This window comes from Streptomyces sp. NPDC051940 (assembly GCF_040680895.1).
GTDB lineage: Bacteria > Actinomycetota > Actinomycetes > Streptomycetales > Streptomycetaceae > Streptomyces.
The window spans coordinates 1-45,204 of the sequence record NZ_JBFAXR010000071.1; the positions used below are offsets into that span (position 1 = coordinate 1).

A 45,204-nucleotide genomic window follows, 5' to 3' on the forward strand; every position below is an offset into this window, starting at 1 on the left:
GTCCCGAGGGTCGCCGCCTCGCGGTCGCCGCCCGCCGGGCCGGCCGCCGGCGCGGCGGAACCGCGCCCCGGGGCCTTCCCGTTGATCAGGACGCCCGCGACCAGCGCGGCCAGCAGCATGACGCCGGCGGAGATCCAGGTGGCCACGGAGTAGCCGTGCACCGTCGCCTGCGCCATCGCGGCCTTGACCTGCGCCCCCTGCCGGGACGGGTCGACCCGGTGGTCGGTGAGCCAGTCGCTGGTCACACCGGCCGCGATGGTGTTGAGCAGCGCGGTGCCGACCGAACCGCCCACCTGCTGCATGGTGTTGAGGGTGGCGGAGGCCGCGCCCTGCTCGTGCGGGGCGACGCGGCCGGTGGCCGTGGCGATGGCCGCCATGAACGTGGTGCCCAGGCCGAGGCCCATCAGGGTGATCCCGGGCAGGACATGGCTGGCGTAGCCGGTGTCGACGTCCATCGAGGCCAGGAAGGCCAGACCGCCGGCGGCCACCGTCAGGCCCGGCACGATCAGCGCCCGCGGGGCGACCTTCTGCAGCAGCCGCGCCGAGATCTGCGTGGAACCGACGATCATGGCGGCGGTCATCGGCAGGTACGCCACGCCGGTCTTCAGCGGCGACCAGGCCTTGATGCCCTGGAGGTAGTACGTCAGGAACAGGAAGACGCCGAACATGGAGATGGTGACCAGGGCCATCGTCAGATAGGCGCCCGCGCGCTGGCGGTCCTTGACGATGTGCAGGGGCAGCAGCGGGGTGCGGGCGCGGGTCTGCCACAGGGCGAAGACGCCGAGCAGCGCCACGCCGCCGATCAGCAGGGCCAGCACGAGGGCGTCGCCCCAGTCGCGGGACTCGGCCTCGCTGAAGCCGTACACGATGGACAGCACGCCCGCGGTGGCCAGGACCGCGCCGCGGAGGTCCAGCTCGGCGCTGGACCGGCGGCCCGCGTCCTTGAGCAGCGCGATCGCGCCGAACACGGCGACGAGGGCGACGGGGGCGTTGACGTACAGGCACCAGCGCCAGTCCAGGTACTGGGTGAGGAAGCCGCCGACCAGCATCCCGATGGCGCTGCCCGCGCCGGCGATGGCGCCGAACACGCCGAACGCCTTGCCGCGTTCACGCGGGTCGGAGAACGTCGTGGTCAGCAGCGACAGCGCGGCGGGTGCCAGCAGTGCGGCGAACACGCCCTGCAGCGCCCGGGCGGCGAAGAGCATGCCGGGGCCGGTGGCCGCGCCGCCGAGGGCGGAGGCCGCGGCGAAACCGATCAGACCGATGATGAAGCTGCGCCGCCGCCCGAACAGGTCACCGAGACGCCCGCCGAGCAGCAGCAGGCCGCCGAAGGCGAGGGTGTAGGCGGTGATGGCCCACTGCCGGTTGCCGTCGGTCATGCCGAGGTCCTGCTGGGCGGACGGCAGGGCGATGTTGACGATGGTCATGTCCAGCACGACGATCAGCTGGGCGAGCGCGATGACCACCAGCCCCCACCAGCGGCGGGGGTCCGGGGGCGGCGCGTCCTCCGTCTTGTCCAGGGACATGGCGGCGCCGACGGGGTGTTCGGGGTGGCTGGGGGGCTGGGCTGTGTCGGCCATGGACGGCCTTCCTCGACTCGGGGTGCGGCGTGCGCCGCCCGGAGAGTCCCGGGCGGCGCCCTGTCGAACACGAGACGCCGGCCACCCCGATCCTGTGACATGGCCGCGGTGTGACGTGGGCCACGGGCTCGGCGTCAGCTCCCGGCGGGCAGGACGGCCAGCGCGTCGATCTCCACGAGCAGTTCGGGGCGGACGAAGCCGGCGACCTGGACCGCCGAGCTCGCGGGCGGGTTCGCGGTGTCGATCCACTCGTCGCGGACGCGGCGCACGGCGGGCATGGCCGCGACGTCCGTGACGAAGATGTTCAGCTTGACGACGTCGGCGAAGGTCGCGCCCTGAACGCCCAGCGCCTTGTTGAGGTTGCGGAAGACCTGCCGGGTCTGCGCCTCGGCGTCGCCCTCCCCGACCACGCGGCCCGCCGCGTCCAGCGCGATCTGCCCGGAGACGACGACCAGCTCCCCGCGGGTGCGCACGGCGTGCCGGTAGCCGTTGGTCGGCGGCAGGGTGACGCGGGACAGGAAGCGGCGCAGCGCCGTGTCGAACGCCTCCGGACGTTCCAGGTTCGGCATATGGGCGGCGCCCTCGATCAGCGCCAGCTCCGCGTCGGGGATCAGGTCGTGCATCAGCTCCGCGTCGGCGACCGGGGTGTACGGGTCCTCGACACCGGTGACGACGAGCGCCGGCACGCCGAGGCCGCGCAGCGTGTCGCGGTAGTCGGGGCGGTCCGCCCGGGCCCGGTGCGCCAGTACGGCGCCCCGCACCGGGGCGCCGTGCATCATGCCGCGGACGTGGGCGGCGACCTCGGGCAGGTCCTTGACGTTGGCGGGCGCGACCATCCGGTCCAGCACCTCGTCCGACCACGGGCCCATGCCCTCGCGCTCCAGCCGGTCCGCCATGCCCAGGCGGCGCGCCCGGGTCTCGGGCGTCTCCGCGCCCGGGAAGGTGTCGGCGAGCACGACGCCCAGCAGGCGCCCGGGGAACAGCCGGCAGAAGTCCATCACGATCTGCCCGCCCATCGACAGCCCGCCGACGACGGCCCGTTCGATGCCCAGATGGTCCAGGAGGGCGGCGAGATCGCGGGCGTAGTCGGAGAACTCCCCGACCGTGCCGCCGCTGCCGCCGAAGCCGCGCAGGTCGGGGGTGAGGACGCGGTAGCCCTCCGCCGCGAACTTCGCGGCCTGCGGCGCCCACATGGAGCGGTCGAAGGGGTGGCCGTGCACCAGCAGCAGCGGATCGCCGGTGCCCTGGTCGTCGTACTCGACGGTGATGCCGTTCACGTGTGCGGTTGCCATAGGCCGATCGTAAGACCGCGGGGAAATCGCTTGACACCGTCTTCGCGGTCCCGGAAGCCTGACCGTCCATGCGACAGGACGAGATCTGGGACGAGGACGCGGCCCGGCGTTACGACACCACCGGCAGCGGCATGTTCGCGCCCGAGGCTCTCGACCCGGCGGTGGACCGGCTGGCCGAACTCGCCGACGGCGGGGCCGCGCTGGAGTTCGCGATCGGCACGGGGCGGGTGGCCGTCCCGCTCGCCGCCCGCGGCGTGCCCGTCGCCGGCATCGAGCTCTCGAAGCCGATGGTCGAGCAGTTGCGCACCAAGGTGGACGAGTCGACGATCCCCGTGATCGTGGGTGACATGGCGACGGCCACCGCCCCGGGCACGTACGGCCTCGTCTTCCTGGTCTACAACACCATCTCGAACCTCCTCACCCAGGCCGAGCAGGTCGCCTGCTTCCGCAACGCCGCCCGCCACCTCTCCCCCGGCGGCCGCTTCGTGATCGAGCTCTGGGTGCCCGAGCTGCGCCAGCTCCCGCCGGGCCGCAAGGCCACCGTCTGGGACTCCGTCCCGGGCTACATGGGCGTGGACACCTACGACGTCCTCAACCAGCACGTGGTCTCCCACCACTTCACCTTCGACGACACCCGCCAGGCGCGTCTGGACCGCAGCCCGCACCGCTACATCTGGCCGGCGGAGCTGGACCTGATGGGCCAGCTGGCGGGCTTCGAGCTGGAGAGCCGGCACGCGGACTGGACGGGCGCCGAGTTCACGGCGGAGTCCCGCAGCCACGTCTCGGTGTACCGCCTCCCGGCGGCCGGGTGACCCCACCCGGGGCCGGCGGGTGAGGCGCGTCGGCCGCCAGGCGGATCAACCGGGCCGTCCACGCGGTACGTGGCATCATCACGAGCGGGTCGTCCCGGGCCCGGGGAGCGGTCGGACGCCGGCCGGCGCCCCAGGCCGGGCAGGAGGAGGTGCTCGTGGCAGAGAAGAAGACCGGCGCGGGGTCGGCGGTGCCCAAGAAGCTCTACGAGCGGGAGCTGCTGCGGCTGCAGGTGGAGCTCGTCAAACTGCAGGAGTGGGTACGGTCCGAGGGCGAGCGGCTGGTCGTCGTGTTCGAGGGGCGGGACGCCGCCGGCAAGGGCGGCGCCATCAAGCGGGTCACCGAGCACCTCAACCCCCGTGCCGCCCGCATCGTGGCGCTGCCCGCGCCCACCGAACGGCAGCGCGGCCAGTGGTACTTCCAGCGGTACGTGGAGCAGCTGCCGGCCGCCGGGGAGATCACGCTGTTCGACCGCTCCTGGTACAACCGGGCCGGTGTGGAGCACGTGATGGGCTTCTGCACCAAGGAGGAGCACGCGCGCTTCCTGCACCAGTGCCCGATCTTCGAGCGGATGCTGGCCGAGGACGGCGTCATGCTGCGCAAGTACTGGTTCTCCGTCAGCGACGACGTGCAGGAGCAGCGCTTCCGCGCCCGGCTGGAGGACCCCACACGGCGCTGGAAGCTGTCCCCGATGGACCTGGAGTCGCTGACGCGCTGGGAGGAGTACTCGCGGGCCAAGGACGAGATGTTCGTGCACACCGACATCCCGGAGGCGCCCTGGTACGTCGTGGAGAGCGACGACAAGCGCAGCGCCCGGCTCAACATGATCGCGCATCTGCTGTCGACGGTCCCGTACCACGAGGTGGAACCGCCCGTGCTGGAGTTCCCGCCGCGTCCGCCGCGCACCGGCTACGAGCGCCCGCCGCGGGCCATGCAGACGTACGTCCCCGACCACGCCGCGACGCTGGCGTGACCCCCAGGCCCACGCTCGTCGTGGTCAGCGGCCCGCCGGCCGCGGGGAAGACGACCCTCGCCCACGCGCTCGCCCGTGCCATCGGCTGTCCCGCCGTCTGCCGCGACGAGATCAAGGAGGGCATGGTGCACGCGACGCCGGGCTTCGTCGCCGGGCCCGGTGACGCGCTCACGCGGCGGACGCTGCCCACGTTCTTCGCGGTCCTGGAGGTCCTCGCCCGGGCCGGGGTCACGACGGTCGCCGAAGCCGCCTTCCAGGACCGCCTCTGGCGTCCCGGACTGGAGCCCCTGAAGGACCTGGTCTCGCTGCGCGTCGTGCACTGCGTGGTCGACGCCCGGGTGGCACTGGAGCGGACCCGCAGCCGGCTCGAGGACAATCCGCTGCGCCGGGCCCACGCCGACGCCCCGCCCGCCGACGCCGCCGCGCACGAGCGCGCCTACCGGGCGTTCGACCGCGTGTCGGTCGACGCGCCCTGGATCGAGGTCGACACCACGGACGGCTACCGGCCGGGCCTGGCGGAGATCGTGGCCTTCGTCGACGGCGGGTAGGCGCGCGACACTTCGGGTAAGTCGATTGCCCCGCCCCGGCGTAGAGGGAGTGTGAGGCAGCTGGAGTTCAGGGATTTCTACCGCGCCGACCGGGACGCGTGCCTGCGGGCCGTGCTCGCGGGCACCGGCGACCGGCAACTGGCCGAGGACCTCGTCGCCGAGGCGTTCACCCGCGCCTGGGTGGCCTGGCCGAAGGTCAGCCGGCACCCGGCGCCGCGCGCCTGGGTCGTGCGTACGGCCTTCAACACCCGGATCTCGTGGTGGCGCAGGCGGCGGCGTGAGATCGCCGTGGACGGCGTACCGGATGTCCCCGCCGCGCCGGGCGGCGACGACGCCGTGGACCCCGGGCTGCTCTCCGCGCTGCGCCGACTGCCCCAGCGGCAACGGGAGGTGATCGCCTACCGGGTCTTCCTCGACCTGGACACCGAGGCGACCGCCGCGGCGCTCGGGATCGCCCCGGGCACCGTGACCGCCCATCTGTCGCGGGCGATCGCCACGCTGCGCGGCCAACTCGTGCATGCGGAATCCCCGGAGGAAGGCCGATGAACCAGCAGGATCTCGACGTACTGGACGCCCTCAGGAGCTCACTCGACGACGTCACGTCCGACACACCCGTGCAGCAGATCGAGGCGGCGGGCCGGGCGCGCCGGAACAGGCGGCGGATGGCCGGAACGGGGGTGGTCGTCGCCGCGGCCGCCGGGCTCGTGCTCAGCGCGCAGGGTGTCGGCAACCCGTCCACGGCCCCGCCGTCCGCCGGCGGGGCCGCGGTGCACGTCCGCACCGCGGCGTACAGCGTGGACACCCGGGCCGACGGCACGGTGCACGTGACGACCTTCGGCAAGGAGGCGTACTTCGCGGACCACGAGGGGCTCGAAGCGACGCTGCGCGAGGCCGGGTTCCCGGTGCTGATCAAGGTGGGTGAGTTCTGCAAGGGCCCCGGTGACGGAGAGCTCGACCCGAGCGGCGTCGGGCCCGGGGTGCGGGACGTGATGAAGGGCGAGGAGGGTGAGGACGGCAAGGTCACCTTCGTGTTCACGCCGTCGGCGATGCCGGCGGACACCCAGCTGTTCATCGGCTTCCTCGACGAGGCCCAACTGGCCGAGGTGAACGGCAATCCCGGCTCGATCGAGCGGCTCGTACCCACGGACGAACCGCTGCAGTGCACGACCGACACCCCGCCGGCGCACGTGCGGCCGTAGCGCGCGGCCGCGGCCGGCCAGGGCGCCAGCCCGGGGCGGCCGCGGTCCGGCCGGCCAGGGGCATCCGATACGGTCTGGGTGTGACCGAAGACATGCACACGCAGTTCGAGCGGGGCACCGACGGCCCCAAGGTGATCGTCACCGGTGTCGACGGATCCGACTCCTCCTGGCGCGCGGCCGCGTACGCCGCGGGCCTGGCCCGTCGGCAGAACGCCCTGCTCGCCATCGTGTACGTCCAGCCGCCGCTGGCCGGCGCGGCGGCGTTCGGCGCGCCGGTCGCGGACGCGACCGAGGAGGTCGCCCAGGAGCTCGCCGACGAGATCCGCCGCACGGCGGAGCAGCTGCGCGGGGTCTTCGAGGTGCGGTGGGAGTTCCACACGCTGCACGGCGACCCGTATCTGGGCCTGGTCCAGGCGGCGGACGACCTGAAGGCGGACGCGGTGATCGTGGGCGCTTCGGAGCAGGCGGGGCACCGGATCGTCGGCTCGGTGGCGGTCCGGCTGGTGAAGGCGGGGCGCTGGCCGGTCACGGTGGTGCCGTAACACCGGGCGCCGGCCTGTCACGGTCGTGGCGCGGAGGCACCGGGTGCCATCCGTGTCCGCCGTGTCGCGCCCCGGGGCGCGGTGCGGCACCGTGGGAGGCATGACCAACCACACCTATCGCGTCACGGAGATCGTCGGCTCGTCGCCCGAGGGCATCGACGCGGCCATCCGGAACGGCATCGCCCGCGCCGGCCAGACCCTGCGCAACCTCGACTGGTTCGAGGTCACCCAGATCCGCGGCCAGCTGGACGGCGGATCGGTGGAGCACTGGCAGGTGGGCCTGAAGGTGGGCTTCCGCCTGGAGGAGGCGGAGGACTGACACCCTCCCGCCGGGAACACCGGCCCGCGGAGGACTGACACCCTCCCCCTCCCGCCGGGAACACCGGCCCGCGGTCCCTCTGCGGGCCGGCTTCACCGGATGCCTCCGATGATGCCCTGGCGTTCACGCTGGGGAGGAATCGGACCCCTGCGGGGCAGGGCGGGGAATGGCGATTCGCCGTTAGGCGGATCGCCGTTGTCAGTGCCGGCGGATACGTTGCTTGGATGACGACAGTGCAGCAGGCCAAGGATGCCGGGTATGCCCGGTATACCTACCGGCTGCGGGTGTCGTCTGCCGCCCACATGGGGTTGTGTGGCGAGTGGGACCGTTGCCGGTGGGTGTGGAACGAGTGTGTCGCCCGCTCGAAGAAGGCCCATAGGGACGGGGAGTTGTGCGGTCCGGCTCGGCTCGACAGGATGCTGACCGACGCCCGTGCCCGAACGCCGTGGCTGGCGGAGGGCTCCTCGGTGCCGCAGCAGCAGGTGGTCCGCGACTTCGGCAGGTCGCGGGCGAAGGCGCTGAAGGACGTCAAGAATCGGGTTGCGCAACGGCGGCGGGCAGGGATGCCCCGGTTCAAGATGAAGCGGGAGGCGCGCCCGTCGCTCAACTACACCCGGCGCGGCTTCCGCCTCCATGACCGTCGGCTGCATCTGGCGGGCGGGATCGTGTTGAGCGTGGTGTGGTCCCGTCAGCTGCCTGCCGAGCCCTCTTCGGTGCGCGTCTACCAGGACAGCCTCGGGCACTGGTACGCGAGTTTCGTGGTGCCCGCCCAGGTGGAAGCGCTGCCCGCCACGGGCCGCAGCATCGGTATCGACTGGGGAGTGAGGGAAACCGCGACCACCACCAGCGATGCGCATGACCTTCCCCACGCCGAGCACGGCAAGAGCGCCGCCCAGCGCCTCGCCCGCTACCAGCGCATGATGGCCCGCAGAAAGCCCGCCCGGGGTCGGGCCGCGTCCAAGGGCTACCGCGCCGCCAAGACCAAGACGGCGCAGCTGCACGCGAAGGTGACCCGTCAGCGGACCGACACCGCCCGCAAGTGGGCCAAGCGGGTTGTCCGCGACCATGACGCGGTGGCGGTGGAGGACTTCCGGCCGAAGTTCCTCGCCAAGACGACGATGGCGCGCAAAGCCGCCGACGCGGCGATCGGCGCCACCAAACAGGCCCTGATCGAGATGGGCCGCAAGCACGGACGGGACATCCGCCTAGTGCATCCCGCGCACACCACCATGGACTGCGCGGCGTGCGGAGCGAGAACCAAGCACGCACTCCCTCTTTCCGAACGTACCTACACCTGCACCGCGTGCGGAGCCGTCTCGCCCAGGGACAAGAACTCTGCCCGCGTGATGCTGGTCCGGGCTGGTCTCAACCCGGCTGGTGCCGAGGGCGCAAGACCTCCACGAGCGCTGCTCGCGAAGGCAGCCTGAGCCAGGAATCCCCTCCCACCAGGGAGGGGAGGATGTCAACGTGCGTCGATCACCATCAGCGCCGTGTGCAGCGACGTACGGGACTCCGCGGAGTCGAGGGACACGCCCAGGATGCGCTCGATGGTGCGCAGGCGCGCGTAGAGCGTGGGGCGGCTCAGGCCCGACGCGCGGGCCGTGTGGGTCTTCGAGCCCGCGCAGTCCAGATGCGTGCGCAGCAGCGGCAGCAGGCTGTCGCCGGTGCGGGTGTCGTGGTCGAGCAGGCGGCCCAGCTCCGTCTCCGCGAACGTCTGCAGCCGGTGGTCGTCGCGCAGCAGCGCGACCAGGCCGCGCAGCCGCAGGTCCGTGGAGCGGTAGAGGCGGTTCGCCCCGGGCATGGTCAGTCCGACCTCGGCGACGTGTTCCGCCTCGGCCAGCCCCCGCGCCGAGGCCAGCAGCCCGGCGGACGCCGGCGCGGTGCCGGCGACCCAGCCGTCCGTGCCGCCGCGTCCGCTGAGCCGCTCGCGCAGTCCGGCGGCGACGACGCCGAGCGCGTGGTCGGCGCCCTTGGGCGGGCAGGAGATCAGCGCCGAGACGGTGCCCTCGCGGCGGATGGAGGCGATGACCGTGCCGCCGGAGGCGGCCACCGACTGCCGTACGGCGGCGAGCAGCCGGCGGTCGGCCTCGCCCTGGCTCAGGGCGTCGGTGCCGGGGCGGCGCGGCAGGCGCACGGACAGCGGCGCGTAGCCGCTGCCGGGGGTCAGGCCCAGCGCGGTCGCCCGGGCCAGGGCCTCGGACTCCTCGCCGATCCGGCCGCTGAGCAGGTCGTCGAGGAGCCCGCCGAGGGCCTGGACGACGAGCGCGTCCCGCTCCCGCTGGATCATGCGGTGCAGCTGCAGGGACTGCGCGGCGCGCTCCAGGACCGTACGGGCCCGTCGTACGTCGGGGGTGCGGGCGGGCAGCACGAGACGGCCCCACCGCTCGGAGCCGACGCCGACGGGGACGGCCGTCCAGGCGGAGTCGTCGGCCGTGACGTCGTGCAGGCGGGAGCGCTCGGCCCACTGGTACAGCAGGTCGGCGGTGGAGGTGTCCAGCGCGCTGAAGGCCAGCACGTGCCGGCTGACGTCCTCCAGGACGAGGGAGGCGCCCAGGGTCTGGGCGGCGCGCGTGACGATGTCGGTGGTGGAGGCGCGGGCGAGGTCGAGGGAGGTGAAGACCTCGTGGGTGGTGCGGGCGAACTCCACCTCCTCGTACTGGTCGGCGACGATCAGCCGGTGCACCTGCTGGGTGACCTCGACGAAGCGGATCCGGCTGGCGAGCGTCACCACGGGCAGCGCGAGCGAGTCGGCGAGGGCGCCCAGGTGCGCGGGCAGCGCGGTGAGCTGGCCGCCCAGCTCGATCACCAGCCCCGCCGCCTGCTGCGCGGCCAGCATGGTCAGGTACGCCTCCGCCCGGTCGGCGCCGCCGGCCAGCGGGCTGCCGGTGGTCAGCACGAGCTCGCCACCCTGCAGCAGGTCGGTGAGGTCCGTGAGGTCGCTGATGTGCACCCAGCGCACGGTCCGGTCGAGATGGTCGTGGCCGCCGATGACCGTGGGCCGGCCGGCGGCGACGACGGACAGCTGGAGGACTTCGCGGATGCTGGGCTGCATTGACACATCGTAAAGATGACCGGCCCGATCTGAACAGTCTGTCGGTCCGGGCTCTGGAAGTCTCACCTCGGGCGGGCGACCGAGGTCCCGCCCGGAGCGCCGGTATCGCGACGCGCTCCGTGTGACGAAGCGAGGGTGAGGATTGTCGTGTCGAGCAGCGACCTGACGCGCGTGGGCCACTGGGTCAACAACAAGGCGTTCCCCGGTACGAGCGGCCGTGCCGCCGCGGTGACGAACCCGGCGACCGGCGCGGTGTCGCGCGAGGTGGCGCTGGCGCACGTGGCGGACGCCCGTACCGTCATCGAGGCGGCCGCGGCGGCGTTCCCGGCGTGGCGCGACACCTCGCTGGCCAAGCGCACCGCGATCGTGTTCCGCTTCCGTGAGCTGCTCAACGAGCGCAAGGACGAGCTGGCGGCGATCATCACGAGCGAGCACGGCAAGGTGCTCTCCGACGCGCTGGGCGAGGTGACCCGCGGCCAGGAGGTCGTGGAGTTCGCCTGCGGCATCCCGCACCTGCTCAAGGGCGGCTTCTCCGGGAACGCCTCCACCGAGGTGGACGTCTTCTCGACCCGTCAGCCGCTCGGCGTGGTCGGCATCATCGCCCCGTTCAACTTCCCGGCCATGGTGCCGATGTGGTTCTTCCCGATCGCGATCGCCTCCGGCAACACCGTGGTGCTCAAGCCCAGCGAGAAGGCGCCGTCGGCGGCGCTGTGGCTGGCCGAGCTGTGGGCCGAGGCCGGGCTGCCGGCGGGCGTGTTCAACGTGTTGCAGGGCGACAAGGCGGCCGTCGACGAGCTGCTCTCCCACCGCTCCGTGAAGGGCGTCAGCTTCGTCGGATCGACCCCGATCGCCGAGTACGTCTACGCCACCGGCACGGCCCACGGCAAGCGCGTCCAGGCGCTGGGCGGCGCGAAGAACCACGCCGTGATCCTGCCCGACGCCGATCTGGACCTGGCGGCGGACGCGATGGTCAACGCCGGGTTCGGCTCGGCGGGCGAGCGCTGCATGGCGATCTCGGCCGTGGTGGCCGTCGGCGGCGTCGCCGACGAGCTGATCGCGAAGATCTCCGAGCGGGCGAAGAAGATCCGCACCGGCGACGGCACCCGCGGCTGCGACATGGGCCCGCTGGTGACCGCCGCGCACCGCGACAAGGTCGCCTCCTACGTCGACAAGGCCGAGCAGGAGGGCGCGACCCTGGTGCTCGACGGCCGCGAGGTCGAGGCCGACGGCGGCAAGGACGGCTTCTGGCTCGGCCCGACGATCATCGACAACGTCACCACCGAGATGAGCTGCTACCGCGACGAGATCTTCGGCCCGGTGCTGTCCGTGCTGCGGGTGGAGTCGTACGAGGACGCCCTGGAGCTGATCAACTCCAACCCGTACGGCAACGGCACGGCCATCTTCACCAACGACGGCGGCGCCGCGCGCCGCTTCCACAACGAGGTCGAGGTCGGCATGGTCGGCATCAACGTGCCGATCCCGGTGCCGATGGCGTACTACAGCTTCGGCGGCTGGAAGAACTCGCTGTTCGGCGACACGCACGCGCACGGCACCGAGGGCGTGCACTTCTTCACCCGCGGCAAGGTCGTCACCACCCGCTGGCAGGACCCCAGCCACGGCGGCCTGAACCTCGGTTTCCCGCAGACCACGGCGTGACGGAGCCCGCTGCCATGACTCTCATCCCCACCGAGCCGGACCTCAGCGGCGTCGCCCGCACCTACGAGCTCGACCGCAAGCACGTCTTCCACTCCTGGTCCGCCCAGGCCGAGCTGAACCCGATGGTCATCACCCGGGCCGAGGGCAGCTACGTCTGGGACGGCCAGGGCAACCGGCTGCTGGACTTCTCCTCCCAGCTGGTGAACACCAACATCGGCCACCAGCACCCGTACGTCGTCGAGGCGATCGCCGCCCAGGCGCGCACGCTGGCGACCGTCGCGCCGCAGCACGCCAACGACCAGCGCTCCGAGGCGGCGCGGCTGATCACCGAGCGCGCCCCGGGCGAGCTGAACAAGGTGTTCTTCACCAACGGCGGCGCCGACGCCAACGAGCACGCGGTACGCATGGCCCGGCTCACCACCGGCCGGCCCAAGGTCCTCTCGCGCTACCGCTCGTACCACGGCGGCACCGAGACGGCGATCAACCTGACCGGCGACCCGCGCCGCTGGGCGAACGACAAGGGCGACGCGGGCGTCGTCCACTTCTTCGGCCCGTACCTCTACCGCAGCCACTTCCACGCCACGACCGAGGCCGAGGAGTGTGCGCGCGCGCTCGCCCATCTGGAGCAGGTCATCCAGCTGGAGGGGCCGCAGACGATCGCGGCCGTGCTGCTGGAGGCCATCCCGGGGACCGCCGGGATCATGATCCCGCCGCCGGGGTATCTGCGCGGGGTGCGGGAGCTGTGCGACCGGTACGGGATCGTGTTCATCGTCGACGAGGTGATGACGGGCTTCGGGCGCACCGGCTCGTGGTTCTTCTGCGCAGAGGAGGGCGTGGAGCCCGATCTGCTGACCTTCGCCAAGGGCGTCAACTCCGGCTACGTACCGCTCGGCGGCGTGGTCATCAGCGACCGGATCGCGCAGGAGTTCGCGCACCGCCCGTACCCGGGCGGGCTGACGTACTCCGGCCACCCGCTGGCGTGCGCGGCGGCCGTCGCCGCTATCACGGTGATGGAGCGCGACGGGATCGTCGAGAACGCCCGGCGGATCGGCGAGGAGGTGTTCGCCCCCGAGCTGGCGGCGCTCGCCGCGCGGCACCCCAGTGTGGGCGAGGTCCGCGGGCGGGGCGTGTTCTGGGCGGTGGAGCTGGTCGCCGACCGCGAGACCCGTGAGCCGGTGGCGCCGACCGGCGGCACCAGCCAGGTGATGGCGGCGGCGGTGGGCGCCTGCAAGGAGCTGGGTCTGCTGCCGTTCGCCAACTCCAACCGCCTGCACCTCGTGCCGCCGTGCATCGTCACCGAGGCGGAGGCCCGGGAGGGGCTGGGGATCGTCGAGAAGGTGCTGAGCCGGGTGGACGAGCTGGTGAAGTGACGACGCGGTGGTGAAGTGACCCGCGCGACAAGGGCGCCGGTGCCCGACAAGGGCACCGGCGCCTTCGCTTGTCTACTGGATCGTCACCCGGTACAGGCGGTCCGATCCGTCGGGCTGGCCGCCGTTGTTGTCGGCGTTCGTGGTGCCCATCCAGAACTGGCTGGCTCCCGGGACCGTCGCGATCGCCCGCAGCCGGCCGTAGGTGCCGACCCAGTACGAGGTGGCGCTGCCGACGCTCTCCGTGTCGCCGGTGATCGGGATCCGCCACAGGCGCTGGCCGCGCAGGGTCGTCATGTAGATGACGTTGCGCACGATCGCGATCTGCGCCGGCGACGCCTCGGACACCGACCACGTCTTCTTGGGGTTGGTCATGCCGGAGACGCTGCAGGAGCCCTCGCAGGTCGGCCAGCCGTAGTTGTTGCCGGACTTGATGAGGTTGAGCTCGTCGAAGGTGGAGTTGCCGAGCTCGGCCTCCCACAGCCGGCCGTTGCGGTCGAAGGCCAGGCCCTGCGGGTTGCGGTGGCCGTAGGAGAAGACCCGGGTGCCGAACGGGTTGCCCGGGGCGGCCGCGCCGGTCTTCGTGATGCGCAGGATCTTGCCGTTGAGGGAGCTGAGGTTCTGGGCGTTGCTGCTGGACTGGGCGTCGCCGGTGGCCACGTACAGATAGCCGTCGGGGCCGAAGGCGATGGTGCCGCCGTTGTGGTAGCGGTTCTTGGCGATGCCGCCCAGGATCTGGGTGTAGCCCGACAGGGTGGTGCCGTCGAACTGCATCTTGGCGATCCGGTTGCCCTCGGACGCCGTGTGCATGAAGAACACGTCCTTGTCCGTGGTGCCGTTCCAGGTGGGTGACGGGGCGACGCCCATCAGGCCGCCCTCGCCGTCGGTGGTGACGGAGTTGGGCACGGTGCCGACCTGGGTGCGGGCGGTCGCGGTGACCTTCCAGACCCGGAAGTGGTCGCGCTCGGTGACCAGGGCGGTCGGGTTGGTCTGGTTCGGCAGGAACGACATGCCCCAGGGGATCGTCCAGTTGCTGGAGATCTGCGCCGGGGTCTGCGGGAAGCCGCCGTCGGGGTCGCTGCAGGCGCCGGTGGTGAACGTCTGGGAGTTGCTCGCCGCCGAGACGTTGCGGGCGGCGTCCAGGGCCACGGCGACCACCGTGTAGCTGGTGTTGCACGACAGCGCGGACACCGTCAGGGAGGTGGCCGGCGGGCTGCCGGTGACCTTGCCGAGCGGGCTGGTGCTGCCCGCCGGGCGGATCTGGTACTCGGTCACGCCGCGGTCGTCGCTCGAGGCGCCCCAGGAGAGGTTCGCGGTGGTGGCGGTGACGTTGGACGCCGGTGACAGGCTCGCCGGGGCGGTCGGGGCGCTGGTGTCCGAGGTCAGGGTGCGGCAGATGACGTTCGGCGAGGCGAGGGAGACGTTGCCCGCGCCGTCCCGGGCGATGACCGTCAGGTCGTAGGCGGTGTCCGGGGTGAGGCCGGTGAGCTGCTTGCTCGTGGCGCTGCCGGCGGCCTCACTGATCTTGTTGCCGTCCTTGTAGATGTCGTACGCCGCGACCCCGGTGTCGTCCGTCGAGGCGCCCCAGGACAGGTCGACGGTGGTGTCGGTGATGTTGGCGCAGCCGGGCTGGCCGGGCCGGGTGGGCGGCGTGGTGTCGGCGATGTAGGCGCGCAGCCGGTCCAGGTTGGGGCCGCCGTCGGCCGTGTTGGCGGTCAGCCGGATCGTGTTGTCGCCGGCGGTGAGCGCGGCGCTGAAGGTCGCGTCCTGCCAGGTGGTCCAGGCGCCGGTGACGGGGAAGGACTTCGCGGCGACGACCGTGGTGCCGTTGACGGCGATGGCCATCGGGCGGTCGACGCTGCCGCCGTTGGCGAAGCGGACCTCGAAGTCGACGGTGGCCGCGGCGCCGGAGTTGACGGTGAGTTCGAGGTAGGAGCCCACCGCGTTGGTGAGGTTGACGAAGCCGCTGCCGGTGAAGCCGGCGTGGTTGGAGTCGACGGTGCCGGAGGACATGACGCCGTTCTCCGCCTGGTAGTCGGTGAAGGCGCGGGCCACCTCGACGTCGAGGAAGTCGAGGTTGGGGCCGCCGTTGACGGTGGTGGCGGTGAGGCGGATCTTGTTGGTGCCGGCGGTGACGGGCGCGGTGACGGTGTGGGTGACCCAGTTGGTCCAGGCTCCCGTGCCCGGGAAGCTGGGGGTGGCGACCGTGGTGCCGTTCACGGCGATGGCCATCGGGCGGTCGATGGTGGTGCCGTTGGCGTGCCGGATGCCGATGGTGGCGGTGCCGGCGGTGGCGGCGGTGACGGTGAACTCCACATACGAGCCGGTGACGTTGTCGCCGTTGACGAAGCCGGTGCCGGAGTAGCCGGCGTGGTTGGACTCCACCACGCCCTGCGAGATGACCGCGCTCTCCGCCTCGTAGCGGGTGGGGGCCGCGGCGGCCGGTCCGACGGCGGCGAGCAGCGCGGCGAGCACGGCCAGCACCAGGGCCACCAGCCCCGCGCCCGACCGTGCGCGTAACCGGGGATGCGGTTGTCTGCGCGGGTTCCTCATGGAAGTCCAGTCCCTCCCGGCCCAGGTACGACCTCGTGACAGCGATTGTTAGGAAAGAAACCTAACAGAAACCTAGAAGTGATGTCGTGATCGCGTCAAGCTATGGGGAAGCGTTTTCTGCTCCCGCCCTCACCGAGCGAAGGGAGAACGACCTCATGGCGCTCCGACGACTCACCGCCGCGCTGGCGGCGTTGGCGACCGTGGCGGCGACCGCCGTCACGGTGCTCGTCACCGCTGCCGCACCCCCGGCCCTGGCCCTGGAGAACGGGCTCGCCCGCACTCCCCCAATGGGCTTCAACAACTGGAACACCACGCACTGCACCGGCACGTTCAACGAGGAGATGATCAAAGGGGTGGCCGACACGTTCGTCGCCCAGGGCCTCAAGGACGTCGGCTACCAGTACGTCAACATCGACGACTGCTGGGCGCTGCCCAGCCGCGACTCCGCCGGCGATCTGGTCCCCGACCCGGTGCGCTTCCCCAACGGGATCAAGGCCGTCGCCGACTACGTGCACGCCAGGGGCCTGAAGTTCGGCATCTACACCAGCGCCGGCACCAAGACCTGCAACACCAACGGCTTCCCCGGCGCGCTCGGCCACGAGCAGCAGGACGCGGCGCTGTTCGCCTCCTGGGGCGTGGACTACCTCAAGTACGACAACTGCAACAACCAGGGCGTCGACGCCCAGTCCCGCTACACCGCGATGCGCGACGCGCTGGCCGCGACGGGCCGGCCGATCGTCTACAGCATCTGCGAATGGGGCCAGAACAAGCCGTGGCTGTGGGCGCAGGGCGTGGGCAACCTGTGGCGTACGACCGGCGACATCAGCGACAACTGGACGTCGATGATCGGCAAGGCGCACACCAACGACGACCTCGCCCCGTACGCCGGGCCCGGCAACTGGAACGACCCGGACATGCTGGAGGTCGGCAACGGCGGCATGACGGCCACCGAGTACCGCACCCACTTCAGCCTCTGGGCGATGATGGCCGCGCCGCTGCTGATCGGCAGCGACATCCGCAGCGCGTCGGCGACCACCCTGTCGATCCTGAAGAACACCGACGTCATCGCCCTCGACCAGGATCCGCTGGGCCGGCAGGCGACGATCGTGTCCTCGGCGGGCGGCCTGGTCGTCTACAGCAAACCGCTGGCGAACGGCGACCGGGCGGTCGCCCTGCTGAACGAGACGAGCGCCACGGCCACCGTGAGCACCTCGGCCTCGGCGGCCGGACTGGGCGGCTCGTCCTCGTACCGGCTGACGGACCTGTGGACCAAGGCCGTCAGCACCACGACCGGTTCGATCAGCGCGTCCGTGCCGGCGCACGGCACCACGGTGTTCCGCCTGGCGCGCGCGGACCGGGCGCCCGTGGACTGGTACCAGGCGGAGGACGGCCTGGTCTCGGACGGGGCGGTGGAGTCCAACCACGCCGGGTACACCGGCAGCGGCTTCGTCAACACCGCCAACGCCGCCGGTCCGTACGTCGAGTGGACGGTCCCGGCCGCCCAGCCGGGCAACGCGACGCTCGGCATCCGCTACGCCAACGGCACCACCGCCGACCGGCCCCTGGACGTACGGGTCAACGGGACGGTGGTGGCGAGCGGGGTCTCGTTCAACGGCACCGGTGCCTGGAGCACCTGGCAGACGGCCACGCTGACCGCCGCGCTGCAGGCCGGGGACAACACCGTGCGGGTGACCGCGACGAGCGCCGGCGGCGCACCGAACCTCGACCGCCTCGACGTCCAGCCCGGCGATCCCCCGCCGCCCGTCACGACGTACCAGGCGGAGGGCGCGTCGCTGGCCGGTGCCGCCCGGGTGGCGAGCTGTGCGGAGTGCGCCGGCGGGCAGAAGGCCGGCTGGATCGGCAACGGGGCGGCCAACACGGTCACCTTCGGCGCGGTGTCCGCCGCCTCGGGCGGCAGCCACCAGCTGACGATCGCGGCCCTGGTCAACGGCACCCGCAGCTTCACCGTCACGGTCAACGGCGGGGCGCCGCAGACGGTGTCGTTCACCGGCACCAGCTTCGCCACCCCGATCACCAGGGCGGTGACCGTGACGCTGAACGCCGGGACCAACACCATCCGCTTCGGCAACGACACGGCGTACGCGCCCGACCTCGATCAGATCACGGTCACCTGATCACGTCACGGTCACCTGACGGGACCACGGTCAGGTGACCGGTCCGGTGCCGGGCCGCCGACGGCCCGGCACCGGCTCACAGGGTGATCCGCTCCCCGGGCTTCAGCAGGTGCAGCCGCTCGTCCAGCCCCGCCGCCGCGAAGGCCGCGGCCAGCGTCTCGGCGCCCTGGGTGAAGTGCTGCCAGTGCTCGAAGTGCACGGGTACGACCTGGCGGGCGCCCAGGATCCGCGTCGCCTCGGCGGCCCACGCGCTGGACAGGGTGAGGTACTCCCCCGGCAGCAGCGGGGTCTGCACCCCGCCCGCGAAGAGCACCGCCACGTCCGGCTCGGGGAAGCGCTCCGCGATGGCCCGCACCACGTCGAGTGAGGCGTTGTCGCCGCTGACGTACACGGTGGGCAGGTCCTCGCCCGAGAGTACGAAGCCGGTGACCTCGCCGACGATGTGCTCGGTGCCGTCCGGGCCGTGCTGGGCGGGCACCGCGGTGACGCGCAGGACGCCGCCGTCGGGACGCGGCAGGTCCAGGTGCTCCCATGCGGGCAGGGCGCGTACGACCGGGCCCATCCGGGTGGCGGCGGACGCGGTGGACAGGGTGAGCGCGGCGCGCTCGACGTAGGCGCGGCCGGCGTGGTCCATGTTGTCGGCGTGCTGGTCGTGGGAGAGCAGCACGGCGTCGACCTCGCCCACCTCGGCCTCGGTCAGCGCCGGGCCCGCCGTCTTGACCAGCGTGGTGCCGGACGGGCTGGGGTAGTCGCGCGGGGCGTCGAAGGTGGGGTCGGTCAGCAGGCGCACGCCGGCCAGCTCCAGCAGGGCGGTGGGGCCGCCGAGGTACTGGGCGGTGAAGGGGTGCTGCGCGGTCATGGTCCTGCCTCTCGTTCGGTGTGCCTCCAGCCTGCCGCCCGGCGGACGGAGCCGGTGAGGGGTCCGGCTGCCTGCGATCGATAGATTTCCGCCATGGGATACACGGTGGGCTGCCTGGTCTTCGACGGGGTGCGGGCCTTCGACTACGCGGTCGTCAGCGAGGTCTTCGCCGGCCGGGCGGCGCGCGGTCTCGGCTTCGGGCTGCGGGTGTGCGGACCGGGTGAGGAGCCCGTACGGCTCGGGGCGGGCCTGACGCGTGTCCCGGACGCGGGGCTCGCGGCGCTGCGGGAGTGCGACCTGGTGCTGGTTCCGGGCGTCGAGGAGCCGACGGCCGCCCGGGACGGGGCGGTGCTCGGGGCGCTGCGCGAGGCGCACGGGGCCGGGGTGCCGGTGGCGTCACTCTGCGCGGGCGCGTTCGTCCTGGCCGAGGCGGGCCTGCTGGACGGGCGCACCGCCACCACGCACTGGAACCTGGCGCCCGAACTGGCCCGCGGCTACCCGCTGGTGGACGTCCGGCCCGAGGTGCTGTTCTGCGGGGACGGGGAGATCTGGACCTCGGCCGGGGTGGCGGCGGGCATCGATCTGTGCCTGGACCTGGTGCGCGGCGCGCACGGGCAGGAGGCCGCCGCGGCCATCGCCCGCGCCATGGTCACCGCCCCCTTCCGCACCGGCGGGCAGGCGCAGTTCATCCCCTCCCCCGTGCCCGCCGGGGAGGATCCCCTGGCCCGGGTGCGCGCCGAGGTCCTGCGCGGGCTCGAGCGACCGTGGACGGTACGGGCCATGGCGGAGCTGGCGCTGATGTCGGAGCGGTCCTTCGCCCGGCACTTCACGCAGGGCGCCGGCGTGCCGCCGCTGCGGTGGCTGCTGGAGCAGCGGCTGCTGGCGGCGCAGCGGCTGCTGGAGACCACCGAACTGCCGGTCGGCGAGGTGGCGGAGCGCTGCGGGTTCAGCTCCGCGGTGGCGCTGCGCCCGGCGTTCGTGCGGTTCACGGGACTGGCGCCGCGCGAGTACCGCCGCGCCTTCCACGGTGCCGGGTGAACCCCGCCGGAGGGGGTCGGGGATCATGAGGCAATGCATCCGGACGACTGGCACCTCACCGACGACATCGACGACTTCCTCGCCCACGCCGGCGAGTTCCTGCGCTCGCGCCCCGCGCATCACACCACGCCGCTGTCGGTGACCGACAAGCTCCGCACCCTCGGCGAGGCCGCCTACGGCCCCGGCACCACCCTCTTCGGCCGGCTGGAACGGGACGGCGACGTACGCGCCACCTTCTACCGGCTGCCGGGGCGCGGGCTGAGCGTCACCGCCCTCACGCCCGAGGAGGCCGACCACCTGGCCGGCCGGCTGCTCGACCTCGGCCACTCCCTCCCGTACGTCACCGCCGACGAGGACACCGCCACGGCCTTCGCCGCCGCCTGGCGGCGGCGTACTGGAGCGACGCCGGCGCTCCGCGTCCGGCTGCACCTGTACCGGCTGGGCACGCTCACCCCGCCGGAGCCGTTCCCGGCCGGCCGCGGGCGTGTGGTGGGAGAGCAGGACCACGAGCACCTCATGGGCTGGTGCCGCGAGTTCGCCGCCGACGTCGGGGAGGACGTCACCATCGACGCCTCCACCTGGGCCGGCACCCGCTTCGCCGAGAAGAGCTACACGTACTGGGAGACCCCGGACGGTGCGCCCGTCTCCATGGCGGGCGTGAACCCCCTGGTCGGCGGCCAGGTCCGGGTGGACCCGGTGTACACCCCGGCCCACCTGCGGGGGCGGGGCTACGCGGCCGCCGTGACGGTCGAGGTGAGCCGGGCCGCGCTGGCCGCGGGCGCGCGCGAGGTCGTGCTCTACACGAACGCGGCCAACCCCACCAGCAACGCCCTGTACCAGCGCCTCGGTTACGTCCACCTCACCGACGTCGCGGTGTACGACTTCGGGTAGGGCCGGACCGGTGCGGGGCGCTGGGCCGCCCCGCACCGGGCGGTCGCCGGTGCGGTGCGGGCCGCCCCGCCACCGCCGGCCGGCAGGTCAGCCGGTGTACTGCACGAGCACCTTCAGGTAGTCGTACGGCGCCTGGCTGACGCCGCTGCAGGAGTCGGCGTCCGAGCCGCCGGCGCAGGCCCGGTCGCGGTTGACGGACCAGTAGGTGAGCCGGGCGATGTGGTGCTGCTGGGCGTAAGCGAGCATGGTCTGGAAGTCCTGGATCCGGACCAGCTCCCCCGCCACGTCGGTCTTGCCGTTCATCGACGACAGACCGATCCGGGCGTACGTGGCCGTGTCGCTGTAGCCGTACGCCGCCTTCACCCGGGCCTTCAGGCCCTCCATCGCCTGGGTGGTGAGGGTGCCCATGTTCGTGGAGCCCCCGCCGAAGTCGAACGGCATGATGCACCAGATGTCGTTCGCGAGCCCCGAGGCCGCACCGCGGTTGATCATGTCGACGCCGGTGGAGTCGGGGCCGGAGGTCGTGGTGCCGAAGGTGATGACCGTCTTGATGCCGGGGTTGTTCTGCTTGACGGTCTTCAGGGCGTCGATCACCCGCTGGCGGACGGTCGCGTTCTCCCACTCGGTGTTCTCGATGTCGATGTCGACGACCTTCAGGCCGTAGGCGTTGATCACCTTCTGGTAGGCGCCGGCCAGGGCGGAGGCGCTGGTGCACTTCTCACCCAGCTTGGTGCCGCTCCAGCCGCCGAAGGAGATGATGACGTCGCCGCCGGCCTGCCGGATCGCGTTGATCTTGGCCTGGTCGTTGCCGCCGGTCAGCGGGCGGGAGCCGTCCCACGCCGGATTGCAGGTGCCGTCGGAGAGGATGAAGGCGAGGGTGAACCACTTCACCCCGGTCGCGTTCATCACCGACACCGGGTCGGGCGGGCTGCCCCAGCCTAAGTACTCGTACGGCGCGACGGCCATCCCGGGCGTGCCCGGGCCGGTGTCCGGGCTGCCGAGGGTGAGCCGGTCGAGGTTGGGGCCGCCGTTCGCGGTCGTGGCGGTGGCCCGCACGGTGTTGGCACCCGCGTTGAGCGTGGCGTTCACCGTCTTGGTGGCCCAGGTGTCCCAGGTCCCGGTGCCGGGGAAGGAGGCGCCGGAGGCCACGCTCACGCCGTTGACCGTGACGTTCATGGGCCGGTCGGTGGTGGTGCCGTTGGCGTACCGGAGCTGCAGGCCGTAGTCGCCGGCCGCGGCGGCGTTCACCGTGAACTCGACGTACGAGCCGGTGACGTTGTCGTAGTTGACGAAGCCGGTGCCGGTGAAGCCGGTGTGGTTGGACTCCACCAGGCCCTGCGAGACGGTCGCGTCCTCGGCCTGGTAGTCACTGGACGCGGTGGGCGCGGTGACGTCCAGGTAGTCGAGGTTCGGGCCGCCGTTCACGGTGGTGGCGGTGGCCCGCACGGTGTTGGAGCCGGCGGTCACCTGGGCGGTGAGCGTCTTGGTGGCCCAGGTGTCCCAGGTGCCGGTGCTGGGGAAGGAGACGCCCGCCGCCACGACGGTGCCGTTGACCGCGATGTCCATCGGCCGGTCGGTGGTGGTGCCGTTGGCGTAGCGCAGGGCGAGCGTCGCCGTGCCGGCGGTGGTGGAGCTCACGGTGAACTGGACGTAGGAGCCGGTGACGTTGTCGCCGTTGACGAAGCCGGTGCCGGAGTAGCCGGTGTGGTTGGCCTCCACCAGGCCCTGCGAGATAGTCGCGTTCTCCGCCTCGTAGCGGGTCGGGGCGGCCTGCGCGCCCGGTGCGGTGACGGCGAGCAGCCCGGCCGTGGCCGCCGCGACGGCGGCCGCCGTCAGGGCCCTGAGTGGTCTTCGGACGTTCACACGGAAGCTCATCAGCCCACATCCAGGTAGTCGAGGTTGGGTGCGCCGCCGCCGGAGCCGGCGATGACGCGGATGGTGTTGGTCCCGGCCGTCAGCGGCACGGTCAGGGTGCTGTCCGCCCAGGCGTCCCAGCTGGCCGTCGGCGGGAACGAGCGGCCCGCGGCGACGGTCGTCCCGTTCACCACCACGTCCATGGGGCGGTCGGCGGTGGTGCCGTTGGCGTACCGGAGGGTGAGCGTGGCGGTGCGGGCGCTCGCGCTGCTGACCGACCACTGCGCCCAGGCGCCGGTGGCGTTGGGCGTGTTGACGAAGCCGGTGCCGGAGTAGCCCGTGTGGTTGGTGTCGACGGTGGTTCCGGTGATGAACGCGGCGTCCTCCGCCTCGTAGCGGGTCGGGGCGGGCCCCGTCGCCGGGGTGGCGTACGCCGTGCCGATCCATGCCTCGTCGACCCGCAGCCGCTTGTAGCGGGTGGTGTCGGTGGAGGCGGCGTGGGTGCTGTCCACCTGCAGCCGTACGTAGCGGGCCGTGACGGCCGTCAGGTCGATGCCCTGGATGCCGCGCCGGCTGGCCAGGTTGCCGGTCTTGACCGGGCTGCCCCAGGTGGTGCCGTCGTTGCTGACGTAGACCTTGTAGCCGTTGATCCGCGCCGACTGCTCGGTGCCGGAGCGGGCGTACGCCACCGAGTCCTCGCGCTGGTTGAGCCCGAGGTACTGGATCTGCCGGGCCGCGCCCAGGTCCCAGGTGAGGGAGACGGGCAGGGTCTTGTTGCTGTCCCAGTACGTCAGATAGCTGCCGTCCGCCGCGGCCGACGCGCCGTGCCCGGTGGCCGAGGCGCCGGCGCTCATGGTGTACGACGAGGGCGGCAGGATGCCCTCGCGCCCGGCGGAGGTGACCTTGAAGACCGTGTCGTAGGGGTCCCATGTGCCGAGCCCGTTCAGCGTGAGCACGCCGCCGGTCTGGGTGAAGGGGATCTCGGCGCCGGTCCGCAGGTTCGTCACCCGGGAGATCCGGTAGCCGTTGTCCCGTACCCGCAGGGTCGAGGTGGTGGGCGGGGTGATGACGTGGATGTAGTGCTGGTCGGGGTTGGCCCTGCTGACCGTGGTGACGCCGTGGGCGCCGTCGTTCCAGAAGCCGGGCTTGAGCCCGCCGTACATATAGCCGCCGCCCTCGGTGCCGTGCAGGGACTCGGCGATCTGGTCGAGGTAGCCGTCGGCGAAGGTGTTGAAGGACTCCTGGTTGGCGGGCATGCGTCCGTTGACCATGGGGGTCTCGGCCATCAGCGCCTTGACCGAGGAGCCGGCGTTGGTGACGAACCGGCCGAGGGTGAGCAGCCGGTCGACGCTCGGGTTCGATCCGTCGTACCACCAGGCGCCGGAGCTGGGCAGTTTGAAGTCCGCCTCGGTCAGCCGGGGTGCCGCCGTGTAGACCGCCTGGGGGTAGTCGTACGACGGGGTCATGCCCGTCTTCTGCTCGTTGCTGATCATGTCCATGATCGACGTGTCTTCGTTGTTGTTGCTGATCGTGTAGTCGGGCCGCTGCTGGTAGATCTTGGCGTAGAGGCCGTTCTGCTCCCAGTAGGCGTTGTCGTTGTCGATCCAGAAGCCGCCGAGGCCGGGGTAGCGGTTCATGACCTCGAAGAAGAGGTCGTACGAGTACTCCCCGAAGCCGTCGCGGGTGGTCAGGTCGACCGAGTGGCCCTTGTACGCCGAGTAGGCGGCGGAGTCGAGCCACTCGTGGCCGCCCTCGGCGTGCCACTGGGGGTCGTCGGTCATGTAGAGGATGGTCTTCATGCCCCGGGCGTTGGTGGCCGCGATCAGCTCGCCGAGGAAGTCGCGGTTGGTGCGGCAGCTGCCGGGGATCGCCGAGGGCCAGGGCCGGGCGTAGCCGAGCCGGCTGTGGAAGGTCGCGAGGACGAGGTACCCGGCGTGCAGCTTCTCGGCCTCGTCGACCCAGTAGTCGGCGTCCCAGCCGCCGTTCGTGACGTCGGCCTCCCAGCCGCTGCAACTGGTGTGCTGCGGGGAGGTGCGCTCGCCCCAGTGCAGGAACAGACCGCCCAGCGACCCGCGCAGGAAGTCCTGCCGCGGGTGCTGGAGGTCCGCCTGCGCGGCCGGGGCGGGCAGGAGCAGCGCGGCGAGGAGGAGCGCCGTCAGGGTGACCGCACAGGTGCGCAGGCGGGGTCTCATAGCGCCGGTCCCTCCAGATAGTCGAGGTTCGGGCAGCCGCCCGCGCCGGTGGCCGTGGTACGGACCGTGTTGGCGCCCGCGGCCAGCGGCACCGGGACGGTGACCGTGCGCCAGGTGGTCCAGGCGCCGGTGGGCGGGAAGGAGACGCCGGTGGCGACGGCGGTGCCGCCCACGGTGATGTCCATGGGGCGGTCGGCGGTGGTGCCGTTGGCGTAGGCGACGACGAGGTTCGCGGTGCCGGCGGTGGTGGCGTTGACCTGCCACTCGACGTAGGAGCCGGGTTCGTTGAGCGTGTTGACGAAGCCGGTGCCGGAGTAGCCGGCGTGGTTGGAGTCGACGGTGCTGCCGGCGGAGTACGCGGCGTTCTCCGCCTCGTAGCGCACCGGTGACGGCCCGCAGTTCTGCGTCGAGCCGCCGCTGGTACTGGTCCGCAGGGCGCCGCCCGTGGTGTTGGTGCTGCTCGCCACGCAGTAGCCGGTCACCGTCTGGAAGAGCATGTCCGTGGAGCTGCCGCTGCCCCGCTGGGCGGTGAAGCGGTCGAAGCGGATGCCGGTGGACTCGTTGGCGATGACGGCGGGCCGGTCGTCGTTCGCGGCGAAGCGCACCTCGCTGTCGGTGAAGCGGACGTTGTCGGCGCGCCGGATGTACCAGCCGTAGGCGGGGCGGGTGCCGATGCTGTTCGGGTTGTAGGTGGTGGAGGCGTTGGTCGGCACGGCGGTGGAGAGGGCCGCGCTGCCGCCGGGGACGGTGATGTCGACGTTGTCGAGGACGATGTCGCTGATGCGACTGCTGCCGGCCTCGCCCCACAGGGTGGGGCTGAAGGACGGGCTGGAGCCGGTGGCCTTGATGTTGGTGTAGGTGATGTTGCGGACACTTCCGACACCGGGGCTGTTGCCGCAGCGTTTCCTGTTCCCGATCTTGATCATGATCGGTGAGTGGACGTCGGTCATGGTGATGTCGCGGTAGTGGACGTCGGAGATGTTCGCGCCGTCCATGGAGACCATGCCGAGGCCGGACTTGTCGGAGCCGACGACGGTGATCCGCTGGAAGTCGTAGTCGGTGAAGTCGCCGCAGGTCTCGGAACCGAACATCAGCGCGTTGCAGCAGCCGGCGGAGAGGTAGGAGTCGGTCACCGTGACATGGCCGTTGGGGAGTTTGGCGCCCAGGGCGTAGTCGCTCTTGAAGGCCAGGGCGTCGTCGTTGGCCTCGAAGTGGGCGTTGGTGATGGTGACGTTGGTGGTGCTGATGATGTTCCAGCCGTCGCGGTCCATCGCGGTGTCGAGCGTCAGCCGGTCGGAGACGACGGTGTCGCAGCCGTTGATCAGTGCGGCGAAGTGGCCGCCCTCGCGCAGGGTGATCCCGCTCAGGGTGAGGTTGCTGCAGCGGGTCAGCGAGAGGATCTTGTCGGCTTCGCCGGAGGCCGGGTTGCCGGTGATCAGGTTGCCCGCGCCGTCGATCCTGCCGGAGCCGGTGAAGCCGATGTTGCTCAGGCCGTCGCCGTAGAACATCGCGTTGTGGAAGTGGCTGTGGCCGTAGTCCTGGTAGGCGTCCCAGGGGTTGGCCTCGGGTGGGTCGTAGGCGTCGGCGCTGGAGCCGAGGATGGTGCAGCCGGCGTCCAGGCGGATGAGGACGTTGCTCCTGAGGTGGACGGTCCGCTTGGACTTGAAGTCGCCGGCGGGGCAGACGACGGTGCCGCCTCCGGCGGTGGCGGCCGCGTCCACGGCCTGCTGGATGTCGTCCGAGTCGTCGGTCGCGCCGTCGCCGACGGCGCCGTAGTCGCGGATGTCGAACTCCGCGAGCGGTACCGGAGAGGCGGTGGCAGCGGTGTCCCGTACCGGCTGCGCGACGGCGACGGGCTGCCAGAGTCCGAGCACGACGCCGAGAACCACGACGAGTAAGAACCTGCGCATGCTGTGCCCCCTCAGCTGATCGAGATCTTGTCGACGTTGGGTCCGCCGTTGGCGGTGGTGGCCGTGGCCCGGATCGTGTTGGCGCCGGCGGCCAGCGGCACGGTCATGCTGCTGGTGGCCCAGGTGGTCCAGGCGCCGGTGGGGTTGAAGGAGCGGTTCGCGGCGACCACGGTGCCGTTGACGGCGATGTCCATCGGGCGGTTGACGGTGGTGCCGTTGGCGTAGCGCAGGTCCAGCGTGGCGTTGCCCGCGGCGGCCGCGGGAACGGTCCACTCGACGTACGAGCCCACCAGGTTGTCGTAGTTGACGAAGCCGGTGCCGGTGTAGCCGGTGTGATTGGACTCCACGACGCCCTGCGAGATCACGGCGTCCTCGGCCTGGTAGTCGACGGCGGGCGTCGAGACCAGCTGGTAGCCACGCATGTTGCGCAGGAGCAGATAGCAGTCCTGCAGCGAGCCCGAGGTGTCGCCCAGCGAGCGGTAGATGCCCCACTTGGGGCGCACCCGGTCGTCGAGGAAGGTGTCGACGCCCGATTTGGTCGCGTCGACCAGGGTGGTGCCGTCCTTGGCCAGGATCCAGCGCACACTGCCCGAGGTGCCGTCGCCGATCTTCAGCTGGAAGTCGACGTCGACCCACGAGTCGTGCAGGGGCACCAGATCGGTGCGGCCGACCAGGATGTCCGGCTCGAAGATCTTGAACTCGATGGTCTGCGCCCCGTTCACCCGGCGCAGCGACATCACGGTGATCGGCGAGGTTCCGGTGCCGGGCTGCTTGGTCTGCATGATGTGGGTGAAGGTGGTGGTCGCCTTGAGCGAGCTCGGTATGTACATCTGGTACGTCATGCGCCAGGTCTCGCCCGGCTTCCAGAGCAGGTACGAGGTGCTGCTCGTCCGCATGCCGGTGACTTCCTGCCGCTGACGATCGGTTGACGTGTCCCGGTCAACCATGTGCATGTTGAAACGGAAGGTGTCGCCTTCGGGGTAGATGTGCGGCTGTCCGGCGGGGTGGGAGTCCGCCCGGTCGTCCTCGATCGTCTCGAACGCGCCGAGCCCGACCGAGGCGGGCGACGGTGACCACCGCAGGGCCCAGGACGTGGCGAGAGGGGTGACATCCGCGGGTCCGGACGGTGGAGCGTAACCGGGCGGCGCCGCGTAACCGGCGGCCTGGGCGCGCGCGGACGACGGGATGGCCGCCGCGGCGAGACCGCCGAGCGTCGCGCCGAGGACGCCGCGCCGGGAGGCGCCGGCGCGGGGTCCGCTCTCGGGACGGGGGGTGTGGGCCATGCGGGTCACCTCTCTGTGAGTGGGGAGTTGCCGGGCTTGCGGTACGTGAACGTGCCGTCGCCGGGCCCGTCGGTGAGCGCCCGCAGCACCGGGTGGTCCGGTGACAGGGCGCAGGCCGGGTCCGTACGGGCGGCGTCTCCGGTCAGCGCGAACGCCTGGCAGCGGCAGCCCCCGAAGTCCTGGGTGCGCTTGACGCAGCTGCGGCAGGGCTCGGACATCCAGTCGGTGCCGCGGTAGCGGTTGAACGCCGGCGACTCGTCCCAGATCCAGGCCAGCGGGTGGTCGCGGACGCTGGGCGGGTCCAGGCCGGGCAGCGACGCGGCGGCCTGGCAGGGCAGTGCCGTGCCGTCGGGCGTCACGGACAGCGAGACGGCACCCCAGCCGCCCATACAGGGCTTGGCTACGCCGTCGAAGTAGTCGGGCACCACCCACACCAGCTCGCACCGTCCGGCCAGTTCGGCGCGGCGGCGCTCGACCACCGCGGCCGCCTCGGCGAGCTGGGTACGGCTGGGCAGCAGGGCGTCGCGGTTGGCCAGGGCCCAGCCGTAGAACTGGGTGTTGGCGAGCTCGATCCGGTCGGCGCCCCATGCGGCGCCGAGGTCGATGACGTCGTCGACGGCGTCGAGGTTGCTGCGGTGCAGCACGATGTTGACGCCCAGCGGCAGGCCGGCGGCGCGGACCAGGGCGCAGGCGCGCTCCTTGTCGGCGAAGGAACGGCGGCCCGCGATCAGGTCGTTGGCGACGGGGTCGGCGTGCTGGACGGAGACCTGCACGCTCTTCAGACCGGCGTCGGTGAGCGCGGCCAGCCGCTCCCGGGTCAGCCCGACGCCGCTGGTGACCAGCTGGGTGTAGAGGCCGGCCTCGTTCGCGGCGGCGGTGATCTCCGTCAGGTCGGCGCGCAGCAGCGGTTCACCGCCCGAGAGGTGCACGTGCACCACTCCGAGGGCGGCTGCCTCGCGCAGCACGCGGATCCAGTCGCCGGTGGTCAGCTCGCCGGCTCGGCGGACCAGTTCGAGGGGGTTGGAGCAGTACGGGCAGTGCAGCGGGCAGCTGTGCGTCAGCTCGGCGAGCAGCGCCCACGGCCGCGGGGCGGCCGACGCCGCGGCTGGGTGGGGCGCGTCGGCCGGGGCGGGGTGCGCGGCGTCCGCTGGGGCGGGGTGGGCCGCGTCCGCCGGGGCGGGGTGGGGCGCGTCCGCCGGGGCGCTCATCGCAGCCAGCCCTTCTCGCGCAGGCCCGCCAGGAAGGGCGGTACGTCCCCGGCCACCGGCGCGCCCGGGAAGGCGGCCGCCAGCTCGGCGACGACGGCCGGGACGGTGCGGCGGCCGTCGCACAGGCGCAGGACGCGGGCGGCGCGGCCGGTGAGGACGACGACCTTCTCGGGCAGGACCAGGAGGTCGGCGCCCCGCACGGGGTCGCGGCGCAGGAGGACGCCGGGCGCGAGGGCGGGCGTCCAGGGTTCGGCGGGCGTGGTGGCCGCGGATTCCGCCGGGCGTGAGGAGGCGTGGGTCGTCATCGGCCGTCGCCCTCCTGCGGCGCGTGCTGCACGGCGTCGAGCAGCGACCACAGCACGTCGCACTTGTAGCGCAGGGCGGCCACCGCGCGGTCCTGGTCGGCGGGTTCGCGGGCCCAGTCCAGCACCAGGGCCAGGGCCTCCTTGCTGTCGCGGCCCCCCTGGTCGATCCGGGTACGGAAGTAGGCCAGCCCCTCCGGCTCGATCCACCGGTAGTGCTGCTCGAACGCGTCGATCCGGGTGCGCATGATGTCCGGCGCGGCCAGCTCCGTCAGCGAGGCGGCCACCGCCTGCAGCGGACTGCCCAGCCGGCAGAAGTTGACGTAACCCTCGACGGCCAGACGCACGCCCGGCAGCACCCGCTCGCCGGACAGCAGGACCTCGCGGTCGACGCCCGCCGCCTCGCCCAGGCGCAGCCAGCGCTCCAGCCCGCCCTCGCCGTCGCGCGGACCGTCGTGGTCGGAGATGCGGCGCAGCCACATGCGGCGCAGGCCGGGCGTTTCGAGCTTGGCGGTGATCAGGGCGTCCTTGACGGGGATGTGCCGCTGGTAGTGGTAGCGGTTGGTGATCCAGCGGCGGATCTCGGCGGGGGTGAGCTCGCCCGCGTGCATCCGCAGGTTGAAGGGGTGGCGGTCGTGGTAGCGGTCGCGGGCGACGGCCCGCAGGCGCTCTTCGAGGCTCTGCGGGTTCGGCTCCGGCGCGGCGGAGGCGCTCACGGTCTGAGGGCTCGACGCCGCGGAGGCGGAGGCGCCGTCGGTCTGGGGGCGGTGGCCTTGGGGAGTCACAGCTCGATCACCATTCCGTCCTCGGCCACGTCCAGGCCCAGCTCTGCGAGCTGCCGGTGCCGGGGGTCGGCCGGGTCGACGAGGGGGTTGGTGTTGTTGAGGTGGGTGTACAGACAGCGGCCGGGCAGCCGGGACAGCCGTTCGGCGGTGGCCTGGATCGGCAGATGGCCCATCGCGGTGGCGGACTTGGCGCCGAGACCGGCGGCCACGGGCTCCTCGTCGTCCCAGAAGGTGCCGTCGGCGAACACCACGTCGGCGCGTTCGGCGGCGTCGCCGAGGGCGTCGGGCCAGGTGGCGATGCACGGTGCGTAGAGCACGCGGCGGCCCGTGGCGCGGTCGGTGAGGCGCAGGGCCACCGACCAGGTGCCGTCCGCGTCGTCGGGGAGGCCGGCCGCATAGCGGGGGCGCTTGCCCGAGACGGGAAGAGCGTCGACGAGGATCTCGGAGCCCGGTTCGAGGGGCTCGGGGCTGCCGTAGTGCGGCAGCCGGTGCCAGGTGAGTCCGGTGTACGGGGCGAGGACGTCGTCCAGCCGTAAGCCGGAGTGCAGGGCGTGGCGTACGGCACCGGTGGTGTGCAGGTGCAGCGCGTCGCCCTCGCGCAGCCGGGCGATGCCGAGCGTGTGGTCGAGTTCGGCGTCCGTGAGCAGCACGCCCGCCACGGGGGTGCGCCGGGGTTCGGGGCCGGGGTGCAACTCGGGGTGCTCCTCGAGCTGTTCGCCGAGGTCCGGGGTGGCGTTGACGAGGAACCAGCGGCCGGGTGCGGACCGTACCGCAAGGGCGGCGTGGCGGCGGCGCCAGTGCCGGTGGACGCGTGCCCCGCGACAGCCGGGGCACGCGCAGTTCCACTGGGGCACTCCCCCGCCCGCCGCGGTCCCGAGGACGCGCAGCAGCATGGGTCGCGCCTCGGTCAGAGGTCGGTCAGGGCGTAGGCGGTGACTTCCAGGGCGGTGTCGACGACGACGTAGCCCGGGGTCTCCCAGGTCTCGTCCGACTGGGCTTCCTGGACGGTGGGTTCTTCGATCACGGTGGCTGCCTCTCCGGTAGGGGTCCGGTGGAGCGGGGAATCGCTTCACCGGATCTGTTAGGAAAGTTTCCTGACGATGCCTCGCACGGGAAGTTACTGCCGTGACGAGGCACGGTCAAGACTAGGAACGGCCGGTTGCGTACCGGCTAAAGATCCGATCTATCGCGACCGGGCGCTCGCGGGGGCGCGACACGCCGATCGTAGCGAGAAAGCGGTTTCTCGCCCAGGGGCGGGCGGCCCTGGGGCGAGCGGACGGCGGCGCGCCTCCGGAGGGCCGGGGTGTACGGGTCCGCGTACGCCCCGACCAGGGCCGTACAGGCGGACCAGCCCTACGATGACCCCATGTCCGATCACGACCGTCCCGCACCCCCGGCCGTCCACCGGCACGAGCGGATCCCGGACCGGGAACAGCTGGAGAGCGCCAGCCAGGTCTTCGCACTGCTCTCGGACCCGACGCGCCTGCATCTGCTGTGGCTGCTGGCCGAAGGGGAGGCGGACGTCTCCGAACTGGTGGCGGCGAGCGGCGCGGCCCGGCCCGCGGTGAGCCAGCACCTGGCCAAACTCCGGCTGGCGAGCCTGGTGCAGTCCCGCAAGGAAGGACGCCGCGTGGTGTACGCCCTGCGCGACGGCCACCTGCGCCGCCTTGTACTCGAGGCCCTCAGCCACGCCGACCACCGGGTGACCGGGGAGCCCTGGCACGCCTGACGCCGCGGCGGCGGCGGACGCGCTCCGGCGGGGGTTGGGGTGCGCCGCACGGGGGGCTTGGGGTGCGCCGCACGGGGGTGGCGAGTGGCGCGCCAGGCGCGAAGGTACGCGGGGCGCGCCGCATGCAGCGGCGGAAACACGCTCGCACGTGGACGCCCGAGGTCCCGCCGCAGGCGAAGCCCGAGACCGCACACGGGAGGCCAGCCGCACAAGTGCGCGGACACCTCAGGTCGCACACCGCACGCAGGGGCCGAGGCCGCACACGCGAGGCCTGGGACGCCACACGTATTAGACGTTGATCGGGTCTCCCTCGATGGACCGGACCACGAACGCGCAGGAGCACAAAGCCGCGCTACGCGCAGACGTGGGCGCGCCGCCCACGCGAGGCCGGGGCGGGTACACAGGGGAACCCGAGGCCACGTCGCACCCGAAGATCGCGCGACACGCGGCTCTGGGCGCGCCGCCCCCGCGTGCCAGGAGGCCCCACCCCCCGCGGGAGCCCGACGGGCACACCCCCGCAGTCCGACGCCCGCCGCACGCGGGAGCCCAGGGCCGCACCGCACGCAGACCGTCGCTCGCCGTCCACGCGAGGCCACACCGCACCCAGAGATCGCGCGACGCGCGGATCCGGGCGCGCCGCCCCGCGTGCCAGGACGGGCTTACACACGGGAGCCCAACGGCACACCCCGCAGTCCGACGCCCGCCACACGCGGGAGCCCGAGGCCACGCCGCACGCGGACCGTCGCTCGCCGCCCACGCGAGGCCGGGGCGGGCTCACACTGGGGAGCCCGAGGGCGCGCCGCGCCCGGAGTCCGGCGCCCTCCGCGCGTGGGAGCCCGTCGCGCCCCCACGCGGCACCGATGCGCTCCCGGCGCCGCGAGGTGCGCCGCACGGGCAAGCCCCGCACCCCGCACGCGCGTGAAGCGCGCGCCGCCGCACCCGCCGCGGGCTCGCCGCCCCACCCGCCTCGGGGTGGCCGCCCCAGCCGCCTCTCGGTGGCCGCCGTACCCCCTGAGGGGTCGCCCGCGACAACCGCGGCCCGCCGTGCGAGGCCCCTCGGAGCCCTCCGGGATCCGCCGGCCGGGGGGCGGAATACTCCGGCCCGGGGTACCGTTCTGTCATATGCGTGCGCAGTTGCGCACATATACATCGACGACCGGACCGGCCGAGAGGGCACGAGCCATGTTCTCCGTACTGCGCAACCGCACCTACCGCCACCTCTTCACCGCCCAGGCCATCGCCCTGGTGGGAACCGGCCTGGCCACCGTCGCGCTGAGCCTGCTGGCGTACGACCTGGCCGGGGCCGACGCCTCGGCGGTGCTGGGCACGGCCCTGGCGATCAAGATGGTCGCGTACGTCGGCATCTCCCCCGTGATCGGCGCCCTCGGCGACCGCGTCCCGCGCCGCGGACTGATGGTCGCCGCCGACCTCGCACGCGGCGGGGTGGCGCTGGCGCTGCCGTTCGTGACGGAGATCTGGCAGGTGTACGCCCTGATCTTCCTGCTCCAGTCCGCCTCGGCGGCCTTCACGCCCACGTTCCAGGCGACGATCCCCGAGGTCCTCCCGGCGGAGCGCGACTACACCCGGGCGCTGTCCCTGTCCCGCCTCGCCTACGACCTGGAGAGCCTGTTCAGCCCCGTCCTCGCGGCCGGACTGCTCGCGGTGATCACGTACAACTGGCTGTTCTTCGGCACCGTCGCCGGCTTCCTCGCCTCCGCCGCGCTCGTCGTCTCCGTCGTCCTGCCCCGGCCCGCGCCGGTCGAGCGCACCGGCGGCCCGTTCGCGAAGGCCACGTACGGTGTGCGGCTCTTCGGCGCCTCGCCCCAGCTGCGGGCGCTGCTCGCGCTGAACGTCGTGGTCGCCGCATCCGGCGCCATGGTGATCGTCAACACCGTCACCCTGGTGCGCGACCAGCTCGGCCACGGCGCCGGCGACGTGTCGTTGGCCCTGGGCGCCTTCGGCGCCGGGTCGATGGCGGTGGCGCTGCTCCTCCCCCGCGTCGTGGAGCGCACCGGCGACCGCCGCCTGATGCTCCCCGCGGCGGCGGTCCTGACGGCGGTCCTCGCCGCGCTCACGGCGGGCCTGGCCGCGGGGCTGCTCGCGTGGCCGGCGCTGCTGGGGGCGTGGGCGGTGCTGGGCGCCGCGACGTCGGCGGTCCTCACCCAGACGGGCCGGCTGATCCGCGGCTCCGTCCGGCCGGCGGACCTGCCCGCCGCGTTCGCCGCCCAGTTCTCCCTCTCGCACGTGGCCTGGCTGCTGACGTACCCCCTCGCGGGCTGGCTCGCCTCCCGTACGGGGATGACCTGGGCGGCGGGGGCCCTGACGGTGATCGCGCTCGTCGCGGTGACGGCGGCGTGGCTGCTGTGGCCGGCGCGCGGGACCGGCTCGACGCGGACGCTCACGCGGGCGGGGCGGCTGACTCGCGAGGAGACGACGACGGCGGCGTAGCCCGCGACGCGCCCGCGGCGATGAGTTCCGCCGCGCCGTCCGGTCCGTACTCTCACAAGCGATCAGCCCTACCGGAGGAACCCATCATGACCGCGACCTACACCTTCGACGTCTTCTCCAGCCTCGACGGCTACGGCGCCGCCGGCGGCGACTGGACCGGCTACTGGGGCAAGCAGGGCCCCGAGCTGCTCGACCGCCGCCTCAGCTCGTACGACGAGGAGCAGCGGATGGTCTTCGGGGCCAACACGTACCGGGCGTTCACGGGGATGCTCGCGTCGAGCACCGAGGACTCCGACGTACGCGACCCCTGGGTCACCCGGATGGTCAACCTGCCCGCGACGGTGGTGTCGACGACGCTGGAAGGCCCCCTCGACTGGCCGGACGCGACCCTCGTGAGCGGCGACGCCGTCGACGTCGTGGCCCGGCTCAAGCAGGAGTCCGACGTGCCGCTGCGCTCGCACGGCAGCCTGTCGATGAACCGGGCGCTGATGGCGGCCGGACTGGTCGACCGCGTCCAGGTGACGCTCTTCCCGGTGATCACCGGCCGGACCGGGCTGGACCCGGTCTTCCGGGGCGCGGCCGACTTCGACCTGGAGCTGCTGGAACACCGAACGCTCGACGGCGACATCCAGGAGCTCATCTACCGTCCGACCCTGCACGCCTGAGGCCAAATACGGTCGCCCCCCATCCGGTGAGGTTGACTGCGCGGCATGGCCCAACTGCGCACCGACCGCCTACTCCTTCGCCGCTGGCGGGAGTCCGACCTCGGCCCCTGGGCGGCGATGAACGCCGATCCCGAGGTCCGGGAACACCTGGGCGCCCCGCTGACGCGGGAGCAGAGCGACGCCTCGGTGGCGGACATGCGGAGCGCGTTCGACGAGCGCGGGTACGGGTGGTGGGCGGTGGAGGTGCTGGGGACCGGCGAGTTCGTCGGCCGGGTCGGGCTGGACGCGGTGGACGCGAGCCTGCTCGGCCTCCCCGAGATCGTCGCGTCGACCACGGTCGCCAACGCACGCTCCCAGGCGGTGATGCGCCGCCTCGGCATGACCCGCGACCCTGCAGACGACTTCGACGACCCGACCGTCCCACCGGGCCCGCTGCGCCGGTGTGTGCTGTACCGGATCCGCCCGTGACCAGTGCCTTCCTCGACCGGCGGCGTTGAGAAGCGGGTCGCTGGAAATCCGTGCGCCACGCGTGTCGAGAACGCCGCCCCGGCTCCGTCCTGTGTACGTCAGGGGCCCACAACGGGCCCACGCGACGCAGAAGGAGAACCCTCATGGCGATTCAGCGGATGGACAACGTCGGCATCGTCGTCGACGATCTCGAGGCCGCACTCGCGTTCTTCACCGAGCTCGGCATGGAGATCGAGGTCAAGGCGGCGATCGAGGGCCGCTGGGCGGACCGCACCGTCGGACTCGACGGCGTCCGGAGCGACATCGCGATGCTGCGGACCCCGGACGGCCACGGCAAGCTCGAGCTGGTGCGGTACCGCAGCCCCGCGGCCGTCAACCCCGGGCCCGAGAACCCGCCGCCCAACACGCGGGGCCTGCACCGTGTCATGTTCGCCGTGGACGACATCGACGACACCCTCGCCCGCCTGCGCCCGCACGGCGCGGAGCTCCTCGGCGAGGTGGCGCGGTACGAGGACAGCCACCGGCTGTGCTACCTCCGCGGCCCCGCGGGCATCATCGTCGCCCTCGCCGAGGAGATCGGCTGACCGGCCGACCGACCGGAACCGCTGGATCGACCGCGACCGCCGACCGGAGGAACAACCATGCAGCCCAACGAGATCGCCGAAGTCCTGAACCGACCGCTCAGCCGGGAACTGCTGGCCCGCGACATGACCCGCCTGGCGTACGTCGCCAAGGACGGCACACCCCGCAACATCCCGATCATCTTCACCTGGAACGGCTCGGAGGTGGTGGTGTGCACCCCCAAGAACGCCCCCAAGCTCCACGCCCTGCGCGCGAACCCGATGGTCGCCCTGACCATCGACACCGAGGTGCACCCGCCCAAGATCCTGCTCATCCGCGGCCGGGCGGAGCTCGATTACGTCGACGGCATCCCGGCCGAGTACCTCCAGTCGACCAGCACCTACGAGATGACGCCGGAACAACGGGTCGTGTGGGAGGCGGAGGTGCGTTCGCTCTACGCCGACGGCATGGTCCGGATCGTCGTGACCCCGACCTGGGCGAAGCTGATCGACTTCGAGACGACGCTGCCGAGCCCGGTGGAGGAGCTGATCCGGCAGCGGGAGGAGCGCCGGCGCGACTGAGCGGTCAGGCGTTCACGTCGTACGCCCGGCGCAGCACGGCGGCGACGGTGTCGTCGACGTCGTCGACCCCGGTGAGGGCCAGCCGTACGTCCATCTCGTCGCCGAACCCTTCGCCGTCAGCAGCCGCCCGCCGGGGGTCTCGCCCGGCAGGCGCAACCCCACGTCCACCCGGGTGCGCGTCGTCGGCCGCACCCGGGCGAAGGTGCGCCGCGGGCCCACCAGGGCCACGAACGTCTTGCGCGCCTGCACGGTCACCTCGGGCAGCTCCGCCGCCCGCAGCAGCACCGCGTCGAGCACCGGCCGCAGCTCCGGCCGGTCGGCGTACTGCGCGTCGATCAGCTCGTCCGGGCTCTGCCGGAGGAAGGCGGGGTAGCCGAAGGTCTCGTGCACCAGCAGCATCTGGGCGTAGCCGCGCACGCCGTGGCTCTCCAGCCACGCGCGCAGCTCGGCCTCAGCGCCCGGCGCGAGCGCACGGATGCGCTCGTTCCACACCGCCAGCGTCTCCCCGGAGCCCTGCTCGAGGAGCCCGACCTGCCACGCCCGCATCTCCTGCCAGGACCTGACCTGGGGTTTCTCCGCCACGGGGCCAGACTAGCCGGACAGCAGACGGTCCCGAGTCCGTGACCTCGCGCCGGTACGACGAAAGCGCCCCGGACCGGCGACTCCGTCGACGGCACCAAGCGGAATGCTGACCTCCTGTCCAAGTGATGTAACGATCACGCACATCCGGGAGATCGCCGATCTCGGCGGGCATCATCGACCTGGCCGGCCGAGCCGATCGGACCGGATGACCACACACGGGGGATGACCATGCGCGCTGCCCGCACCGACTGGAAGACCTACGCCCTGGGGACCGCGGTCCTCGCCGCCCTCCTCTCCACCACGGCCTGCGAGTCGGACGGCAAGGACAACGCCTCGGCGCCCACCCCGTCCACCACGCCGAGCGCGACCGGCGGCTCCACCGAACCCGGCAGCGGGGAATCCGGCGCCGCCGACGGCTCGCAGGTCACCGACGACTCGGGCTCGGACAGCTCCGGCGGGTCGGGCGGCACCGACGACAGCGCGACCGGCACCGCCGCCTGCGCGGCCGGTGACGTCTCGGTCTCCGCGACGCTCTACCCGCACGACGAAGCCCGGCACATGCTCCTGACGGTCACCAACACCGGCGACAGGAAGTGCACCCTCTACCGCTATCCGATCGTCCGCTTCGACAGCGGCCGCGAGGACCAGGTCGGCCCGCTGGAGTCCGCGATGGACGACGTCACGATCGCGCCGGGCGCCAAGGCGTACGCGGGCATGCTGCTGTTCCGGATCGGCGCGCCGACCGACGCCGTGGAGACGGTGACCGTCAGCCTGCAGGGGCCGGTCTCCAACGAGGATCCGGACAGCGCGCCGGTCAAGGTCACCCTGCCGGACGAGGCACCGTTCCTGAACATCGACGACAACCCCGGGGTCTCGTACTGGAACGCCAGCCGCGAGAAGGCCGAGGACTACATGTTCAAGGCGGCCGGCGGCAACTGACGCCCGCCCCGTCCGTCACCCGCGGCCGGCCGACTCGCGCCACTCCTTGCTGATGCTGCGCATCAGGGGCGGGTAGACCAGCACGTGCCGGAACGGGGCGATCAGCGCCATGTACGCCCTGCCGAACCAGCCGTTCGGCTTCACCAGCACCGCCATCTGGCCCCGGTAGCCGCCGTGTTCGGTGTCCGGGACCCAGCTCAGGTGCATCACCCCGTGCACGGTGCTGTTGGCCATCTCGGAGGCCCACTCGTCGTCCGTCAGGTACACCGACGTGAACGGCAGGCGCTCGAACTCCGGGCCGGGCGGGGCATCGCGCAGGTCCTGCGGGAGACGGTCGCGCAGCGTGCGGACCCGGGTGCCCACTCCCTGCTTCGGGTCGTCCCAGCCGAAGAGCCTGCCGAGCTTCCAGCGGATCGCGAAGAGCGTGCGGGCGATCCAGGAGGGGGAGTTCGAGGTGTCGCCCGCGGTCGTGTTGCGTATCAGGCGGGCGAAGTCGTCGGGGCCGCCGGGCGTGGGCAGGGCCCATACGTCGTAGAGGCGGAAGTCCGGCGCGATCTCGTGGATTCGCCAGGGGCGGGAGGTGTGTTCGGTGTCGGGCAGCTTCATGGTGATGTCTCCTTCTGGGCTTCGGGGTCGGTGTCATCGAGGTCCGCGGCCCCGGGCGGGAGCCCCAGCGCCCCCGCCGCGGCCGCGACCACCAGCGACGCGTCCTGCGGGACACGGCCCGACAGCCAGATCGTCGTACCCTCGACCGCTCCGACGAACGCGAGCGCGAGCGTCCGCGCCGGCGGGCCTTGCGGGATCGAGCCCGCCTCGCGGCCGGCCTCGACGTAGCCGGTGCAGAGGGCGACCAGGTTCTCGTACGCCCCCTCCACCTCGCGGCCGATGGGATGGTCCCGGCCGGTGAACTCCAGGCGCAGCGCCACCGCGACACGGGCGATGTCACGGCGGCAGAACAGGGCGTGCGCGCGGGCGAGGGTGAGCAGGGCGGCGACGGGGTCGGTCTGCCGCAGGACGTGCCGGCCGACCTCCTCCTCCCACCTCTCCAGCACCCACCGCATCGCGGCCAGCGTCAGGTCCTGCTTGTCCTTGAACTGGTGGTACAGCGCGCCGCGGGTGTAGCCCGCGTCCCTCGCCACCTGCTCCAGGACGAGGTTGCCGTAGCCGTACCGGGAGAGCCCGCGGGCGGCCGACTCCAGGAGCGCGTCGCGGGTGCGCGCGCGCCGTTCGGCCTGGGTCGTGCGGCTTCCCTCCGGTGCCGGGGGTCGGCTGCCCTCCGCCTTACGTACATGCATGTATGTATGTATGTTATCGACCGCCCTGTCGCCCCGCACGGCGGGGTCCGCGTCAGCCGGGGCGCCGGGCCGCCCAGACGGTGCGTTCCGTACGGACCGCCAGGTCGGCGCGGGTCAGGAGGCTGCCGGGGTCGAGCAGCCGGTCGAGCGCGGCCAGGTCCTGCGGGGCGAGGGCGTCCGCGACGCTGTGCCGCAGGCGCTGCAGGCTGGTCATCGCGTACGTGCCGACCGCCGGGTTGCGGGCGCCGTCGATGTGCACGGTGAGGGTGCGTTCGCCTTCGACGGTGAATCCGGCGGCGGTCAGCTTCGGGCCCCAGTCGGCGCCGCGGTGCGACACGTGAGAGGCGTGGAAGCGCTCGCTCGCCGCATGGCAGCGGTCCTCGAGACCGGGCCGGTCCTCGGGGGCGTCCGGGGGCAGGAACCGCGGGAAGCCGGACAGCTCCACCACGGCGAACAGCCCGCCGGGAGCAAGCAGTTCGCGGACCGCGCGCAGCGCTCGGTCGGGATGGGCGACGTGGTGCATCGAGGCCGAGGCCCACACCAGGTCCGGGGTGCCGAGGTCGGGCCAGCGGTCGGCGTCGAGGTCGGCCTGCACGATCTGCACGCGGTCCTCCGCTCCGCGGGCGCACACCTTCTCCCGGAGGCGCTGCAGATGCGCGGCGGAGGAGTCGACGGCGGTGACGCGCGCTTCGGGGAACCGGTCGAGGAGGGCGAAGGCCCCCGCTCCCGTCCCGCAGCCCAGGTCCACGATGCGGCGGGGCGTCGACCGGAGCGGCAGCCACTCGGTGAGGGCGGCGAGCTGCTCGGCCAGGACCTCGGCGTCCAGATCCAGGATCTCCGCCTGGCCGCCGGCGTCGGCGTCGGCGTGTACAGGATGGGGGTGCGGGTGCGCGTGGTTCATACCGCCCACGCTAAGTCCCGCATGCCTCTCCGGCAGCCTCCCTCCCGGTTTCGGCAAGAAGATCGGGGCCTCTGCTGCCCGCGGCGCAAGGAACGCGCTCAGGACCGGCGATCACGTGCCGCCGCCCTCCGTCCGGAGGAGGGTGTCCCGCTGGTGGCCGCGGCGGGCGTCGCGGTCGAAGATGCCCAGGATCTCGCAGGGTCCGCCCTCGGCGCCGATGGCGTGGGGCAGCATGGTGGGGAACTCGGCGGCCTGGTTGGTCTCGATGCGCAGGCGCCGGTGGCCGAGCATGAGGATCGCGGTGCCGGAAAGCACGACGAGCCATTCGCGGCCGGGGTGGGCGCGCATCCGGGCGGGGTTGTCCGGCGGCGGCTCGGTCATCCGCTGGCGTACGACGCTCATCCCGGGTTCGCCCTTGATCGCCCAGCGCATCAGGCCGTGGGCGCCGTCGATCACCGGGCTGGTGACGACGTCGTCGGACGCGGTCTCCACGAGCTGGTCCAGGGTGGTGTCCAGGGCGCGGGCCAGGGTGACGAGCTGGTCCAGGGCCAGCCGCCGCTGCCCGTTCTCGATCCGGCTCAGCGACGACTGGCTCAGGTTCGCGCGGTTGGCCAGCTCCTCGAGCGACCAGCCCTGCGCGACCCGCAGGGCCCGGATGCGTTTGCGTACGAGGCCGTCCAGCTCGTCCCGGTCTTGCTCCATGGGCAACATCGTATGCCCGATCTGCAAGGCGGGATCGTTGCCGACCCTCGTCGCCCCGGCCAGAGGCCCCTACACCCACACCGTCCCGAGCCACGCCGCCACGCCCGCCAGCACGAGCAGGGTGATGTTCAGGCCGGTCTCGCGCACCTCACCACGCGAGAGGTGCAGCGCCATGCCGCCGATCTGCACGGCCACCAGGCCGACGGCGGCCGCGACGGCCAGGCCCGCCGCGATCCCGGTCAGGGGCGGGAGGACCAGGCCGATCGCGCCGAGCACCTCGAGCGTGCCTATCAGCTTCACCAGCGGCATCGGCACGGTGTCGACCCACGCCATCATCGGCCGGAGCTCCTCCTGGCCCTGCAGGACCTTCTTGCCGCCGGCGTAGGCGTAGAACAGGGCCAGGAGTCCGGCGACGATCCAGTACGCGACCTGCATGGGGAGTTGCCCCTCCTGTTGGTTACGGGATGTAGGAGGCCCCATGATGAGTCACCGTGAAGGGGCTTACAAAAGGCACACGCGTGTGCGCAGGGCACAGGGAGCTGTCATGTCGGAGTACGAACACACCTGCCTGATCAGGGGAGACGGCGGCCAGTCCGTACGCGCCGTGCTGGACCGGATCTGCGACAAGTGGACGCTCCTGATCGTGGCCACGCTCGAGGCGGGGCGGCTGCGCTTCACCGAACTGCAGCAGCACATCCCGGGTGTCTCACAGCGCATGCTGACGCTGACCCTGCGCAACCTCGAACGGGACGGCCTCGTCTCGCGCACGGTCCACGCCGAGGTGCCGCCCCGGGTCGAGTACGAGTTGACGGCCCTGGGCAGGAGCCTCATCCCGCCCGCCCTCACACTGGCCGGCTGGGCGATCGAGCACAACGCGGAGATCCAGGCGAGCCGCGACGCCTACGAGAGCAGGCGCAGGCAGCCGTAGACCGAGGACATGCCACGGAGGACGCCATGACACACACCCCAGACGATCCGGCCGCCGCACCGCCCGGCCGCCCGCCCGTCGTCGACCTGGCCACCTGGCAGGCCGCCCGGGACGAGCTGCTGGTCCACGAGAAGGCGTACACCCGCGAGGGCGACGCCCTCGCGGCGGCCCGCCGCCGGCTGCCGATGGTGGAGTTCGACGGGACGGTCGAGGTCGTCGGGGCCGACGGCCCGGTGCCGTTCCTGGACCTGTTCCAGGGCCGCGACGAGCTCGTCGCGTACAAGCACATGTGGTACGACGGCGCCCCGCACCAGGGCCAGTGCGAGGGCTGCACCACCACGGTCTGGCATCTGAAGGACGCCGTCTACCTCAACGCCCGCGGCGTCTCGTTCGCCGTCCTGACCACCGGCAGGTGGGAGGAGGTGTCCGCGTACACCGCGTTCATGGGCTACACCCAGCCCTGGTACTCGGTCCGCGGCGTGGACGGTCCGGCCGGCGGGGACATGGGCTTCCTCACCAGCTATCTGCGCGACGGCGACCGCGTGTTCCTCACGTACTCCACGACGGGCCGCGGCAACGAGCGGGTCAACGCCTCCCTGGGCCTGCTGGACATGACGCCTTGCGGCCGCGGCGAGGCCTGGGAGGACAACCCGGAGGGTTGGCCCAAGGGCGGTACGCCGTGCTGGTCCTGGCGCTCGGACGCCGAAGGCAACCCCACCTGGGGCCCGACCAGTCGACCGGTCCCCCAGTGGACCCGCCCGGGCGCGACACCGGTGGACACGCTCGGCCGGCGCGGGCACCACCACTGAGGCGACGCCGGGGCGGCGGCCGCTACGGGACGTTCCAGGCGGCGATGACGGGCTGCCCGTCCTCGGTGGCCAGGAAGCTGAGCGTGCCGGGGTGCGGGTGCCCCAGCAGGCGGCTCGCGGACGCGTTGAGGCCGAGCCAGCGCGTGGTGAGCACGCGTGCCAGATGACCGTGGGCGACGACGGCGACGTCGCCGTCGGCCAACAGCGGGCGGATCCGGTCGAGTACGGCGTCCGTGCGCGCGGCCACCTGCTGGAGCGTCTCGCCGGGACGGTCGGCGCCGCCGGGTCCGACACCGTCCCGCCACAGGTCCCAGCCCGGGCTCGTCTCCCTGATCTGCGCCGCGGTGAGGCCCTCGTAGCCGCCGTAGTCCCACTCCACCAGGTCGGGGTCGGGTTTGACGCCGGTCAGGTCCGCCAGCTCGGCCGTCCGCAGGGCGCGGCTCAGCGGGCTGCTGAACACGGCGACCGGACGGCGCCGGGCCAGTCTCCCGGCGAGGGACCTGGCCTGGGCCTCGCCCGCCTCGGTCAGCGGTACGTCGGTGCGGCCCGCATGCCGGCCCGACAGGCTCCACTCGGTCTGACCGTGCCTGATCACTATCAGCTCTCCCATGACCGGGCAGGATATGTGATCTTGCGCGATCCGTAATCCTCTCGACAGCCGGGAACACGACCGCGAGGATGGCGGCCATGGCCGCCACCGCGTTCCCCGTGCTGTGGCTGTGCGGGCCGCCCGGCGTCGGCAAGACCACGGTCGCCTGGGAGTTGTACTCGCAGCTCGGGCGGGAGGGCGTCGCGAGCGGTTTCGTCGACGTCGACCAGTTGGGGATCTGCTACCCCGAGATGGTGACGGACCCCGGCCGGCATCGTCTGAAGGCACGCAACGTCGCCGCGATGGTGGACGGTTTCCGGGCGGCCGGTGCCGCGTGCCTCATCGTCGCGGGCGTGGTCGACCCCGGATTCGGGGTGCACACCGAGGAGATCCCGCGGGCCGCCGTGACCGTCTGCCGGCTGCGTGCCGACGCGGACGTGCTCCGCCGGCGGTTCACCGGCCGCGGCGGCCCGGCCGGGTCGGTCGACGACGTGCTGCGCGAAGCGGCAGCCCTCGACGCGGCCGACGTCACCGATACCTGCGTGGACACCACCGGCCTTCCGGTGACCGAGGTGGCGCGGCTGGTGGGAGAACGCACTGGCGGCTGGCCCGGCACGGTCCGACCGGCCAACGCCCCTGTGCCGTCGGCGGTCCCCGGGCAGCCGGGAGCCGGCGCCCCGGTGCTGTGGCTGTGCGGCGCCACCGGCGTCGGCAAGTCGACGGTCGGCTTCGAGGTCTACCGAAGAATCCTGAGCACCGGCACCACAGCCGCGTACCTCGACCTCGACCAGCTCGGCTTCTACCGGCCCGCCCCGGCCGGCGATCCGGGCAACCACCGCGTCAAGGCCCGCAACCTGGCCGCCGTGTGGCGGACCTACCGCGCGGCGGGCGCCACGTGCCTGGTCATGACCGGCCCGGCAGAGGACACGTCCACGGTCGAGGCGTATGCCGACGCGTTGCCGGGCGCCGATCTCACGCTGTGCCGGCTGCACGCCGGACCGGAGCATCTGACGGAGCGCATCATGTCCCGTCGGCACGGAGGCAGTTGGCCCCAGCCCGGCGACCCGCTGCGCGGGCAGCCCGCCGCCCGGCTGCATCGCGTGGCCGACCGGGCGGCCGCGGCGGCCGCCGCGATGGAGGGAACCGGGATCGGCGATCTGCGCATCGACACCGATGGACGCAGCGTCGAAGGCGTTGCCGATGCGATCAATACCGCGTGGGCGGAACGGCGTTACGCCCGCCCGGGCCCCGCTCACGCCGATCGACGGCGTGAGCGGTAGGTAGGACGACGGGGGGAGTCACCGTGCCGGTCACCCAAGTGATCAGCAGCAGTGGGATGTTCGCGCTCATGACCCTGCTCGCGCTGCGGCCGCCCCGGCCGCGGCGTTCGACTCCCTTCACGCTGAGCTTCGTCCTGACGTTCCTGATCAACGAGCAGCCGTTTCTGGCGCTCTACCTGCTGGCCGCCGGTGCGGTCCCGCCCTTGGTGGCCGCAGAGGCGGGCACGCCGACCCGGTGGCTGGGCGCGGGCGTGGCCGCGGCCACCGCGGGCGGGCTGGTCGTGCTGGCGGTGGGGGGGCGCCCCGCCCGCCCCCGCCGGGCCGCCGCGCGGCGTGCGGGGGGCGGGAGTGGACACGTCAGAACTCCAGTGACTTGCCG

At 72.4% G+C, this 45,204-nt stretch carries 44 protein-coding genes and 2 pseudogenes; 24 read left to right on the plus strand and 22 right to left on the minus strand.

The annotated features are described in order from the left end of the window. Both AB0M28_RS24950 and AB0M28_RS24955 read right to left on the minus strand, forming a co-directional pair. On the minus strand, window positions 1-1,526 hold a 1,526-nt coding region (locus AB0M28_RS24950; protein WP_365409133.1), incomplete at its 3' end, for an MFS transporter. Window positions 1,527-1,714: 188 nt separating this feature from the next. Continuing rightward, window positions 1,715-2,872, minus strand: coding sequence for an alpha/beta fold hydrolase (locus AB0M28_RS24955; protein WP_365409019.1), 1,158 nt, complete (start codon window positions 2,870-2,872; stop codon window positions 1,715-1,717). A 68-nt stretch (window positions 2,873-2,940) separates the two neighbouring features. Here AB0M28_RS24955 and AB0M28_RS24960 point away from each other — a divergent pair, with 68 nt between their 5' ends. From AB0M28_RS24960 to AB0M28_RS24995, 8 genes are all read left to right on the plus strand, one after another. Further along, complete coding sequence (locus tag AB0M28_RS24960; protein WP_365409022.1) at window positions 2,941-3,684, plus strand: class I SAM-dependent methyltransferase; 744 nt, start codon at window positions 2,941-2,943, stop codon at window positions 3,682-3,684. A gap of 155 nt (window positions 3,685-3,839) precedes the next feature. Continuing rightward, window positions 3,840-4,655 carry a polyphosphate kinase 2 gene (gene ppk2, locus AB0M28_RS24965; protein ID WP_365409025.1) on the plus strand — a complete coding sequence of 272 codons (816 nt, stop codon included), beginning with the start codon at window positions 3,840-3,842 and terminating at the stop codon, window positions 4,653-4,655. Beyond that, window positions 4,652-5,203: an AAA family ATPase gene (locus AB0M28_RS24970; protein ID WP_365409028.1), complete on the plus strand. Its 552-nt coding sequence runs from the start codon at window positions 4,652-4,654 to the stop codon at window positions 5,201-5,203. Before ppk2 ends, AB0M28_RS24970 begins: the two co-directional genes overlap by 4 nt. Window positions 5,204-5,254: 51 nt before the next feature. Then, complete coding sequence (locus AB0M28_RS24975; RefSeq protein WP_365409031.1) at window positions 5,255-5,749, plus strand: sigma-70 family RNA polymerase sigma factor; 495 nt, start codon at window positions 5,255-5,257, stop codon at window positions 5,747-5,749. After that, window positions 5,746-6,402 (plus strand): hypothetical protein, encoded by a 657-nt coding sequence (locus AB0M28_RS24980; RefSeq protein WP_365409034.1) that lies wholly within the window; start codon window positions 5,746-5,748, stop codon window positions 6,400-6,402. The genes AB0M28_RS24975 and AB0M28_RS24980 overlap by 4 nt, the downstream gene beginning before the upstream one ends. A gap of 92 nt (window positions 6,403-6,494) precedes the next feature. Further along, entirely contained in the window at window positions 6,495-6,944 is a 450-nt protein-coding gene (locus AB0M28_RS24985; protein ID WP_365409136.1) for a universal stress protein, read from the plus strand. A gap of 100 nt (window positions 6,945-7,044) precedes the next feature. Further along, a complete protein-coding gene (locus tag AB0M28_RS24990; protein WP_365409037.1) occupies window positions 7,045-7,263 on the plus strand; it encodes a dodecin in 219 nt (72 codons plus the stop codon). Window positions 7,264-7,487: 224 nt separating this feature from the next. Next, window positions 7,488-8,690, plus strand: a complete 1,203-nt coding sequence (locus AB0M28_RS24995; RefSeq protein ID WP_365409040.1) for a transposase — start codon at window positions 7,488-7,490, stop codon at window positions 8,688-8,690. 35 nt (window positions 8,691-8,725) lie between these two features. Here AB0M28_RS24995 and AB0M28_RS25000 read toward each other — a convergent pair whose 3' ends face one another. Further along, a complete protein-coding gene (locus tag AB0M28_RS25000; protein ID WP_365409043.1) occupies window positions 8,726-10,315 on the minus strand; it encodes a PucR family transcriptional regulator in 1,590 nt (529 codons plus the stop codon). A 147-nt stretch (window positions 10,316-10,462) separates the two neighbouring features. Here AB0M28_RS25000 and AB0M28_RS25005 point away from each other — a divergent pair, with 147 nt between their 5' ends. Next, window positions 10,463-11,971: a CoA-acylating methylmalonate-semialdehyde dehydrogenase gene (locus AB0M28_RS25005; protein ID WP_365409046.1), complete on the plus strand. Its 1,509-nt coding sequence runs from the start codon at window positions 10,463-10,465 to the stop codon at window positions 11,969-11,971. A 14-nt stretch (window positions 11,972-11,985) separates the two neighbouring features. Beyond that, a complete protein-coding gene (locus AB0M28_RS25010; protein WP_365409049.1) occupies window positions 11,986-13,341 on the plus strand; it encodes an aspartate aminotransferase family protein in 1,356 nt (451 codons plus the stop codon). A gap of 72 nt (window positions 13,342-13,413) precedes the next feature. On the opposite strand, the gene AB0M28_RS25015 is transcribed toward AB0M28_RS25010, so the two are convergent. Continuing rightward, the gene (locus AB0M28_RS25015) at window positions 13,414-15,891 is read right to left on the minus strand and encodes a PQQ-dependent sugar dehydrogenase (protein ID WP_365409052.1); all 2,478 of its coding nucleotides are present in this window, start codon (window positions 15,889-15,891) and stop codon (window positions 13,414-13,416) included. 155 nt (window positions 15,892-16,046) lie between these two features. Here AB0M28_RS25015 and AB0M28_RS25020 point away from each other — a divergent pair, with 155 nt between their 5' ends. Then, complete coding sequence (locus AB0M28_RS25020; RefSeq protein ID WP_365409055.1) at window positions 16,047-18,026, plus strand: CBM35 domain-containing protein; 1,980 nt, start codon at window positions 16,047-16,049, stop codon at window positions 18,024-18,026. Window positions 18,027-18,102: 76 nt separating this feature from the next. Here the strand turns inward: AB0M28_RS25020 and AB0M28_RS25025 are convergent, their stop codons facing one another. Then, the gene (locus tag AB0M28_RS25025; protein WP_365409058.1) at window positions 18,103-18,885 is read right to left on the minus strand and encodes an MBL fold metallo-hydrolase; all 783 of its coding nucleotides are present in this window, start codon (window positions 18,883-18,885) and stop codon (window positions 18,103-18,105) included. Window positions 18,886-18,978: 93 nt separating this feature from the next. On the opposite strand from AB0M28_RS25025, the gene AB0M28_RS25030 reads away from it, so the two are divergent. Together AB0M28_RS25030 and AB0M28_RS25035 are read left to right on the plus strand one after the other, a co-directional pair. Beyond that, window positions 18,979-19,923, plus strand: coding sequence for a helix-turn-helix domain-containing protein (locus AB0M28_RS25030; RefSeq protein ID WP_365409061.1), 945 nt, complete (start codon window positions 18,979-18,981; stop codon window positions 19,921-19,923). Between the two features lie 33 nt (window positions 19,924-19,956). Further along, a complete protein-coding gene (locus AB0M28_RS25035; RefSeq protein ID WP_365409064.1) occupies window positions 19,957-20,814 on the plus strand; it encodes a GNAT family N-acetyltransferase in 858 nt (285 codons plus the stop codon). An 87-nt stretch (window positions 20,815-20,901) separates the two neighbouring features. On the opposite strand, the gene AB0M28_RS25040 is transcribed toward AB0M28_RS25035, so the two are convergent. From AB0M28_RS25040 to pqqA, 10 genes and pseudogenes are all read right to left on the minus strand, one after another. Further along, entirely contained in the window at window positions 20,902-22,689 is a 1,788-nt protein-coding gene (locus AB0M28_RS25040) for a carbohydrate-binding protein (RefSeq protein WP_365409067.1), read from the minus strand. Further along, complete coding sequence (locus tag AB0M28_RS25045) at window positions 22,689-24,860, minus strand: discoidin domain-containing protein (protein ID WP_365409070.1); 2,172 nt, start codon at window positions 24,858-24,860, stop codon at window positions 22,689-22,691. Before AB0M28_RS25045 ends, AB0M28_RS25040 begins: the two co-directional genes overlap by 1 nt. Then, a complete protein-coding gene (locus tag AB0M28_RS25050) occupies window positions 24,857-26,770 on the minus strand; it encodes a glycosyl hydrolase family 28 protein (RefSeq protein ID WP_365409073.1) in 1,914 nt (637 codons plus the stop codon). The genes AB0M28_RS25045 and AB0M28_RS25050 overlap by 4 nt, the downstream gene beginning before the upstream one ends. An 11-nt stretch (window positions 26,771-26,781) precedes the next feature. Further along, complete coding sequence (locus AB0M28_RS25055) at window positions 26,782-27,192, minus strand: carbohydrate-binding protein (RefSeq protein WP_365409139.1); 411 nt, start codon at window positions 27,190-27,192, stop codon at window positions 26,782-26,784. After that, a pseudogene (locus AB0M28_RS25060) lies at window positions 27,172-28,053 on the minus strand (hypothetical protein); the annotation flags it as partial. The pseudogene AB0M28_RS25060 and the gene AB0M28_RS25055, both read right to left, overlap by 21 nt. 5 nt (window positions 28,054-28,058) lie before the next feature. Next, window positions 28,059-29,261 (minus strand): pyrroloquinoline quinone biosynthesis protein PqqE, encoded by a 1,203-nt coding sequence (pqqE, locus tag AB0M28_RS25065; protein ID WP_365409076.1) that lies wholly within the window; start codon window positions 29,259-29,261, stop codon window positions 28,059-28,061. Continuing rightward, window positions 29,258-29,566, minus strand: coding sequence for a pyrroloquinoline quinone biosynthesis peptide chaperone PqqD (gene pqqD / locus AB0M28_RS25070; RefSeq protein ID WP_365409079.1), 309 nt, complete (start codon window positions 29,564-29,566; stop codon window positions 29,258-29,260). Before pqqD ends, pqqE begins: the two co-directional genes overlap by 4 nt. After that, window positions 29,563-30,279 (minus strand): pyrroloquinoline-quinone synthase PqqC, encoded by a 717-nt coding sequence (pqqC, locus tag AB0M28_RS25075; RefSeq protein ID WP_365409142.1) that lies wholly within the window; start codon window positions 30,277-30,279, stop codon window positions 29,563-29,565. Before pqqC ends, pqqD begins: the two co-directional genes overlap by 4 nt. 65 nt (window positions 30,280-30,344) lie before the next feature. Beyond that, a complete protein-coding gene (locus AB0M28_RS25080; protein WP_365409082.1) occupies window positions 30,345-31,241 on the minus strand; it encodes an MBL fold metallo-hydrolase in 897 nt (298 codons plus the stop codon). Window positions 31,242-31,255: 14 nt separating this feature from the next. Beyond that, entirely contained in the window at window positions 31,256-31,372 is a 117-nt protein-coding gene (gene pqqA, locus AB0M28_RS25085) for a pyrroloquinoline quinone precursor peptide PqqA (protein WP_365409085.1), read from the minus strand. A gap of 342 nt (window positions 31,373-31,714) precedes the next feature. Between pqqA and AB0M28_RS25090 the strand changes: the two genes are divergently transcribed. From AB0M28_RS25090 to AB0M28_RS25115, 6 genes are all read left to right on the plus strand, one after another. Continuing rightward, the gene (locus AB0M28_RS25090) at window positions 31,715-32,077 is read left to right on the plus strand and encodes a metalloregulator ArsR/SmtB family transcription factor (protein ID WP_365409088.1); all 363 of its coding nucleotides are present in this window, start codon (window positions 31,715-31,717) and stop codon (window positions 32,075-32,077) included. 1,182 nt (window positions 32,078-33,259) lie between these two features. After that, complete coding sequence (locus AB0M28_RS25095) at window positions 33,260-34,525, plus strand: MFS transporter (protein ID WP_365409145.1); 1,266 nt, start codon at window positions 33,260-33,262, stop codon at window positions 34,523-34,525. Between the two features lie 86 nt (window positions 34,526-34,611). Then, window positions 34,612-35,190 (plus strand): dihydrofolate reductase family protein, encoded by a 579-nt coding sequence (locus tag AB0M28_RS25100; RefSeq protein WP_365409091.1) that lies wholly within the window; start codon window positions 34,612-34,614, stop codon window positions 35,188-35,190. Between the two features lie 45 nt (window positions 35,191-35,235). Next, window positions 35,236-35,658, plus strand: coding sequence for a GNAT family N-acetyltransferase (locus AB0M28_RS25105; RefSeq protein WP_365409094.1), 423 nt, complete (start codon window positions 35,236-35,238; stop codon window positions 35,656-35,658). Window positions 35,659-35,801: 143 nt separating this feature from the next. After that, a complete protein-coding gene (locus AB0M28_RS25110) occupies window positions 35,802-36,242 on the plus strand; it encodes a VOC family protein (RefSeq protein ID WP_365409097.1) in 441 nt (146 codons plus the stop codon). A gap of 57 nt (window positions 36,243-36,299) precedes the next feature. Next, complete coding sequence (locus AB0M28_RS25115) at window positions 36,300-36,800, plus strand: pyridoxamine 5'-phosphate oxidase family protein (protein WP_365409099.1); 501 nt, start codon at window positions 36,300-36,302, stop codon at window positions 36,798-36,800. Between the two features lie 12 nt (window positions 36,801-36,812). On the opposite strand, the gene AB0M28_RS25120 is transcribed toward AB0M28_RS25115, so the two are convergent. Beyond that, window positions 36,813-37,382 (minus strand): DUF5655 domain-containing protein, encoded by a 570-nt coding sequence (locus tag AB0M28_RS25120; RefSeq protein WP_365409102.1) that lies wholly within the window; start codon window positions 37,380-37,382, stop codon window positions 36,813-36,815. 222 nt (window positions 37,383-37,604) lie between these two features. On the opposite strand from AB0M28_RS25120, the gene AB0M28_RS25125 reads away from it, so the two are divergent. After that, window positions 37,605-38,321, plus strand: a complete 717-nt coding sequence (locus tag AB0M28_RS25125; protein ID WP_365409105.1) for a DUF4232 domain-containing protein — start codon at window positions 37,605-37,607, stop codon at window positions 38,319-38,321. Between the two features lie 15 nt (window positions 38,322-38,336). Here AB0M28_RS25125 and AB0M28_RS25130 read toward each other — a convergent pair whose 3' ends face one another. From AB0M28_RS25130 to AB0M28_RS25150, 5 genes are all read right to left on the minus strand, one after another. Next, on the minus strand, window positions 38,337-38,927 hold the full coding sequence (locus AB0M28_RS25130) for a DUF2867 domain-containing protein (protein ID WP_365409108.1): 591 nt from the start codon (window positions 38,925-38,927) through the stop codon (window positions 38,337-38,339). Continuing rightward, window positions 38,924-39,616, minus strand: coding sequence for a TetR/AcrR family transcriptional regulator (locus AB0M28_RS25135; RefSeq protein WP_365409111.1), 693 nt, complete (start codon window positions 39,614-39,616; stop codon window positions 38,924-38,926). The genes AB0M28_RS25130 and AB0M28_RS25135 overlap by 4 nt, the downstream gene beginning before the upstream one ends. A 52-nt stretch (window positions 39,617-39,668) precedes the next feature. Then, window positions 39,669-40,517 carry a class I SAM-dependent methyltransferase gene (locus AB0M28_RS25140; protein ID WP_365409114.1) on the minus strand — a complete coding sequence of 283 codons (849 nt, stop codon included), beginning with the start codon at window positions 40,515-40,517 and terminating at the stop codon, window positions 39,669-39,671. A gap of 111 nt (window positions 40,518-40,628) precedes the next feature. Further along, window positions 40,629-41,219 (minus strand): XRE family transcriptional regulator, encoded by a 591-nt coding sequence (locus AB0M28_RS25145; RefSeq protein ID WP_365409117.1) that lies wholly within the window; start codon window positions 41,217-41,219, stop codon window positions 40,629-40,631. A gap of 69 nt (window positions 41,220-41,288) precedes the next feature. After that, on the minus strand, window positions 41,289-41,654 hold the full coding sequence (locus AB0M28_RS25150) for a DoxX family protein (protein ID WP_365409120.1): 366 nt from the start codon (window positions 41,652-41,654) through the stop codon (window positions 41,289-41,291). Window positions 41,655-41,763: 109 nt separating this feature from the next. On the opposite strand from AB0M28_RS25150, the gene AB0M28_RS25155 reads away from it, so the two are divergent. Further along, complete coding sequence (locus tag AB0M28_RS25155) at window positions 41,764-42,147, plus strand: helix-turn-helix domain-containing protein (protein ID WP_365409123.1); 384 nt, start codon at window positions 41,764-41,766, stop codon at window positions 42,145-42,147. 26 nt (window positions 42,148-42,173) lie between these two features. Beyond that, on the plus strand, window positions 42,174-42,956 hold the full coding sequence (locus AB0M28_RS25160; RefSeq protein ID WP_365409125.1) for a DUF899 family protein: 783 nt from the start codon (window positions 42,174-42,176) through the stop codon (window positions 42,954-42,956). A 22-nt stretch (window positions 42,957-42,978) separates the two neighbouring features. On the opposite strand, the gene AB0M28_RS25165 is transcribed toward AB0M28_RS25160, so the two are convergent. Beyond that, entirely contained in the window at window positions 42,979-43,566 is a 588-nt protein-coding gene (locus AB0M28_RS25165; protein ID WP_365409128.1) for a histidine phosphatase family protein, read from the minus strand. 77 nt (window positions 43,567-43,643) lie between these two features. Here AB0M28_RS25165 and AB0M28_RS25170 point away from each other — a divergent pair, with 77 nt between their 5' ends. Together AB0M28_RS25170 and AB0M28_RS25175 are read left to right on the plus strand one after the other, a co-directional pair. Next, the gene (locus tag AB0M28_RS25170; RefSeq protein WP_365409130.1) at window positions 43,644-44,825 is read left to right on the plus strand and encodes an AAA family ATPase; all 1,182 of its coding nucleotides are present in this window, start codon (window positions 43,644-43,646) and stop codon (window positions 44,823-44,825) included. Window positions 44,826-44,848: 23 nt separating this feature from the next. After that, window positions 44,849-45,204, plus strand: a pseudogene (locus AB0M28_RS25175) (hypothetical protein); the annotation flags it as partial.

What these genes read in the sequence shown, in the direction of transcription:
- AB0M28_RS24955 (WP_365409019.1), bottom strand. Translation starts at nt 2,872, where the DNA reads ATGGCAACCGCACACGTGAACGGCATCACCGTCGAGTACGACGACCAG.
- AB0M28_RS24960 (WP_365409022.1), top strand. Translation starts at nt 2,941, where the DNA reads ATGCGACAGGACGAGATCTGGGACGAGGACGCGGCCCGGCGTTACGAC.
- AB0M28_RS24980 (WP_365409034.1), top strand. Translation starts at nt 5,746, where the DNA reads ATGAACCAGCAGGATCTCGACGTACTGGACGCCCTCAGGAGCTCACTC.
- AB0M28_RS24985 (WP_365409136.1), top strand. Translation starts at nt 6,495, where the DNA reads ATGCACACGCAGTTCGAGCGGGGCACCGACGGCCCCAAGGTGATCGTC.
- AB0M28_RS24990 (WP_365409037.1), top strand. Translation starts at nt 7,045, where the DNA reads ATGACCAACCACACCTATCGCGTCACGGAGATCGTCGGCTCGTCGCCC.
- AB0M28_RS24995 (WP_365409040.1), top strand. Translation starts at nt 7,488, where the DNA reads ATGACGACAGTGCAGCAGGCCAAGGATGCCGGGTATGCCCGGTATACC.
- AB0M28_RS25000 (WP_365409043.1), bottom strand. Translation starts at nt 10,315, where the DNA reads ATGCAGCCCAGCATCCGCGAAGTCCTCCAGCTGTCCGTCGTCGCCGCC.
- AB0M28_RS25010 (WP_365409049.1), top strand. Translation starts at nt 11,986, where the DNA reads ATGACTCTCATCCCCACCGAGCCGGACCTCAGCGGCGTCGCCCGCACC.
- AB0M28_RS25015 (WP_365409052.1), bottom strand. Translation starts at nt 15,891, where the DNA reads ATGAGGAACCCGCGCAGACAACCGCATCCCCGGTTACGCGCACGGTCG.
- AB0M28_RS25020 (WP_365409055.1), top strand. Translation starts at nt 16,047, where the DNA reads ATGGCGCTCCGACGACTCACCGCCGCGCTGGCGGCGTTGGCGACCGTG.
- AB0M28_RS25025 (WP_365409058.1), bottom strand. Translation starts at nt 18,885, where the DNA reads ATGACCGCGCAGCACCCCTTCACCGCCCAGTACCTCGGCGGCCCCACC.
- AB0M28_RS25030 (WP_365409061.1), top strand. Translation starts at nt 18,979, where the DNA reads ATGGGATACACGGTGGGCTGCCTGGTCTTCGACGGGGTGCGGGCCTTC.
- AB0M28_RS25035 (WP_365409064.1), top strand. Translation starts at nt 19,957, where the DNA reads ATGCATCCGGACGACTGGCACCTCACCGACGACATCGACGACTTCCTC.
- AB0M28_RS25040 (WP_365409067.1), bottom strand. Translation starts at nt 22,689, where the DNA reads ATGAGCTTCCGTGTGAACGTCCGAAGACCACTCAGGGCCCTGACGGCG.
- AB0M28_RS25045 (WP_365409070.1), bottom strand. Translation starts at nt 24,860, where the DNA reads ATGAGACCCCGCCTGCGCACCTGTGCGGTCACCCTGACGGCGCTCCTC.
- AB0M28_RS25050 (WP_365409073.1), bottom strand. Translation starts at nt 26,770, where the DNA reads ATGCGCAGGTTCTTACTCGTCGTGGTTCTCGGCGTCGTGCTCGGACTC.
- AB0M28_RS25055 (WP_365409139.1), bottom strand. Translation starts at nt 27,192, where the DNA reads ATGCGTGGCTACCAGCTGGTCTCGACGCCCGCCGTCGACTACCAGGCC.
- pqqE (WP_365409076.1), bottom strand. Translation starts at nt 29,261, where the DNA reads ATGAGCGCCCCGGCGGACGCGCCCCACCCCGCCCCGGCGGACGCGGCC.
- pqqD (WP_365409079.1), bottom strand. Translation starts at nt 29,566, where the DNA reads ATGACGACCCACGCCTCCTCACGCCCGGCGGAATCCGCGGCCACCACG.
- AB0M28_RS25080 (WP_365409082.1), bottom strand. Translation starts at nt 31,241, where the DNA reads ATGCTGCTGCGCGTCCTCGGGACCGCGGCGGGCGGGGGAGTGCCCCAG.
- AB0M28_RS25090 (WP_365409088.1), top strand. Translation starts at nt 31,715, where the DNA reads ATGTCCGATCACGACCGTCCCGCACCCCCGGCCGTCCACCGGCACGAG.
- AB0M28_RS25095 (WP_365409145.1), top strand. Translation starts at nt 33,260, where the DNA reads ATGTTCTCCGTACTGCGCAACCGCACCTACCGCCACCTCTTCACCGCC.
- AB0M28_RS25100 (WP_365409091.1), top strand. Translation starts at nt 34,612, where the DNA reads ATGACCGCGACCTACACCTTCGACGTCTTCTCCAGCCTCGACGGCTAC.
- AB0M28_RS25105 (WP_365409094.1), top strand. Translation starts at nt 35,236, where the DNA reads ATGGCCCAACTGCGCACCGACCGCCTACTCCTTCGCCGCTGGCGGGAG.
- AB0M28_RS25110 (WP_365409097.1), top strand. Translation starts at nt 35,802, where the DNA reads ATGGCGATTCAGCGGATGGACAACGTCGGCATCGTCGTCGACGATCTC.
- AB0M28_RS25115 (WP_365409099.1), top strand. Translation starts at nt 36,300, where the DNA reads ATGCAGCCCAACGAGATCGCCGAAGTCCTGAACCGACCGCTCAGCCGG.
- AB0M28_RS25125 (WP_365409105.1), top strand. Translation starts at nt 37,605, where the DNA reads ATGACCATGCGCGCTGCCCGCACCGACTGGAAGACCTACGCCCTGGGG.
- AB0M28_RS25130 (WP_365409108.1), bottom strand. Translation starts at nt 38,927, where the DNA reads ATGAAGCTGCCCGACACCGAACACACCTCCCGCCCCTGGCGAATCCAC.
- AB0M28_RS25135 (WP_365409111.1), bottom strand. Translation starts at nt 39,616, where the DNA reads ATGCATGTACGTAAGGCGGAGGGCAGCCGACCCCCGGCACCGGAGGGA.
- AB0M28_RS25140 (WP_365409114.1), bottom strand. Translation starts at nt 40,517, where the DNA reads ATGAACCACGCGCACCCGCACCCCCATCCTGTACACGCCGACGCCGAC.
- AB0M28_RS25145 (WP_365409117.1), bottom strand. Translation starts at nt 41,219, where the DNA reads ATGGAGCAAGACCGGGACGAGCTGGACGGCCTCGTACGCAAACGCATC.
- AB0M28_RS25150 (WP_365409120.1), bottom strand. Translation starts at nt 41,654, where the DNA reads ATGCAGGTCGCGTACTGGATCGTCGCCGGACTCCTGGCCCTGTTCTAC.
- AB0M28_RS25155 (WP_365409123.1), top strand. Translation starts at nt 41,764, where the DNA reads ATGTCGGAGTACGAACACACCTGCCTGATCAGGGGAGACGGCGGCCAG.
- AB0M28_RS25160 (WP_365409125.1), top strand. Translation starts at nt 42,174, where the DNA reads ATGACACACACCCCAGACGATCCGGCCGCCGCACCGCCCGGCCGCCCG.
- AB0M28_RS25165 (WP_365409128.1), bottom strand. Translation starts at nt 43,566, where the DNA reads ATGGGAGAGCTGATAGTGATCAGGCACGGTCAGACCGAGTGGAGCCTG.
- AB0M28_RS25170 (WP_365409130.1), top strand. Translation starts at nt 43,644, where the DNA reads ATGGCCGCCACCGCGTTCCCCGTGCTGTGGCTGTGCGGGCCGCCCGGC.